The sequence below is a fragment of the Massilia sp. genome, from assembly GCF_032106685.1.
In the GTDB taxonomy this organism is placed as follows: Bacteria; Pseudomonadota; Gammaproteobacteria; order Burkholderiales; family Burkholderiaceae_D; genus Telluria.
Genome location: NZ_DAMCPG010000004.1, coordinates 115,343 through 173,013, shown reverse-complemented (window position 1 = coordinate 173,013; position 57,671 = coordinate 115,343). Strand labels below are relative to the sequence as shown.

Genomic DNA, 57,671 nt, shown 5'->3' with positions numbered 1-57,671 from the left:
GATGCTGAAAAAAGGCGGCAGCGCGATCGACGCCGCGATCGCCACCCAGATGGTGCTGACCCTGGTCGAGCCGCAAAGCTCGGGCATCGGCGGCGGCGCCTTCCTCGTGCACTACGACGGCAAGAAAACCCAGGCCTTCGACGGCCGCGAGACCGCGCCCGCCGCCGCCGACGAGCACCTGTTCGAAAAGCCCGACGGCACGCCGCTCTCGCGCACCGCCGGCGTCGTCGGCGGCCGCTCGGTGGGGGCGCCGGGCGTGCTGCGCATGCTGGAGCTGGCCCACAAGCAGCACGGCAAGCTGCCCTGGAAAACCCTGTTCGCGCCGGCGATCCGCCTGTCCGAGCAGGGCTTCCCGGTGAGCGAGCGCCTGAACGGCATGCTGATGTGGGACGCGCACATCCGCAAGGACCCGGCCGCAGCCAGCTACTTCTACGACAAGGAGGGCCAGCCCTGGCCGGTCGGCCACGTGCTGAAGAACCCGGCGCTGGCGAAGACCCTGCGCGAGATCGCGGCCAAGGGGGCCGACGCCTTCTATGCGGGACGCATCGCGCGCGACATCGCGCACAAGGTCAAGTCGCATCCGACCAACCCGGGCCTGCTCACGGCCAGGGATATCGCCAACTACCGCCCCAAGGTGCGCGAACCGGTCTGCAGCGACTACCGCGTCTACACCGTCTGCGGCATGCCGCCGCCGTCCTCGGGCGGCATCGCGGTGGCCCAGATGCTGGGCATGTTCGAAACGCGCGACATGGCGAAACTGGCGCCGGCCGACGGCGTGCCGGGGCCCGAAGCGGTGCACCTGTTCTCGGAAGTGGGGCGCCTGGCCTATGCCGACCGCAACCGCTACGCCGCCGACACCGACTTCGTGCCGCTGCCCGGACGCGGCCTGCCGGCGCTGATCGACAAAAATTACCTGAGCAAACGCGCCGCCCTGATCGGCGAGAAATCGATGGGCGAGGCCCCGGCCGGCACTCCGCCCGGCATGGAGCTGGCGTGGAACTGGGGCCGGGACAACGCCATCGAGACGCCGTCCACCTCGCACCTGGTGGTGGTCGACGGCCACGGCGCCGGCCTGTCGATGACCACCACCGTCGAGGACGCCTTCGGCTCGCGCCAGATGGTGGACGGCTTCATCCTCAACAACCAGCTGACCGACTTTTCCTTCGCCTCGCGCGACAAGGACGGCCCGGTGGCGAACCGGGTCCAGCCGGGCAAGCGTCCGCGGAGCGCCATGTCGCCGACCATCGTGTTCGACAAGCAGACCGGCAAGCTGGTGCTGGCGGTCGGATCGCCCGGCGGGCCGGCGATCATCAACTACGTCGCCAAGACCCTGGTCGGCACGCTCGACTGGGGCCTGAACATGCAGCAGGCGATCGCCTTGCCGAATTTCGGCAGCCGCAACGGGCCGACCGAGATCGAGGCCGGGCGCTTCCCGCAAGCGACGGTCGACGCCCTCAAGGCGCGCGGCCACAAGGTCCAGCAGACCGAACAGAACTCCGGCCTGCATGGCATTATGAAAATGTCCATCCATGGCGAGCCCTGGTGGTTCGGTGGTGCGGATCCGCGACGCGAAGGCGTCGCAAAGGGTGATTAAGCAACAATAATTTCCCTTTGGCTCCAGATTGTTTGTTACCCTTGCGGGGTGAATAAGGAACAGACAAGCAGGGCATTGCTGATCGGGCAAGGTGCGCAGGCGGCGCGCCTTGCCGCTTGCGCGTTCGCGCAAACGGCGGCGGGAGCGGCGGGACGGGCATGAGGGCGCTGCTGTTTGTCCTGCTGCTGGCGCTGGCCGGCGGATTCGTCATGCCGGCAACGGCCGCGCCCGCGCCGACGCTGCGTTTCGAACACCTCAGCGTCGACGATGGCCTGGCCCAGGAATCGGTGCTGGCCATGGCCCAGGACGCCGACGGCTTCATGTGGTTCGGCACCCAGAACGGCCTGTCGCGCTTCGACGGCTACCGCTTCGTCAACTTCCGCAATGCCGTCGGCGACCCGACCACCCTGGCCAGCAACTGGGTGCGGGTGCTGCACGTCGACCCGCAGCGCCGGCTCTGGATCGGCACCGACGGCGGCCTGGCGCGCTACGACGCCGCGACCCAGGCTTTCCAGCACTTCCTGCCGGACGAACCGGCGCGGCGCGGCAACGGCAACCGCCACGTGCGCGCCATCGTCGGCGACGGCAAGGGCGGCCTGTGGATCGGCACCGGCGACGGCCTGCAGCACTTCGACATCGCCAGCGGCAGCTTCACGACCTGGCACCATGTGCCGGGCGACCCCGACAGCCTGGCCAGCGACGACGTGACCTCGCTCGCGCTCGACCGCACGGGGCGGCTGTGGATCGGCACCGCGGCCGGCGTCGACAGCATACAGCCCGGGAAGGAAGGCTTCGCACATCACCGCATCGGTTCCCAGGGCCGGCGCGATGCCGTGCAGGCGCTGCTGCTGGACGGCTCCGGCGCGCTGTGGATCGGTTCCCTGGGCGGGCTGGAGCGCATGCCGCTGGCCGGACCGGACGCCGGCCGGCGCCGCCACTTCGGACCGGAAGACGGCATCCCGCGCGCCTGGATCAGCGCGCTCTACGAGGATGCCCTGGGCCAGGTCTGGGTCGGCGCGCACGACGAGGGCCTGTACCGTTGGGATGCCGCGCGCGCGCGCTTCGAGGCCTACCGCCAGGTCATCACCGACAACCACAGCCTGGCCGACAACCACATCGCGGCCCTGTACCGCGACCGCGTCGGCACCTTCTGGGTCGGCACCTGGTATGCCGGCGTGTCGCGCGTCGACCTGGGCAGCGGCGGCTTCGCGCGCATCGTGCGCGAGCGCGACGGCGCCGTCAGCGCCGACAACCGCGTCAAGGATATCGAGAACGACGGCACCGGCAAGCTCTGGCTCGCCGCCACCACCAGCCTGCAGTTGTACGATCCCGCTGCCGGCGCGCCGAACCGCATCTGGCGCCACGAACCGGGCAACCCGAACAGCCTGATCGACCCGGCCGTCAACGCCGTGGTGCGCGACCGCCAGGGACTGGTCTGGATCGGCGGGCGCACCGGCGTCACCAGCTTCGACCCGAAGAGCGGCCGCTTCGTGCGCCAGGTGCTGGCGCCGGGCGAGCCCAACGCGAATACGGTGCGCGCGATGTTCCTGGGGCGCGACGGCATGCTCTGGATCGCCACCCGCGGCGGCCTGCACATGCTGGACCCGGCCACGCGCCGCCTCACCAGCTACCGCCACGATCCGGCGCGCCAGGCCAGCCTGTCCGACAACACGGTGCGCCCCGTGCTCGAAGACCGGCGCGGCCGCCTGTGGGTCGGCACCTTCCACGGCCTGGACCTGCTCGACCGCGCCAGCGGGCGCTTCCGCCATTTCCGCCACGACCAGTACGATCCGACCAGCCTCAGCAACGACGAGGTCCACTACCTGATGGAGGACCGCGTCGGCAACGTCTGGGTCGGCACCGCGGTCGGCCTGAACAAGATGGTGACGGCCGCCGACGGCTCGGTCAGCTTCGTGCGCTACACCATGCGCGACGGCCTGGTCGACGACGCCGTGGCCGCCATGCTCGAGGACGAGGACGGCGCGATCTGGGTCAGCACCACCAACGGCCTGTCGCGCTTCGATCCCGGCACCGGCGCCTGGCGCAGCTACACGGCGGCCGACGGCACCATCGACGGCGCCTACTTCGACGCCTCGGCCGCGCGCGCCCCCGACGGCACCCTGTACTTCGGCGGCTTCAACGGCATCACCGCCTTCGATCCACGCGCGCTGCGCTACAACCGCATCGCGCCGCGCGTCGTCATCACCGGCTTCCAGATCTTCAACCGCCCGGTGCAGCAGGCCTGGCCGGAACTGCTCGACGGGCCGGTGGAGGAGATGCGCGCGATCACGCTGTCGTCGAAGCACTCGGTGTTCTCGATCGAATTCTCGGCCCTGCATTACGCGGCGCCCAAGCGCAACCGTTTCGCCTACAAGCTGGAGGGCTTCGACCGGCAGTGGGTCAGCGCCGACGCCGGCAAGCGCTTCGCCACCTATACCAACCTCGACCCGGGCCAGTACGTGTTCCGGGTGCGCGCGGCGAACAAGGACGGGGTCTGGAGCGAGACGCCGGCGAGCCTGACGATCACGATCGAGCCGCCGGTATGGGGCACCTGGTGGTTCCGCGTCACCGCGCTGCTGTTCCTCGCCAGCCTGGCGATCGGCGGCTACCGCCTGCGCACGCGCCGCCTGCGCCGCCAGCAACTGCGCCTGGAGCGCCTGGTCAGCAGCCGCACCGAGGAGATCGCGCTGCAGAACCGCCTGCTCGAACGCCAGACCGAGGAACTGCGGGCGCGCGAGCATGAGGTGCGCCGCAACACCCTCGAGCTGGCCGACGCCAACCAGGCGCTGCACGAAAACGAGCAGCGCCTGCAGCTGGCCGCGCGCCGCGCCGAAGACGCGGCGCGCCAGAAGTCCGAGTTCCTGGCCAACATGAGCCACGAGATGCGCACCCCGCTCGCGGGCGTGATCGGCATGCTCGGCTTCGCGCTGCGCGACGGCCAACTGCGCGAGTCCACGCGCGAGCAGATCGAGCGCGGCCAGGCCAATGCCCAGTCGCTGCTGGCGATCATCAACGACCTGCTCGACTTCTCGAAGATCGAGGCCGGCAAGCTGACGATCGAGAACATCGACTTCGCGCTCGACGCGGCAATCGGCAACGTCGCCGCCCTGTTCGAGGAGCAGGCCGCCGCGCACAGCGTGGGCTTCGCCATCGCGCTGGCGCCGGACCTGCCGCGCTTCGTGGTGGGCGATCCGACCCGCCTGCGCCAGGTGCTGGTCAACCTGGTCGGCAACGCCTTCAAGTTCACCCCGGCCGGACAGGTCAACCTGCACGTCGAGCGCCGCGGCGAGGACCAGACGCCGGCGCAGCCAGGCGGCGCAGGGGCGCACACGAGCAGGCACATGAGTACCCACATGATCCGCTTCTCGGTGCACGACACCGGCATCGGCATCGCGCCCGACGCGCTGCCGCGCCTGTTCCAGAAGTTCGAGCAGGCCGATACCACCACCACGCGGCGCTACGGCGGCACCGGCCTCGGGCTGGCGATCTGCCGCCAGCTGGTCGAGCTGATGGGCGGCGCCATCGAGGCCTGCAGCGAGCAGGGCAAGGGCAGCACCTTCAGTTTCGTGCTGCCGCTGCCGGAAGGCGCCGAACCGAGCCGCCCGCAACATGCGCCGCGCCTGCCGCACAGCCACCGCCTACGCGTGCTGTGCGCCGAGGACTTCGCCACCAACCAGATCATCGCCCGCATGCTGGTCGAGGACATGGGCCACGAGATCGAGGTCGTCGAGAACGGCGCGCTGGCGGTGGCGGCCTGCGCCCGCGCGCGCTTCGACATCGTGCTGATGGACGGACGCATGCCCGAGATCGACGGCGCCACCGCCACGCGCCTGATCCGCGCCGGCGGCACGCTCGACGCGCCGGTGCTGGACCCGCAGCTGATGATCGTCGCGCTCACCGCCAACGCCAGCGACGAGGACCGCGACCGCTACTTGGCCTGCGGCATGGACGGCTTCCTGGCCAAGCCGATCGACGAGACGGCGCTGCACCAGCAACTGAGCCTGGCGATCGAGCGCCAGCTGGGGCGCGGGATCGTGCTGCCGGAGATGCGTGCATCGATGCCGGCGCCTGCGCCCATGCCCGCATCGACGCCCACCACGGCCGAACTCGATGCGATGTTCGGCGTGGCCCCGGCGGCGGCCACGCCGGCGCCACGCGCCACCGCCTTCCAGGAGCGCCTGCGCGCCGCCTTTGCCGCTGACCTGCCGCGCCGCCGCGCCGACCTGCACGCCGCCCTGGAGGCGGGCGACGACGATGCCTGCGGGCGCGTGCTGCATGGCCTGCGCGGCAGCGCCGCGCACCTGGGCGCGGTCGAACTGGCGGTCCTGTGCGCGCAGCTGGAAAAGGCCGCCGACGCCGGCCGCCGCGACGAGCTGGCGGCCGGCCTGCCGCGCCTGGAAACACTGCTCGACGCCTTCGATATCATCTCGCCGGCCTGATTTTTTGCTAACAATGTATAATGTTTATTCGAAGCAATAAATGCCTGGGAGGGGCGATGCAGGTGCTGGTGGTCGACGACGATGTGGTGTCGCGCATGATGCTGATGCATCTGGTGGACAGTTGCGGGCGCTACGACATCCTGGAGGCGGAAGACGGGGCCGACGCCTGGCGCCAGCTCGAGGCCGGACTGCGTCCGGCGCTGGTGTTCTGCGACCTGCGCATGCCGCACCTGTCGGGTACCGAACTGCTGGGACGCGTGAAGGCCGATCCGGCATTGCACGCCACGCCCTTCGTGCTGGTCTCGGCCGCGAACGACGCCGCGACGATGGGCGAGGCCGCCGCGCTCGGCGCCGACGGCTATGTCGTCAAGCCGTTCCGGATCGAGCAGCTGCGTCCGCACCTGGCGGCGCTGGCGCCGGACGAAACCCTGGACGAGAGCGCGCGCCGGCTCGGCATCGACCTGGCGCGCCTGCGCCTGTATCTGGGCGGGCTCGAGCGCCAGCTGCTCGATGCCGCCGCCAGTCCCGCCGCCTGGCTGGGCGCCGGCGATGCCGAGGGCGCGCGGGCGCGCCTGGCGCGCCTGGGCGAGGGCTGCAGCACCCTTGGCCTGCACGCGGCGGCGGCCTGCCTGGCGCGCGCCCAGGGCATGCTGGCGCCGGCGCCGGTCGGCGCGGCGCTGCGCGAAGCCTGTGCGCTGGTGCGGCGCCAGCTCGAACGGACCGGAGAGCGCGCAAGCGCCTGAACGCGGCCCCGACAATTCGCTTGTCGAGCAGATTGTTTAGGTTTAAAGTATTTCCCGGATAGTCGGCTGACACCACTTTCGGGACGACCATGACAAGCTCGCAAGCCGCAGCACCGAGTCCTTCCTCCCACGTCGACGGGTTCGCCCGCGACCATCTCCCGCCGCTTGATGAGTGGCCGGAATTCCTGTTCGAACTGCCTGCCTTGCACTACCCGGGCCGCATCAATTGCGCTGCCGAGCTGGTGGACGCGGCGCTGGCGCGCGGCTGGGGCCAGCGCATGGCCCTGATCGGCGCCCGCGAGCGCCTCAGCTACGCGGCGCTGGCCGCGCGGGTCGACCGCATCGCCCACGTCCTGCGGCGCGACTTGCGGCTGGTGCCCGGCAACCGCGTGCTGCTGCGCGGCGCCAACTGCCCGACCATGGCGGCCGCCATCCTGGCAGTGTTCAAGGCGGGCTGCATCGCGGTGCCCACCATGCCGCTGCTGCGCGCGCGCGAACTGGGGGCCATCGTCGACAAGGCGCGCGTCGACGCGGTGCTGTGCGCCGCCTCGCTGCGCACCGAGATCGACGCGCTGCGAGAAACGCTGGGCGCCGCTTGCCCGCCGGTGACGCTGTTCGACGTGCCTGGCCACGCGCCCGGCGACCCGGCTGCGCTCGAAGCATTGATGGCGCATCACGACGCGCCTTTCCCGGCGGTCGACACCGCCGCCGACGACATCTGCCTGATCAGCGTCACCTCGGGCACCACCGGCATCCCGAAGGGCACCATGCACTTCCACCGCGACGTGCTGGCGATCTGCGATTGCTTCCCGGTGCACACGCTGCGTTCGACCATCGACGACGTCTTCATCGGCACGCCGCCGCTGGCCTTTACCTTCGGCCTGGGCGGGCTGCTGCTGTTTCCCCTGCGGGTGGGCGCGGCCGGCGTGGTGATCGAAAAGCTCACGCCCGAGACCTTGCTAGCCGCGATCGCCGAACACCGCGCCACGGTCTGCTTCACGGCGCCTACTTTCTACCGCCAGATGGCCCAGCTGGCGTCCCGCTTCGACCTGTCCAGCCTGAGCCGCAGCGTCTCGGCCGGCGAAGCGCTGCCGTTGGCCACGCGCGAGGCCTGGCAGGAGGCGACCGGCCTGGCCATGATCGACGGCATCGGCGCCACCGAGATGCTACACATCTTCATTTCCGCCGCCGGCGACGCCATCCGGCCCGGCGCCACCGGCAAGCCGGTGCCGGGCTACCGCGCCTGCATCCTCGGCGAGGACGGCCGGCAGCTGGGGCCGGGCGTGATCGGGCGCCTGGCGGTGAAGGGACCGACCGGCTGCCGTTATCTCGCCGACCCGCGGCAGCGCGACTACGTGCAGGACGGCTGGAACCTCACCGGCGACGCCTACGAGATGGATGGCGACGGCTATTTCTACTATCGTTCGCGCCTCGACGACATGATCATCTCGGCCGGCTACAACATCGCCGGCGTCGAGGTCGAGGAAGCCTTGCTGCGCCACCCGGCGGTGGCCGAATGCGCCGTCATCGGCCGCCCGGACCAGGAGCGCGGGCAGGTGGTCGAGGCCCACGTCGTCGCACGCGCGGGCCATGCGCCGGATGAAGCGCTGGCGGCCGAGCTGCAGGCGTTCGCCAAGACCCAGATCGCTCCTTACAAGTATCCGCGCCGGGTGGTGTTCCGCGCATCGCTGCCGCGCACCGAAACCGGTAAACTGCAGAGGTTCAAACTACGCGCCGAAGCGCTCTAGACAGGATGCAGGATTTCGAAGGGGAAGACGACCAGCGCGACGCGCTCGACCTGGCGACGCGACTGACCGGGGACCACCACCAGTCGCTCAAGCTGTGGCTGCGCATGCTCGCGTGCACCGTGCGCATCGAGAACGAGATTCGCACGCGCCTGCGCGCCGGTTTCGGCATCACCCTGCCGCGTTTCGACCTGATGGCACAGATCGAGCGCCACCCGGACGGCTTGCGCATGGGCGAGCTGTCGCGGCGCATGATGGTCACCGGCGGCAACATCACCGGCATCACCGACCAGCTCGAACGCGAGGGCCTGGTCGCGCGCGTGCCCGATCCCCAGGACAAGCGGGCGTTTGCGGTCAAGCTCACCCCGGCCGGCCAGGACGCCTTCGCGGCGATGGCGAAGGTGCACGAAGGCTGGGTCGAGGAATTGCTGGGGCACGTGCCGGCCGAGGACAAGGAGCGCCTGATCGGGCTCCTCAGCCACATGAAGGCGGGGCTGGATGGGCAGGGCAGGGCATAGCGGGCGGCCCGGGAAGCTGCCGGCGCTGCAGCTCAGGTCCGTTCGTGCTCCTTGCGCGGGGCGGACGATTCCTTCGCCGCCGGCTTGTAGGTGACCACCCGGTAGATGTACCAGGCCAGCAGGGCGCCGAAAATCACCTTCGACACCGGATCGATGTACTTCGACACGTCCTTGTAATTGTCCTCGAGCAGGTAGCCGGCTGCCGTCAGCAGGCCGGTCCAGGCCAGCGAGCCGACGCTCGAATACAGCAGAAACTGGCCGAGCGACATGTTAGACAGCCCCGCCGGCACCGAGATCAGGGTGCGCACCGCCGGCACCAGGCGCCCGAAGAGCACCGCCTTGCGCCCATGCTTGCGGAAAGCGTCGAGCGACTTGTCGATGTCTTCCGAGCTGAGCGTCAGCCAGCGCGCCTTGCGGTCGGCCAGTTTCCTCAGCCGCTCGCAGCCATACACCTTGGCCGCGTAATACCAGGGCAGGGCGCCGACCACCGAACCGGCGGTGCCGGCGATTAGCACGCCGACCACGTTCAGGTCACCACGCGCGGCAACGAAGCCGGCGAAGGGCATGATCATCTCGGACGGAATCGGCGGAAAGATATTCTCCAGCGCCATCAGCGCGAACACGCCGAGGTAGCCGCTTTTCTCGAGAAACTCGGTGATGAATTCGAACATGGACGTCATCCTGTGTGCCGGGTAGTGCGGCCATCGTAACCGGGAAGGTGATGTCTTTATGTTCGGCAGGGCACGCTTGATCTTGTTTTGTCGATGGATTGGCAAGCGCGGCACTGCGACAACTATCAGAAAAGTAAATAATTTAATTGAGCGGCGGCATCGGTGGTGTGAGCGTGGTAAGAAGCAGTTCGTCAAGCGCCATCAGCTATTTACGAAGGGTTTCACCGGTCACTCGTGACGAGCTCAACATTTCTATTGTATGGACAAAAGTTTATGCCTTCGATTAGCATGAATGTTTATCCAGAACAGCGCTCTCCCTATCGCGACACATATGAAACGACAAATTGAAATGGCGCAACTACGCCGGCCGCCGAATCGCCTGACGACGGCGGAGTATGCAATGTACAAGCTTGAGAATTTATCGTGGGAAGAGAAATCCGCGTTTCTTGGCGCGAACTCAGGCACTGCCATCAATTCAAACAATGATCTGCGGGCACAATATCTTACTTTAGATAAACTTATTACCTACGGCATTCTGCGTTTTCATCAATTTCCGTTTCCTGAAATTAAAGCGATCGGCCATCCGACACGTCATTTTCCGGGCGCCGTTTCACTTCGTTCGGTGGATGAGGTCGCAGCTTATCTTGCAACGCAGGTGGAATTCCCTATTTTCATGAAGCCCATTGCCGGCAATGCCGGCGCCGGCTCGGTCTGGGTCGAGGCCTTCGAGGATGGCATGCTGCGCCTTCGCAACGGCAAGACGGTGGCGGTCAAGGAGTATTTCGAGCGCTGGCTGGGCAAGGAAGGCATCCTGCTTCAGGTGGCGGCGCGTCCGCATCCGGACATCGCTTTGCGCTTCGGCCCGCGTCTGGCCACGGCGCGGGTGGTCGTCCTGATGAGCAACAGCGGCCCCATCGTGCACCGGGCCGTGTTACGTATTCCCGTGGGGCAGAACATGATCGACAACTTCCAGCACGGCGCCTCGGGCAACCTGCTGGGCGCGATCGATATCGATACCGGCATCATTTCGAACGTGATCGGGAAGAAAGGGATGGGGTTGGAAACCATCCCTGCACATCCGGACACGGGGGAGCAGATCATCGGTTGCGCCGTACCCGACTGGCAACGTGCCAAGGAGATGTGCATCGCGGCCGCGCCATTATTCCCGGGTATCAAATACCAGTCATGGGACATCGCCTTCACGGATGAAGGTCCGCAAACCATGGAAGTCAATTCCGGCGGCGACGTCGACGTGCTCCAGCTCGCTTCCGGACGCGGCATTGCGGATGCCACGTGGTGGAAGCTGATGCGCGAGCCGGCGCCGCGCAATTTCCTGCGCCGTCTGCTGGTGCGCAACGGGCCGTGGCGTCAGGGCGCCTGAGTGGAGCTGCCGTCCTGATATCGGACGGCTGACCGGCGCACATGGCATGCGCGCTGGTGCCGACGGTGCCGGCGCGTACTGGCATGAAGGGAGCGTGTCTGTCGGCGAGTTGCCGGACGTGAAGAGGGTTTGGTCCCCCCGACTGGAATCGAACCAGTATCCCACGCTTAGGAGGCATGTGCACTATCCATTGTGCTACGGGGAGGACACCTGTGCCGCAGGGCGGCACCGTGGTCCGGCGAGCGGGCCCTGCGCGCGGCAGGCCGGTATCGTGAACCGAACGCAATTATAGCCGAGGAAAGCGGCATCATTGGAAGTGTATGCGCCGCAGTCGGTACAATGGGCGCTTCGTTCACTCAATTTTCCGCCGCGCCGGGGCTCGAAACGACCCTGGGGCGGCCCGCACACAGAATATGGCTGTCATCTCCCTCACGTCCGCGCAGCTTGCGTTCGGTCACGTCGCGCTGCTCGACCACGCGGATTTTTCCCTCGAAGCCGGCGAACGCGTCGGCTTGATCGGCCGCAACGGCACCGGTAAGTCTTCCCTCCTCAAGATTATTTCCGGCCGCTCGAAGCTGGACGACGGCCTGCTCGTCATGCAGCAGGGCCTGAAGATTGCCTACGTCGAGCAGGAGCCGGTGTTCGATCCCGAGTCGACCGTGTTCGACGCCGTGGCCGCCGGCATGGGCGAGCAGCAGGCGATGCTGGCCGAGTACGAGGCGCTGACCGGCCAGTTCGGCCAGGGCAACGACGAGGCGCTGATGGAGCGCATGCATGTGCTGCAGGGCAAGCTCGACGCCACCGATGGCTGGAACCTGGCCAACAAGGTCGATACCACGCTCGACCGCCTCGGCCTGGCGCGCGAAGCGAAGATGGGCACGCTCTCGGGCGGCATGCAGAAGCGCGTGGCGCTGGCGGTGGCCCTGGTTTCGGCGCCGGACGTGCTGCTGCTCGACGAACCGACCAACCACCTCGACTTCAAGTCGATCATGTGGCTGGAAGGCCTGCTGCGCGAGTTCCGCGGCTCGGTGCTGTTCATCACCCACGACCGCAGCTTCCTCGACAACGTGGCCACCCGCATCATCGAGCTCGACCGCGGCAAGCTCTTGTCCTTCCCGGGTAATTTCTCGACCTACCAGGAACGCAAGCGCGAACTGCTGGCCAACGAAGAAGTCGAGAACGCCAAGTTCGACAAGTTCCTGGCGCAGGAGGAAGTGTGGATCCGCAAGGGCGTGCAGGCGCGCCGCACCCGCGACGAAGGCCGGGTCCGGCGCCTGGAGGCGCTGCGCCTGCAACGCCAGGCACGCCGCGAGACCCAGGGCCAGATCAAGCTCGACGTGGCGACCGGCGAGCGCTCGGGCAAGATCGTCGCGGAACTCGACAACGTGTCGAAGAGCTTCGGCGAGAAAGTCATCATCAGCAACTTCACCGGCACGATCCTGCGTGGCGACAAGGTTGGCCTGATCGGCCCGAACGGCGCCGGCAAGACCACGCTGCTGAAGATCATCCTGGGCGAGGAGAAGGCCGACAGCGGCACCACCCGTCTCGGCACCAAACTGAACGTGGCCTATTTCGACCAGATGCGCGCCCAACTCAACGAGGAAGCCAGCCTGGCCGACACCATCGCGCCGGGCAGCGACTGGGTCGAGATCAATGGCCAGCGCAAGCACGTCATGACCTACCTTAGCGACTTCCTGTTCGCGCCCGAGCGCGCCCGCTCGCCGGTCAAGTCGCTCTCCGGCGGCGAACGCAACCGCCTGCTGCTGGCGCGCCTGTTCGCCAAGCCGGCCAACTGCCTGGTGCTGGACGAACCGACCAACGACCTCGACATCGACACCCTGGAGCTGCTGGAAGAGCTGCTGGAAGACTACAGCGGCACCGTGTTCCTGGTCAGCCACGACCGCACCTTCCTCGATAACGTCGTGACCCAGGTGATCGTCGCCGAAGGGCAGGGATTGTGGCGCGAATACGTCGGCGGCTACAGCGACTGGGAGCGCGTCAAGGCGAACGAGCCGAAGCAGGCGCCTGCCGCCGCCAAGGCCGCGCCGGCCAAGCCTGCCGAGGCCGCAGTCGAGGCGACGGCACCGGCTGCGAATGCGCCGGCGAAGAAGGTGAAGCTGAGCTACAAGGAGCAGCGCGAGCTGGAAGAACTGCCCAAGCTCATCGCCTCGCTCGAGGACGAGCAGTCGGCCATCACGGCCCAGCTGAACGCGCCCGACTTCTACAAGACCAACCCGGCCGATGCGCGCCGCATCAACGCCCGCTACAGCGAGATCGAGGACGAACTGCTCGAGGCGCTGGAGCGCTGGGAACTGATCGAGGCACGCGCCCGCGGCGACGCCTGAGCGCGCCGGACGCGCCGTGACGCGGCCGGGACAACCCCGGTCGCGTTGATCCAGCACAGATCGAATCCCGGGGTTTTCGTCAGTATCGGCTTTGGCGCTTCGGATCGCCGCTGCTCCGGTCCGCGCCGGAACCGCGCATTTGCGCGCCGCCCGCGCGCCGCCTCGCATCGGCGGCGCTGCGCTGCGCCCTCGGGGGCACGGTTCCATACCGAGCCAGCGCTTTCGATCTGACCAAGGACATGTCGCGATCTCGCCTGCACCCGCCGCTGTTCCTGGCCGGCGCGCTCGCCTGCGCTCCCGCACTGGCCGTCCCCGGCACGGCGCTCGACCTCTACGGCCGCATCGGCTGGGCGCGCGACGACAACCTGCTGCGCATCCCCGACGACCAGCCGGCCTTCGACAACCAGCGCTCGGACTCGTGGACGACGCTGGAAGCCGGCGCCGTCTACGACCATACGATCGGCCGCCAGCGTTTTAATGCCCATGCCAAGCTGTCGAAGGTCGAGTTCGACCATTTCCGCCAGCTCGACTACGATGGCCGCGACATCCAGGGCACCTGGTACTGGCAGGTCGGCAACCGCTTCGAAGGCCGGCTCGGCGGCAGCTATGCGCGCACCCTGGCGCCGTACACCGACTTTCGCAGCGACGAGCGCAACCTGCGCGAGCAACGCCGCGGCTTCTTCGACGGTGGCTGGAAACTCCACCCGCGCTGGGAAGCGCGCCTGGCGTTCTCGCGCGACAAGTTCGAATACGCGCTGGCCGCCCAGGCGTACAACGACCGCACCGAAGACGTCGTCGAGCTCGAAGGGCGTTACCTGGCGCCGAGCGGCAGCGCGGTGGGCCTGGTGCTGCGCCGCATCGAGGGCGATTATCCGAACCGGCGCCCGTTCTCGCTCGGCACCCTGACCGACGACTTCACCCAGGACGAACTGAAGGCGCGGGTGGACTGGAAGCTGAGCGGCGCCACCACGCTGCAAGCGCTGGCCGGCTATGCGCGCCGCGAGCAACCATCGTTCGGCTCCGGGCGTACCAGCGGCGTGAATGGGCGCGCCACGGTGCTGTACGAACCGACCGGCAAGATCCGCTACCGGGCCTCGGTATGGCGCGACTTCGCGCCGATCGAGAGCTACACCGTCAGCTACACGCTGAACAAGGGCATCGGCGCCGGCGCGACCTGGGATGCCAGCGCCAAGCTCAGGGTGGAAGCGGACGCCAGCTACGAGAACCGCGACTACGAGCCGCGGCCCGGCGCCAGCCCCGGCACGCCGGGCGGCACGCTGGACGACGCGCTGCGCAGCGCCAGCATCAAGGCGACCTGGGCGGTGCGGCGGAAAATCACCTTGTCGGCGGCGTACATCCACCAGGCCCGCAGCGGATCGCCCGCGCTCGGGATCGGCAAGTTCGAGTCCAACATCTTCGCCATCGACGCCAGCGGACAGTTCTGAAGACCCAGCGATGACGGTCAACGACATCCCGATCATCTCGTTTTTCCAGCGCGTGCTTGATCCGCTGATCATCATGGGGTCGCTGTACGTGTCGTCGCTGGCTTTCCGGCAGCCGTTCTCCGGCTACGCGCTGGTGCTGATGATCCTGGCCTTCTTCATCTCGTCGGCCGTCTACCAGCACATCGATCCCTACCGCACCTGGCGCAGCGGACGCATGCTGGCCTATGCGCGCGACATCGTCTTCGGCTGGTGCCTGACCATCGGCGTGCTGTACTTCCTCGGCTCGGCCAGCGGCCTGAAATACTATTACGACGAGCGCGTGCTGCTGGCCTGGGCCATCGCCGCGCCGGCGACCCTGCTCGCCAGCCACATCGCGGTACGGCTGGCTGCCGGCAGGCCCGATCGCAGCCGCGAAGTGCGCTCGGTGGTGGTGGTGGGCGCCAACGACGTCGGCCTGAAGTTCGCCGCCATCTGCGACCGCCACCCGAACCTTTTCATGCATGTGCACGGCTTCTTCGACGACCGCGCCGGCGAGCGCCATCCGTCCGGGCTGAGCCACCCGATTCTGGGCAGGATGTCCGAGCTGAGCCAGTACGTGCGCGCCCACAACATCAAGCTCATCTTCATCAGCCAGCCGCTGTCCGCCCAGCCGCGCATCCGAAGCCTGATCGACGAACTGCAGGACACCACGGCCTCGGTCTATTTCCTGCCCGATGTCTACGTCTTCGACCTGATGCAGGCGCGCTTCGACAACGTCGGCGGCATGCCGGTGATCGCGATCCGCGAGACGCCCTTCATGGGCCTGAACGGCATGATCAAGCGCGCTAGCGACATCGCGCTCGCCAGCGCGATCCTGCTGGCGCTGGCCCCGCTGATGCTGGCCATCGGGTTGACGGTGAAGTGGACCTCGCCCGGCCCGGTTATTTTCAAGCAGCGCCGCTACGGGCTGTATGGCGAGGAAATCTGGGTCTACAAGTTCCGCTCGATGCGGGTGCTCGACGACGGCGGCGACATCGTCCAGGCGCGCCGCAACGACGGCCGCGTGACGCCGATCGGCGGCTTCCTGCGCCGCACCTCGCTCGACGAACTGCCGCAGTTCGTCAACGTGCTGCAAGGTCGCATGAGCATCGTCGGACTGCGGCCGCATGCGGTCGCGCATAACGAGCAGTACCGGAAACTGATCAAGGGATACATGTTGCGCCACAAGGTCAAGCCGGGCATCACCGGCTGGGCCCAGGTGAACGGACTGCGCGGCGAGACGGCGACGCTGGACAAGATGCAGGCGCGCATCGCCTACGACCTCGACTACCTGCGCAACTGGTCGCTTTGGCTGGACCTGTGGATCATTTTAAAGACAGTGAAGGTCGTTTTGACGCGTGAGAACGCGTTTTGAGACGAATCGCTGAAGGCGGGCTTAAAGGGGGCGCCAAGGCGCTTGCCAGCAGGTGCGGATTGCGTGAGGCTGAGGACCGGCCTTCGCGCATGCGGACTCCTGACACAGCGAGAACTGGAGCGTCGACAAGATGGGGAAGTATAGCCGGGGTGCGAGACCACGGAAGAGGTTCCAGGTTCGCTTTTTGGCCTGTGCGTGCTTCGATCCTCGTCAAGGAATGCGCTGCATACGACAGGTACGCTTGCAACGGCGTTCTGCCCGACCGCACGCGCTTCGCGTTGGTGGACATGGCGCCGCCGCATCGATCACGCGGGCGCATCCTCATGGGAGGGAAGCTTGAATAATCCGGATCCTCGCATCTACGTCGCCGGCCACCGCGGCCTGGTCGGCTCGGCCATCGTCCGCGCGCTGCGCGCCCGCGGCTACGCGAACATCGTCACCCGTACCCACGACGAACTGGAACTGACGGACCAGGCGCAGGTGCGCGCCTTCTTCCGCGCCGAACGCATCGACCAGGTCTACCTGGCGGCGGCGAAGGTCGGCGGCATCCATGCGAATAATACCTACCCGGCGGAATTCATCTACGACAATCTGCTGGTGGAAACCAATGTCGTGCACGAAGCTTGGCGCGCCGGCGTGAAGAAGCTCCTGTTCCTCGGTTCGTCCTGCATCTACCCGCGCCTGGCCCGGCAGCCGATCCGCGAGGACTACCTGATGTCCGGCGAGCTCGAACCGACCAACGAACCGTATGCGATCGCGAAGATTGCCGGCATCAAGCTGTGCGAAAGCTACAACCGCCAGTACGGCACCGATTACCGCAGCGTCATGCCAACCAACCTGTATGGGCCGGGCGACAACTACCACCCCGAGAACAGCCACGTGATCCCGGCCATGATCCGGCGCTTCCACGAAGCGAAGACGCAAGGCGTACCGGAGGTGGTCATCTGGGGCAGCGGCAAACCGATGCGCGAATTTCTTTACGTCGACGACATGGCCTCCGCCAGCGTGCACGTGATGGAGCTGGCGCCCGACGTGTATGCCGACATCACGGACCCGATGCACTCGCACATCAACGTCGGGGCCGGCGTCGACGTCAGCATCGCCGAACTGGCCCGGCTGGTGGGCGAGGTGGTCGGCTATGGCGGGCGCATCGTCTTCGACAGCAGCCGTCCGGACGGCACGCCGCGCAAGCTGCTCGACGTTTCCAAGCTGCATGCGCTGGGCTGGCGCGCCAGCATGTCGTTGCCCGAGGGCTTGCGGCGCGCCTATGCGGCCTTCGTCGAGACCGAAACCGCGGAGGCGGCGGCCTGAGCCGGCGCCTGGACAGCGGCGCAGGGCAGTGAACGGCAGCGAACAGCGTATCACGCACAAGGAGCCATCTTGAAGAACTCGTACCAGGTAGGCGCGGCACCGATGGGGGCCGGCATCGTTCCTGCAGCGGTGCTGGCCGCGCTGCTGGCGGCGGCGCTGGCCGGATGCGGCGACAGCGCCAGGGAAGCCAAGCCCGGCCAGGCCCTCGCCAGCGTGAACGGCGAGGAGATCACCGTGCTCCAGCTGAACGAGGAGATCCAGCGCGCCGGCGTGCCGGCCTCGCGCCAGCAGGAAGCGAGCAAGCAGCTGCTGCAGGCGCTGATCGACCGCCAACTGCTCGAACATGCGGCGGTGCAGGAAAAGCTCGACCGCGATCCCAAGGTGCTGCAGGCGATCGAGCGGGCGCGCTCGCTGATCGTCGCCCAGGCCTACATGCAGCGGCGCCTGGCCAATCTCGCGCGCCCCACGGCGGCCGAGGTCGAGGAGTATTTCAACAAGCATCCCGAGTTCTTCGCCAGGCGCAAGCAGTTCCGCATGGACCAGCTGGTCCTGGCCGCCAGGGACCTGACGCCGGAGGCGCGCGCCGCCGCCGACGCCGCCCGTTCGCTGGAGGAGGTGGCGGTGTGGCTGGACGCCCACCAGGTCAAGTACGGGCGGGCCGAGCTCACGCGCAGCACGTCCGAGCTCAACCCCGAGCTGTCGAAGAAACTGCTGGGGATGCCGAAAGGCCAGCTGTTCAGCGTGCGCGAGGGCGAGCGCGCCATGCTGCTGGCGGTCGCCGAGGTGCGCGAGGCGCCCGTATCGCTGGAGGTGGCGGGAGCCCAGATCGAAAAGTACCTGATGAGCAGCAAGAGCAAGGAACTGGCCGCCGCCGAGGTCGCGCGCCTGCGCCAGCAGGCCAGGATCGAGTACCTGAACAAGGACCTGGCGCTCGGCGCGCAGGCGGCGCCGGCCAGCATGACGGCGCCGGCCGCGGGTGCGTCCGGGGAACCGGGCGGTCAGGATGGACATGCCGCCGGCGCGGCGTCCGGACAGCAGGGCGCTGCGGCGCAACCGGGGCAGGAAGGCGCCGGCCCTGCATCGTCCAGCACTTCGTCCAGCACCTCGTCCGGCACCTCGCCCGGCGCCCCGGCCGGCGACGACTCCGCGGGCGCGCCCGACCATGCCGCGGTCGACCGCGGCGTCGCCGGCCTGAAATGAATCCTTACCATCGATGGCAACAGGAGGAGGGACGATGAAACCACTTGCACACTGGATGGCGGCGGCCGTGCTGGCGGTGGGCGCCGGGGTCGCCGGCGCCGCCGAAGTCCTGCTCGGGCCGGGCGACGTCGTGCGCCTGTCGGTCTACGGCAGTCCCGACCTGTCGATCGAGACGCGCGTCAGCGAAAGCGGCGCCATCACCTTCCCGCTGCTCGGCCAGGTCGGCGTCGGCGGCCTGTCGGTGGCCGCCGCCGAGAAGAAGATCGGCAACCTGCTGGAGAAGGGAGGCTACCTGAAGAAGGCCGAGGTCAACATGATCATCACGACCCTGGCCAGCCAGCAGGTGTCGGTGCTGGGCCAGGTCAACCGCCCAGGGCGCTACCCGGTCGAGGGACGGCGCAAGGTGCTCGACCTGCTGGCGATGGCCGGCGGCGTCAACGCCGACGGCGGCGACCTGATCAGCCTGGTGCGCACGCGCGACGGCAAGACCACGCGCGAAACCATCGACGTCGTCGACATGGTGCGCAAGGGCGAGCTGGACAAGGACTACGAGGTGGCCGGCGGCGACATCATCTACGTCGAGCGGGCGCCGCGCGCCTACGTCACCGGCGAAGTGCAGCGGCCCGGGGCCTTTCGCCTGGAGCGCGGCATGACGGTGCAGCAGGCGATCTCGGCCGGCGGAGGACTGACCCCGCGCGGCAGCGACACCCGCCTGCGCATCACGCGCCGCGACGCGTCCGGCAATCCGGTCACCATCGAGGCGCGCGCCACCGACCCGGTCCAGGTCGACGACGTCATCACGGTGCGCGAAAGCTGGTTCTAAGCAATCAAGCAGAAAGCATCGGAGCCCGCCATGAACCTGCACCAGTTCTTCCTGCTGCTGCGCGCCCGCCGCAAGCTCATCCTGTCGACGCTGCTGGCCACGATCCTGCTGGCGCTGGGCTGGAGCCTGGTCCAGAGCAAGACCTATACCGCCACCACCTCGGTGCTCTTGAACTACAAGGGGGTCGATCCGCTGACCGGGCTGACCATGCCCGGCCAGCTGCTGCCCGGCTACATGGCGACCCAGATCGACATCATCAGCAGCAAGAACGTGGCGCTGCGCGTGGTCGACCGCCTGCGCCTGGCGACCAATCCGACCGTCATCGCCCAGTTCCAGGACGCGACCGAGGGACGCGGCAGCGTGCGCGACTGGCTCGCCGACCTGCTGCTGCGCAAGCTCGACATCAAGCCTTCGCGCGAGTCGAGCGTGGTGGAAATCAGTTTCAAGGGCGCCGACCCGGCCTTCGTGGCGGCGGTGGCGAACGCCTTTGCCGAGGAATACCAGAACGCCAGCGTGCGCCTGAAGACCGACCCGATGAAGAAGGCCTCGGCCTACTTCAACGAGCAGACCCGACAGCTGCGCGACAACGTCGAGACGGCGCAGGCGCGCCTGTCCAAGTACCAGCAGGAGAAGGGCATCGTCAGCCTCGACAACAACCGCGTCGACGTCGAGCTGGCGCGCCTGAATGACCTGTCCTCGCAACTGGTGGCGGCCCAGGCGATGGCGCTGGAAGCGACCTCGCGCGAACGCATGGCCGGGAGCGGCAACGCCCACTCGCCGGACGTGACCAACAATCCCCTGATTCAGAATTTGCACGTGGCGCTGTCCGCGGCCGAAGCCAAGCTGGCCGAAAGCGCATCGCGCTACGGGCGCAATCACCCGAGCTGGCAGGCCGCCAGCGCCGAAGTGGCCAGGATGCGCGCGGACCTGAACGGGGCGCTGGCCACGGTGTCGCGCAGCGTCGGCGGCAATGCCCAGGTGCTGCGCCAGCGCGAGGAGGAATTGCGGGCGGCGCTGGCGGCGCAGAAGACGCGCGTGCTCGACCTGAACCGCACCCGCGACGAGCTCGGCGTGCTGCTGAAGGACCTCGACAGCGCCCAGCGCGCTTTCGACGCCGCCAGCCAGCGCTTCTCCCAGACCCGCATCGAGGCCCAATCCGAACAGTCCGACATCGCCGTGCTCAATCCGGCGGTCGCGCCGAGCGAGCCTTCCGGTCCGCGGGTCCTGCTCAACACCCTGATGGCGGTGTTGCTCGGTACCGTGCTCGCGGTCGGCGCGGCGCTGCTGCTCGAACTGCTCAACCGCCCGGTGCGCTCCAGTGCCGATGTCCAGGAACTGCTCGGTATTCCCGTGCTCGGCACGATTGCCTGGCAAGCGGCGCGTCCGCGCGGCGGCCTGCGCGCGCTGATGGCGCCGCGCCGCCTGCTGCGCCTGAACCAGGAGGCTCCATGAATTCCCCGATCCTGTCGTCGCTGCCGGCCGATTCCGCCGAACTGGTCGATGCGGCCGAGGCCGCCGAATCGAACATGGGCACGCTGCTGCAGGGTGCCGGCAAGCTCACGCCGGAAGGCGCCGAACGTGCGCTGCGCATGCAGAAGGACCTCGGCATTCGCTTCGGCGAGGCCGCGGTGCGCCTGGGCCTGGTAAGCGAAGGCGACGTCCAGGAAGCGCTGGCGCGCCAGTTCGCCTATCCCTACCTGCCGAAAGGGCAGGCGCACCTGTCGCCGCGGCTGGTGGCCGCCTACGATCCGTTCTCGCCCCAGGTCGAATCGCTGCGCGCGATCCGCAGCCAGCTGATGCTGCGCTGGTTCGCGTGCGGCCGGCGCGCGCTCGGCGTGCTCGGCGCCGATCCCGAGGACGGCGCCGCGCTGTTCGCGGCCAACCTGGCGGTGGTGTTTTCCCAGCTCGGCGAGCAGACCCTGCTGGTCGACACCAACCTGCGCACGCCGCGCCAGCACGAGGTGTTCGGATTACGCCCGCGCCAGGGCCTGTCCGACCTGCTGGCCGGGCGCGCCGACCTCGATGTCGTGGCGCGCGTGCCCGGCTTCGTCGATCTCTCGGTGCTGCCGGCCGGGACGCTGCCGCCGAATCCGCAGGAGCTGCTCAGCCGCGACGCCTTCCTCGGCCTCGACGCATCGCTGGCGGGCCGCTACGACGTCGTGCTCTACGACCTGGCGCCGTTCGGCGCCGGCGCCGACGCGCTGGCGGTGGCCGGCCGCGCCGGCGGCGTGCTGCTGGCGGTGCGCAAGGACCATACCCGGGTGGCCCAGCTCGCCCGCATGGCCGAGCAATTGGCCGAAGGCGGCGCCGAGGTCGTCGGCGCCGTCGTGATGGAGTTCTGATGACGGCCCAGGTGCGCCCCGGCCCGTCGCCGCAGGCCGCGCCCGGCGCGGCGGCGGGCGCGCCGTTGCGCTCAAGCCTGCGTGCCGAATTACGCGCCGCGCTGCCCGAGTGGTGGCCGGTGATGCTCGGCCTGGCCGCGCTGTTCCTGCCCACCATGGTGTCGCTGTTCACCGGCGCCTGGATCGGTGAGGAGCAGGCGCACGGGCCGATGATCTTCGGCCTGGCCTTGTGGCTGATCTACCGCAAGTGGCCGGAAGTGCAGGCCGCGCCGGCCAGGCCGGGCTGGATGGGCTGGCCGCTGCTGGCGCTCGGCCTGGCGCTGCACCTGCTGGGGCGTTCGCAGCACATATTGATGTTCGAGATCGGCTCCATCATCGTGGTGCTGGCGGCCATCGTGCTGGCCAAGCTGGGCGGGCGCGCCCTGCGCGTGCTGTGGTTCCCGTTTTTCTTCATGCTGTTCATGGTGCCGCTGCCGAGCGAGTTCGTGGCCGCCGTCACCATGCCGATGAAGATGGCGGTGTCCTGGGCCACCGAACACATCCTGTTCGCGGCCGGCTACCCGATCGCCCGCTCCGGCGTGATCGTGCAGATCGGGCAATACCAGCTGCTGGTGGCGGACGCCTGCGCCGGCCTGCAGACCCTGCTCACGCTCGAAGCACTCGGCCTGTTCTACCTGAACCTGATGCGCCACCCTTCGGCGTTTCGCAACATCGGCCTCGCGATCCTGATCATCCCGATTTCGTTCTCGGCCAACGTGATTCGCGTGATCGTGCTGACCCTGGTCACCTATTACCTGGGCGACGCCGCCGGCCAGGGCTTCCTGCACGGCTTCGCCGGCATGGTGCTGTTCCTGACCGCCCTGGTCCTGATCCTGGCGGTGGACTCGGGCCTGCAATGGTATGCCGGGCGCCGCCGGCAGGCGAGGGAGGCGGCATGAACCGGCGCTTCCTCGCCAGCGCGCTGCTCGGCGCCGCGATGGCCGGCGCCTCGGCCCTGACCGGCGCGCTCACGCCCACCGTCAAGGTGGCGCAGGCGCAGGCGCCGTTCCGGCTCGAGACCATGATCCCGCAACGCTTCGGCGCCTGGCGGGTCGACCCCGGCGTGGTGCCGCTCACTCCGGACCCCGAGCAGCAGGGGCTGCTGCGCAAGCTCTACGACCAGACCCTGTCGCGCACCTACATCGACGGCACCGGGCGGCGCGTGATGCTGTCGATCGCCTACGGCGGCGACCAGAGCAAGGCGCTGCAGCTGCACCTGCCCGAGGTCTGCTACGTCGCCCAGGGCTTCCAGCTGGTGCGCGACGGCGCCGGCGGCCTGGCCACGCCCTATGGCGTGCTGCCGGTCAAGCGCCTGGTGGCGCGCCAGCAGCAGCGCAACGAGCCGATCACCTACTGGATCACGATCGGCGACAAGGCGACCCGCTCCGGCATCGAGCAGAAACTGCGGCGCCTGGCCTATGGCCTGTCGGGCGAGATCCCGGACGGCATGCTGGTGCGCGTGTCGAGCATCGGCACCGACGAGGCCGGCGCCTACGCGCTGCAGGACCGCTTCGTGGCCGAGCTGCTCGCCGCCCTGGCGGCACGCGACCGCGCGCGCCTGATCGGCGCCCAGGGCGCGGCGACCTGACCGGCTGGCTGCGATGAGCGACACCCTGCTGCAGTACCTGTTCACTTCGCTGCCCTTCATCGTCGTCGTGCTGCTGGCCGTGCTTGCGGTGCTCGGCATCGGGCTCGGGCTGGTGTGGCCGCGCCTGCTCGTCTATCCCTACCTGTGCATTTTCTTCTGGATGAATTCGACCAGCTACGGCAGCCTGTCCGTGTTCGCCTCGCCCGGCATCTACAGCCGCGGTTCCGGCATGCTGTTCTTCCCGCTGGTGCTGTGGTACGTGCTGGGCGCCTGGTGCTGCGCGCGCGTGGCGGCCGGCTTCGGGCAAAGGATGGGGCAGGGCGCGCGGCTGGGTGGGGCGCCTGCGGGAGCGCCGCCCTGCAACCTGCGCCCCTGGTTCTGGGCTTGGACCGTGCTGCTGGCGGCGCACGCCGGCGCCGCCTTCGTCGCCGGCGTCGAGCTGAAGGATGCGCTGGCGCCTTCCGGCTTCTCGAACATCGTCTGGATGGGCCCACTGGTCGGGCTGGTGCTGCTCTCCTTCCGTACGCGCGAGCATGCGCTCGAGCTGGCGCGTTTCGTCATGCTGGCCGGACTGGGGCGCGCGCTGTTCGGCCTCGGGCGTTGGGCGGCCTTCGGCGGCGATCCGAACAACATCTACGCGAACATGAACGCGATCCGGATCCGCCTGACCTTCTTCGACATCAACGACAGCCTCCTGTGCATGCTTGCCTTCGCGATCGCCGCCGTGCAGCTGTTCCAGCCGGACCAGGCGCGCCGCGCCGCGCCCTGGCGCGTGCTCGAGTGGGTCACGCTCGGCGCCACCGCCGCCTGCATCGTCCTGTCCTACCGGCGCAGCGCCTGGTTCGGCTTCATGCTCGGCCTGGCCGTCCTGATGCTGCGCTTCCCGCCGCGGCGCCGGCTGCAGCTGGCGCTGGTCGCGCTGCCGCTGGTCGGCTCGGCGCTCGCCTACGCGGCCCTGCGCCGGCTCGGCCAGACCCGCGGCGGCAGCGGCCTGTTCTACGACATGCAGTCGCGCCGCTTCGGCCCCGAGAGCGAGCGTGTGCTCGAACTCAAGCTGGTGCTGGACGACATCCTGGCGCGGCCTTTCACCGGCATCGGCTCCTGGGGCCGCTATTCCGGCTACGAGCAGATCACCTGGCAGGCCAATCCGGACGGCGGACTGTTCCTGCACAGCGGCGTGCTGCACGTCGCCCTCAAGTGCGGCCTGCCCGGGATCGCGCTGCTGGCCGGCACCATCTGCGCCTTCGTGCTCGCCGCGCGCCGCGCCTTGCGCACGCTGCCGCCCGAGCTGCTGCCGCTGGGAACGGCCGGCGCCGCGGCGCTGGCCTTCATGATTCCCGACGTGCTGATCGGTACGCCTTTCCCGCAGGTGCGCACCACCCAGATGCTGGCCTTCGCCATGGCCTTGCCCTACGTCGCGCTGGCGGCCAGTGCCGCCGCAACGGCGCCCGCGCGTACGCCGCGGCCGCGCTTCCGCGCCCATCCGCTGCCGGCGTGAACAGAATCATGGAATTGCGCCTGTTCCGCAACGCCTGGTCGAACCTGCTCGGCGCCGCCGTGCCGGCGCTGGCGGCGCTGGCCACCGTTCCCCTGATCGTGGCCGGCCTGGGTGAAGCCAACTACGGCGTGTACGCGCTGGTCACCGCCATCGTCGGCTACTTCGCCGTCATCGACATCAACGTCACCGCCGGTTCGGTGAAGTACATCGCGGCCCAGCATGCGCGCGCCGAGCCCGAGCGCATCGCCGAGACGCTGTGCTTCGGCAGCGCCGTCTACGCGCTGATCGGCCTGGCGGGCGGCCTCGGCCTGTTCTTCGGCGCGCAGTTCTTCGTCGCGCAGGTCTTCACGGTGCCGCCGCGCCTGGCCGGCGAGGCCGTGGTCAGCCTGGAATGGGCGGCGCTCGGCTTCTTCTTCGGCCAGTTGCAGAGCTACCTGAACAGCGTGCCCCAGGCCCTGATGCGCTTCGACGTGTCGGCGCGCCTGGAGATGGCGTTCGGCACGCTGGTGCCCCTGGCCACGGTCGGCGTCCTGGCGCTCGGGCATGGCCTGGTCGAGGTCATCGCGCTGCGGGTGCTGGCCAGCGCCCTGCATTGCCTGCTGCTGTGGCGCGGCATCCGATTGCTGTTGCCCGGCCTGCGCTGGCGCTGGCCGCAATCGAGCCTGCGCTCCGGCATCCTGGGCTTTTCGGCCTATTCCTTCCTGTCGCGCTTCGCCGCGCTGTCCTATGCTCACGCCGACAAGCTGATCATCGGCGCCCTGGTCGGCGTGACCGGACTGGCGTACTTCACGGTCGCCGCCACGCTCGCCAACCGGGTGCTGGGCCTGACCTTCCGCCTGTCGAGCGTGTTCTTCCCGGCGGCGAGCATGCTGGCCGCCGGCGGCGAACTGGCGCGCCTCGACCACGGCTACCTGAAGGCGACCCGCTACGTGGTCTACCTGAACGCCGCCATGCTGGTGCTGCTGGCCGTGTTCGCCTATCCGCTGCTGGCCTACTGGATGGACGAGCAGTTCGCGCGGAGCGGCGCCGCCGTGCTGGCGCTGATGGCGCTGTCGCAGTTCGTCGACTCGCTCACCAGCCTGCCGTCGCTGGTGAACGACGGCATGGGGCATCCGCGCGTGACCGGCCTGTTCGCGGTGACGCGCGCGCTGGCCGGGGTGGCGATCGTCTACGCGGGCGTGGCGGGGTGGGGCATCGCCGGCGCGGCCTGGGGCCACCTGGGCGCATCGATCCTGTTCACGCTGGCTTTCCTGGCCTACGTGCATGGGCGCACGGTGCCGACTTCGCTCCTGCGCCTGTGCACCCGGGCCTACTGGCCCGGGATGGCGGGCGCCGCCGGGGTGGCGCTGGCGGCAAGCCTGGCCGAACACTGGTTCCACCGTGGCGCGCTCGACTTCGCGCTGATCCTCGTCTCCACGCTGGCCCTGCTGGGGCTGGCGGGCATGCTGTTCGTGGTCGAACGCGACGACCGGCGCTGGGCCTGGGCGCGCGTCAAGGCGCTGGGGGGAGGCTAGTGCGTATCCTGCTGGTGTCGGAAGACCTGCCGGGCGAGCAGATCGGCGGCCTCGGCAAGCACGTGGTCACGCTCGGCAACGCCTTGCTCGCGCGCGGGCATGCGGTGCGCATCCTCGGCCGCAACGACCGCGGCGCAGGCGGCGCCGGCCAGATCGGTTTCCAGGGCGAGTTCGTGCCGGGCTTCGACTACGCCCATCCCGGCTGGAAGGAAAGCCAGCTCGGTGTCTTCAATCCGCTCAAGCGTCCGTTCTTCGCGCGCAAGGTCGGCGCGGCCATCGACCGCCACGCCGCGGACGCCGACGTCGTGCATTACCACGGTCACCTGCCCATGGTCGGCCTGCACGTGGCCGCCCGCATCAATTACGTGCAGACCCGCCACGACCAGGGCAGCGAATGCCTGACCCACCTGCGCTTTCGCGAGGGCGCGGTCTGCACCACGGTGGCGCCGCACGATTGCTCGGCCTGCATCTGCGCCAGCGCCGGCACCCTGCGCAGGACGGTGACGGCGATCGCCGTGCAGGGCTACCGCCAGGACAGCGCGCGCGCCTTTGCCCTGCACAAGACCGTGTTCGTCTCGCACTTCCTGCAGCGCCAGTTCCTGCGCGCCGTGCCGCATGCCGACCTGTCGCGCTGCCGGGTGATCCCGAACTTCGTCGACTACCCGCGCCTGGCCGCCGCCGCGGCGGCCGCGCCGGCGCCGCGGGCAGGGCAGGTGGCGCTGGTCGGCCGCGTCGATGCCGGCAAGGGTGTCGGCGAGTTCCTGCGCGCCTGCGCCGGCCGCCTGCCGGAAGGCGCGCAGGTGCTGGTCGCCGGCGACGGTCCGGAACGCGCGGCGTTGGCGAAACGCCATGCCGGGCGGCAGGTGCGTTTCCTCGGCTGGCAGGACTATCCGGAGGCGCTGGCCCTGGCCGCCGGCGCCCACGTGTGCGTCGTGCCCTCGGTCTGCGAGGAAGCCTGCAGCACCACCGTGCTGGAGGCGCTGGCGCTGTGCCGGCCCTGCCTGGCGCTGGCGCGCGGCGGCACGCCGGAACTGGCGGCCTATGAACGCTATCCGGGCCAGCTGCAGCTGGCCGCGACGATGCCGGAACTGGTGGAGCGTCTGCGCGCCGAACTCGCCTGCGCGCCCCGGCGGCGGCCGCTTCCCGCCGCCTTCGGCGCCGACGCCAACCTCATCCTTCCGCGCCTGGTGGAGCTGTATGCCGAATGAACCGCGCTTCTCGATCGTCACCTGCACCTGGAACAGCGCCGCCACGCTAGGCGACACGCTGGCCTCGGTGCGCGCCCAGTCCTGCCGCGACATCGAACACGTCTTCGTCGACGGCGGCTCGGTTGACGGCACGCTGGCGCTGGTCGATGCCCATCCGGTGCCGAAACGCGTGCTGCGCGACGTCGGCGGCGGCATCGGCCGCGCCATGAACCAGGGCATCCTGGCGGCGCGCGGCGAATTCGTCACCCACCTGCATTCCGACGACTACTACGCCGCGCCCGACGTGCTGGAACAGGTGGCGCGCCGCTTCGACGAGACCGGCGCCGCCTGGGTGGTCGGCCAGGTGCAGGTGCTGAAGGGCGGCCGCCTGCTGGCGCCGCATCCGATGCATCCGTTCAGCTACCGCGCCTATGTGTCGGGGCGGGCGGCGATCGCGCATCCAGCGGTGTTCCTGCGGCGCGCGGTCTTCGCCCAGGTCGGCATGTTCGACGAGGGCCTGCGCTATGCGATGGATATCGACCTCTGGCTGCGCCTGGGCGCACGCATGGCGCCGGCGCAGATCGAACGGCCGCTGGCGGTGTTTCGCGACCATCCGGGCAGCGTCTCTTCGAGCAACAAGACCCTGGCGCGTCGGGAAGAGTTCGCGGTGCGGCGCCGCTACATGGGCAGGGCGCCGCTGGCGTTCGCGATCTATTGCTTGCGTTACCTGAAGCGCATGCGGGCGTTGCGCGCTGAACGCATGACTTGACTGCGCGAAAACAAAAATAACGGAACGTCTTTGCGAACACGACACAGTTATTACAGGAGTGAAAATGCAGGTAAAACAAGCTTAATGTTCCGGCGTTGGATTTCTGCGATGCAATCAAAAAAATGATGATTTTTGGGAAAAAGTTGCCTCTGTTCAATTTCTTGGTGAGGTAACATCAGTTCGTCTCGATCGACACTTGTTCCCAGGTGCCTGTCGCATGCAAGACCAGGCCGCCGCCCCCAGGCGGCCATCCCCGGAAAGTCATCCCACGTCTCGGAGCATCACTCATGAAATTCAACCGACAGGGCCTGTTGCAGGCCCTCGCCCTGGCATCCCTGTGTGCGCTGTCGCTGAACGCGCGTGCGGACTGGGCCCAGTCGACCGATCCGCTGGTCGTCCAGCCCGGGCCGACCAACAACGCCATCCAGGCCCAGAACCCGCCGGGCTTCACCTGGGCGCGCCACCCGACCGGGCCGGCCGCCTACGAAATCGAGATCACGCCTGTCGGCGGAACGCCGATCAAGGCCGTCGTCGAACGCAACTGGTACCTGCCGAGCAAGGCCCTGCCACTGGGCAGCTATACCTGGCGCGTGCGCCCGATCAACAGCAGCGAATGGTCGACCCCGCGCAGCTTCCAGCTGGCCACGCGCTCGACCGTCTTCGAGGTGCCCGACAACGATACCCTGCGCAAGCGCATCGCCGCCAAGCCGCGCCCGCGCGCGCTGCCGCCCTCGTTCACGCCGTACTCGACCTGGAGCGCCGGCAAGAAGGCCGAACTCGACCCTTACGTCAGCCGCATGACGAACGAGATCAAGCTGCAGATCAATGCGCTGCCGGTCCTGAACGACGCCCGCTGGCCGGTCGCGATCGCGACGCCGCTGACCGCCGCCATGGCCGCGCAGCAGACCGACATCCGCCAGCGCATCAACGAGGCGAGCCGCCAGCTGGAAGCCGCCGCGATCATGTGGCGCATGAAGCGCGATCCGCTGTTCCTGAACGAAGCGCTGCGCAAGGGCGACCAGCTGGCGAGCCTGAATCCGGCCGGCCCGACCAGCTACGCCAACCAGGACCAGGCCACGCGCCAGATCTCGGTGTCCCTGATCAAGGTCATCGACAGCCTGGCGGGCGATCTCGACGCCACCCGCAAGGCCAAGTGGCTGGAGACCGTGCGCGTGCGCACCGAGGAAATCTACCGCAACCTGGCCGGCGACAACGGGCGCCTCGACCAATATCCGTTCGACTCGCACGGCAACACCAGCCTCGTGTTCCTGGTCCTGATCTCCTCGCTGTCGCTGGGCGACATTCCCGAGGCGCAGAAATGGTTCGACTTCTCGTTCCGCGCCTACGCCAACGCGCCGTCGCCCTGGGCCGGCCCGGAAGGCGGCTTCGCCAACGGCACCGCCTATGCCGAATACGCGGCCGGCTACCTGGTGTCGCTGTGGGACCCGCTGACCCAGGCCACGGGCGTGAACTTCTACGCCAAGCCCTGGGCCCTGGGCTTCCTCGATTTCGCCATCCAGTTCACGCCGCCGGGCTCGAAGGTGCACGCCTTCGGCGACGGTTCCGAGACCAGGCCCGACACCCGCGTGTTCCACGCCTTCGGCTCGCGCATGGTCTCGCCGCGCGCCGCCTGGTATGTGGCCAGGCTCGGCGGCACCGAGGACACGCTGTCGCTGCTGCAGGCGCCTTACCCGATGCCGGTGGCCGACACCAGGGTCCAGCTGCCGCCGTCGAGCACCGCCTACTATCCGAGCACCGGCTGGGTCTCGATGCACAGCGATATCGGATCGACCTCGCGCAGCTCGCTGTACTTCAAGTCCAGCCCCTACGGCTCCTTCAACCATAGCCACGGCGACCAGAACGGCCTGCTGCTGTCGGTGGCCAGCCAGCCGCTCTTGGTGAAGGCCGGCTGGTACGACTGGTACGGCTCGCCCTACTGGACCGACTGGTACCACCAGACCCGCTCGCAGAATGCGATCACCTTCGACGGCGGCAAGGGCCAGCTGGTGACCGGCTACCGCGAGCAGCTGCAGCGCAACGGCAGGATCACCGCCTATGCGGCCCAGCCGAGCTACGACTATGCCGAAGGCGATGCGACGCCGTCCTACGGCGGCCAGCTGACGATGGCCAAGCGCCAGGTCTGGCACCTGCGCAATGCCGGCAATGCGATCCTGGTGCGCGACCGGTTGGGAGCAAGCGTGCCGCATACCTACGAGTTCAACCTGCACGCTCCGGTGATCATGACGGTGGAAAGCCCGAGCGCGGTCAAGATCGCGGCGGGCGGCCAGTCGGTTTGCGTGCGTTCGCTCAATGTCGACGCCAAATTCGCCAAGTGGATCGGCCCGGGCGCCAAGCCCAACGTGGTCGAGGACCACGGCGCCTTCTACCTGCCGAACGACGGCAAGTCGGTCGCCGAGTTCCTGGTGCTGCTCGACGTCGGCTGCAAGCGCCCGGCGGTGCAGGTCGCCGCGTCCGGCACCGTTCGTACGGTCACTGTCGCCGGGCAAACTGTCACGTTGAACTGAACGCGGGCCGGCTTCCCCCCTGCGCTATATTGGCTGCGCCCTCGGCGCGGCGGACGTCCCCGCGGCCGCGCGCTCCGGGGACGTTCTGTTTTTGCTGGAACCTTTTCTGGCGCCGGCGCGCCGTCGTGGGGGCAGCATGAGGCAGGTTTTCCTGATTCACGCGCACAAGGACCTCGATCAGCTCAACGCCCTGGTGGCGCAACTGTGCGACCCGGACTTCGCCGTCTACGTCCACCTCGACCGCAAGTGGCGGCTCGATACCGCCAGCGTTCACCCGCTGGCGCGCCAGGTCGAGCCGCGCATCGACGTGCGCTGGGGCGGCTACAGCCAGGTGCAGGCCATGCTGGGCTCGCTGCGCCGCGTGCTGGCCGCCGAGCGCGCGTTCGACAAGCTGGTATTCCTCTCGGCCCAGGACTTTCCGGTGCTCTCGAACAGCGGCCTGAAGCGCGAACTGGCCCGCCTCGAAGGGCGCGAGCTGATCGAGGCCACGCCGATCGGGCCTGGCGGCTGGCGGGTCGCCTTCCGCTACCAGTATTTTCATCGCGAGGGCGGCGGCCGCGCGGCGCGCTATGCCTGCGCGCTGCTGAACCGCGCGCTGCGCCTGGCCGGCCGCACGCGCCGGCTGCCGGGCGGGCTGGAGCCCTGGGGCGGCTCGACCTGGTGGAGCCTGTCGCGCTCCTGCGTCGCCGAACTGCTGGCCGAGCTCGACAGGCAACCCGCGCTGCCGCGCTTCTTTCGCAACGTGCTGTGTCCGGACGAGATGTTCTTCCAGACCCTGCTGATGAATTCGCGTTTCCGCGACCGGGTGTTCCCGAATAATTTTCGTTACGTGCAGTGGCCGGAGGGCGGGGCATGCAACCCCAGGGTGCTGACGGAAAGCGACGTCGAACGGGTCGTCGCTTCCGGCGCCCATTTCTGCCGCAAGCTCGACCACGCCGCCAGCGCCGGGCTGCGCGCGCAATTGCTGGCGCGCCAGGCGCGCGAGGGGAATGCGGGGCCGTGCGCTTCCGGTGTTCCGTAGCTTTCCCGCCCAAGCCGGCATCGCGCTTGATTGGGCTCAAAGGCGCCGTGCGCGCGCCTGCCTTGCCGGGACGGCCGCGGCCCCCCTAGGCTAGTATCGAGCGGCCACCAACTCGACGCTTTCGCCATGCGCTCCAGGCCGCTTTCCATCGCCTTCATCGTGCGTGACCCGTTGCCGCCGCGCCGCGCCGACGTGCTCACCCTGTTTGGCGCCGAGATGCCGCGCCACGGCGTGCATACCGAACTGGTGGGCCAGGCCGGCGTGGATGCCCCCGCGCCCTGGAGCGCGGGCGGCATGCACGTCGTCGGCAGCCTGGGCAGCCGCTTCGCCGCCGTCTGCTCGCCGTTCTGGGACCTGCTCGGCCTGCTGCGCGCCTGGCGCCGCACGCGTCCCGGCTGCATCCAGGTGCGCGACAAGGTCGCCAGCGCGGTCCTGGCCTGGCTGGCGGCGCGCTGCCTCGGCCTGCCTTTCGTCTACTGGATGTCCTTCCCCATCGTCGAAGGTTACGAGGTGCGGCGCGACGCGCTGGCCGGGCGCGGCAGGAACCCGCTGTGGCTGGCGCACGCGCTGCGCGCCCGCATCTCGCGCCTGGCCATCTACCGCCTGGTGCTGCCCAGGGCCGACCACGTTTTCGTGCAAAGCGAGGCCATGCGCGCCTGGCTGGCGGGGCAGGGCGTCGCGCGGCTACGCATGACGGCGGTGCCGATGGGCGTCGACGTCGACCTGTTCGATCGCGGCGCCATTGCGCCGAGCACGGACCCGCGCCTGGACGGGCGCCGCGTCGTCCTGTACCTCGGCAGCGTCGCGCAGTCGCGCCGCTCGGACTTCCTGCTCGAGGTCGTGCAGCTGCTGCGCGCGAGGGCGCCCGAAGTGTTGCTGGTGATCGCGGGCGACGCGCCCTCGCCGGACGAAATGGCCTGGATGCGGCGCGAGATCGCCGGCCGCGGCCTGGACAAGCATGTGCTGCTGACCGGCTGGCTGCCCCAGCGCGCCGCGCTCGGCTATGCGGTGCGCGCCGAGGCCGGGCTCTCGCCGATCCCGCGCGGGCCGCTGTTCGACGTCTCCTCGCCGACCAAGCTGGTCGAATACCTGGCGCTCGGCATCCCGAGCGTGGCCAACGACATTCCCGACCAGGCCCAGGTCATCGCGCAGAGCGGGGCGGGGCTGTGCGTGCCGATGCAGGCGCAGGCCTTCGCCGAGGCCACGCTGCGCCTGCTCGCCGACCCCGCGCTGGCGGCGCGCCTGGGCGCGCGCGGCCCGGGCTGGGTACGGGCCCACCGCAGCTACGGCATCCTGGCGCGCAAGGTCGCGCAGGCCTACGGCGACATCTGTCCGCCATGTGGACCTATTCGGTGAAATACACGCTGCGTTCCGTCGGCCGCGAACTGCTGCGCGGCTTCTGGGGACGCTACCTGGTCTACCCGCGCCTGGCTGCGCGGGAACGCTCGCCGGGCCTGCTCAACGCCGCCATCGCGCACCGCGCGCGCCGGATCGGCGTCGCGGTCGATGCCGACGGCACCCGCCTGCGCCGGCTCGACCCCGGCGCGGCCCTGCTCACGAAGGGCGAGCTGCAGCGCCACCCGGAACGCTTCCTGCGCCCGCGCGGCATCAAGACCCTGCTGCGCAGCACGATCCGCACTAGCGGCACCTCCGGCACCCCGCTGGCGCTGGTGCAGACGCTCGGCGCCGTCATCCGCGAAGAGGGTTTCGTCCAGCGCCAGCTGCGCTGGATCGGCTACCGCCACGGCCAGCGCCGCGCCTGGATCCGCGGCGACATCGTCTGCCCCGAGCGCCCGGCGGACGGGCGCTACTGGTGCCACGACTGGTTCGGCAGGATCCTCATGATGTCCTCCTACCACCTGTCGAACGCCACCATGGGCGCCTACATCGGGGCGCTCGAACGGCACGACCCGGTGGTGATCCACGCCTATCCGTCCTCGGTCGGCGCGCTCGCGGCCTGGCTAGGCGCGAACGGCCGGCGCTACCGCGGCGCGGCCCTGCGCGGCGTGTTCACCTCGTCCGAGACGCTCGAACCCGACGTGCGCGGCGCCGTCGAGGCCGCCTTCGGCGCGCCCGTCTACGACTGGTACGGCCAGGCCGAACGGGTGGTGGCGATCGGCACCTGCGAGCGCGGCAACTACCACGTGCTGACCGACTACGGCGGCGTCGAGCTGCTCGACCTGGAAGACGGCAGTTGCGAGCTGGTCGGCACGACGCTGAACAATCCGGCCATGCCCCTGTCGCGCTACCGTACCGGAGACCGGGTCATCCCCGGCAGTGGCGCGCCCTGCGCCTGCGGCCGCGTGTTCCCCACGGTGAAGGCCGTGATCGGACGCCAGGAGCGCAGCGTCACCCTGCCGGACGGGCGCATCGTGGCGCGCCTCGACCGGGTATTCCAGGGGCATGAACGGGGCCTGCTCGAAGGCCAGGTGTTGTATCGCGGCGACGCCCGTTTCGTGTTGCGCGTGGTCGCCACCGAGGCCTTCGGGGCCGCCGACGAGGCGGCCCTGATCGACAAGTTCCTCCTGCGCGTGCCCGGGGTGGAGGTGCGGGTGGAACGGGTGCCGGCGATTGCCCGTGGACCAAACGGCAAATATGAATTTATTGCATTTGAAATGTGAACCGTGCGCGGCAGGGGAAACACTTGATGTATGATCGAAATATTGTACCTTTACTAATAAACGTGAACCGCTTGCCCCTCACCAGATTGGCCGGATTGGCGTCCGAGCTTGCCGGAGCCCGTGCATGAAAGCGCGCGCGCCGCGCATCCTGATGGTCGGCACGGCCCTTGACGGGCAGGGCGGGGTGGCGGCGGCGGTGTCGGTGCTGCGCGCGAGCGGCCTGTTCGAGCGCGAGACGGTGCGTTACGTCAGCACCCACCGCGAAGGCGGCCCGCTTTCCAAGCTCGGACACGCGGGCGCGGGCCTGTGCGCCACCATCGGCGCCTGTCTGCGGCAGCGGCCGGCCATCGTCCATGCGCACGCGTCCACCGGCGCCAGTTTCCTGCGCAAGTCGCTGGTGCTGCTGGTGGCGCGCGCCAGCGGCTGCAAGACCATCTTCCACCTGCACGGCGGCGCCTTCCGCCAGTACGCGCTGGAGCGCTCGGGCGCCCTGATGCGGCGCTGGATCCGCCATACCCTGGAGCGCAGTTCGCTCGTCATCGCCCTGTCCGACAACTGGGCCGCCTTCCTGCGCGGTTTCGCGCCGAACGCGCGCGTGGCCGTGGTGCCCAACGCCGTGCCCCTGCCGGCGCTGCGCGAAGGGGCGGAGCCGGGGCGCGTGCTCTTCCTCGGGCGCGTCGAAGCGGCCAAGGGCAGCGCCGAACTGATCGAGGCGGCCGCGCTGCTGGCGCCGCGTTTTCCGCGGCTGCGCCTGGTGCTGGGCGGCAGCGGCAACCTCGAGGCTTTCCGCCGCGCCGCCGCCGCGCGCGGCGTCATCGAACACTTCGAACTGCCCGGCTGGCTCGATGCCGAGGCGCGCGACGCTGAACTGGCGCGCGCCCCGGTCTTCTGCCTGCCGTCGCATGCCGAGGGCTTGCCGATGGCCCTGCTGGAAGCGATGGCGGCCGGCAAGGCCGTGGTGGCCAGCACGGTGGGCGGCATTCCCGAGCTGGTGCGGGACGGCGAGAACGGCCTGCTGGTGCCGCCGCGCGACGGCGCCGCCCTGGCCGCGGCGCTGGCGCGCCTGCTCGGCGACGAAGGCCTGTGCCGGCAACTGGGCGCGCGCGCGCGCGCAACGGTGGAATCCGGTTATTCAACGCAGTCAGTCTGCGGCCGCCTGGCCGCGATCTACAACGATTTGGCGGGGACGCGATGAACGCAACAGTACGCATGGTTTGGCTGGTCAACCGTCTGCGCTGCATGTCGGTAGCCGAGATCGGCTACCGGGTGCGCCAGGCAGCGAGCAAGAGAATGTCGCGCGGCGCGGCGCGGCGCGCCGCTCCGGCTCCGCTGCCGCGCGCGCGCAGCTTCGACGTCCAGGGCGCCCCCGCGCTCGACCCGCTCCAGATCGATGCCCTGCTGGCCGAAGCCGACCGCGTCTGCGCCGGCCACGTGGTGCTGTTCGCCGACCGCAGCTTCGACGTCGGCGTGCCGACCGTCTGGAACCGCGACCCCGACAGCGGCATCACCGGTCCCGCGGTCTTCGCCGGCGACATCGCCATCGACAACCAGGAGCTGGTCGGCGACATCAAGCACGTCTGGGAACTGAACCGTCACCTGCACCTGGTGCGCCTGGCCCAGGCCTGGAGCGTTTCCGGCGAAGTGCGCTGGCTGCACGCGCTCGAGCAGCAGCTGCGCAGCTGGCTCGACCAGTGTCCGCCGCTGCTCGGGCCGAACTGGACCAGTCCGCTCGAGATGGGCATCCGCCTGGTCAACTGGGCCCTGCTGTGGCAACTGGTCGGCGGCGAGGGCAGCAGCCTGTTCGCCGGCGAATCGGGCCAGCGCCTGCGCGCCGACTGGTTAGATAGCATCCACGCCCACTGCCGCACGATCGCGCGCAACCTGTCGCGCCACTCCTCGGCCAACAACCACCTGATCGGGGAACTGGCCGGCCTGTTCGTCGGCGCCTCGGTCTGGCCCTGCTGGAAGGAGTCCGGCGCCTGGATGGAGCAGGCGCGGCGCGAACTGGAGCAGCAGGCGCGATTGCAGTATTCGCTCGACGGCGTGAATCGCGAGCAGGCTTTTGCCTACCACGTGTTCTCGGCCGAATTCCTGTTCGTCGCCGGCCTGGTCGGCCAGGCCACCGGCGTGCCGTTCTCGCGCAACTACTGGGGCGTGCTGCAGCGCGCGCTGCGCTTCCTGCGCTCGGTGCGCGACGTCAACGGTCACCTGCCCATGGTCGGCGACGCCGACGACGGCATCGTGTTCCGCCTGGACGCCGCCGGCAGCGACCGCGCCGCGCAACTGCTGGCGCTGGGCGACACCGTGTTCGGCGGCGCGCCCGACAAGCACCCCGGCGTGCGCTGGCTGCTGCACGCGCTGCCAGGGCGCCGCCCGGACGCCGACGCCCACGAGCCCGACACCGCCTGGGCCTTCCCGGACGGCGGCTATTTCCTGTTCGGCTCGCACTTCGGCGCCCCCGACGAGATCAAGGGCATGCTCGACTGCGGTCCGCTCGGCTACCTCGGGATCGCCGCCCACGGCCATGCCGACGCGCTGTCGATGACGCTGTCGGTGGCGGGCGAGGAGGTGCTGGTCGATCCCGGCACCTATTCCTACTGGCAGGACCAGAAGTGGCGCGATTACTTCCGCGGCACCTCGGCCCACAACACGGTGCGCATCGACGGGCGCGACCAGTCGGTCTCGGGCGGCCGCTTCATCTGGCTGCGCAAGGCGCGCGCCAGCATCGAGCGCATGCCGACTTCGCCCCACGAATTCGATTTCCGCGGCTCGCACGACGGCTATGCGCGCCTGTCCGACCCGGTGCGCCACGTGCGCAGCGTGCGCTTCGACGCCGCCAGCTCCACGCTCACGGTGCGCGACGAGGTCGCCGGCAAGAAGCCGCATCCGCTGGAACTGTTCTGGCATTTCGCGCCCGAACTGAACGTGCGCCTGACCAGTACCGGCCTGCACGTGCGCGGCAAGCGCTTCGCCTTGCAGATGCAGGCCAGCGGCGCCGACCTCAAGCTCGAACTGGTGCGCGGCGCCGAAAATCCGCCGCTGGGCTGGTACTCGCGCTGCTATGAATCGAAGCAGCCGTGCGACGTGCTTCGGATCACGACCGTATCGTCCGCCGTTCCGGTCGAATGCAGGTTTACAATAACGTTTTTCTAACTAGTTTCAATAATTACTACAGTGCGGGATAGTCCAAACATGCTTATTTACCTGGTCGCGGGCGCAAGGCCCAATTTCATGAAGATCGCCCCGATCGTGCGTGCATTGCAGGCGCAGGACAAGCTCACCTTCAAGATCATCCATACCGGGCAACACTACGACCGCGAGATGAACGACGTGTTCTTCGAGGAACTCGGCATTCCCCAGCCGGACGTGTTCATGGCCGCCGGCGGCGGCAGCCACGCCCAGCAGACCGCGAAGATCATGGTCGGCTTCGAGGAGCTGTGCGTGGCCGAGCGTCCGGCGGCCGTGCTGGTGGTCGGCGACGTCAACTCCACGCTGGCCTGCTCGATCGTCGCCAAGAAACTCAACATCCCGGTGGCCCACGTCGAGGCCGGCCTGCGCAGCGGCGACATGGCCATGCCGGAAGAAATCAACCGCCTCGTCACCGACAGCATCTCGGACTGGTTCTTCGCCACCGAGCCGGCCGCGGTCGAGCACCTGCGCCGCGAAGGCAAGCCCGATGCGGCCGTGCACTACGTCGGCCACGTCATGGTCGACAACGTGCTCTACCAGGCGGATAAACTGACCCGCGCCGACACGTCCGGCTTCGAAACCGCCGCCTTCAAGGCGCGCGCCCAGGAAAACGGCGGGCGCTACGGCGTGGTCACCATGCATCGTCCGAGCAACGTCGACGAGCCGGAAACCTTTGCCCGCATCGCCGGCGCGCTCAAGGAGATCGCGGGCGAATTGCCGCTGATCTTCCCGGTGCATCCGCGCACCCGCGCCAACATCGAGAAGTTCGGCATCGACCTGGGCCCGAACGTCACCCTGGCCGGCCCGCAAGCCTACATGGCCTTCCTCAACCTGTGGAAGGACGCGGCCGTGGTGCTGACCGACTCCGGCGGCCTGCAGGAAGAAACCACGGCCCTGGGCGTGCCCTGCGTGACCATCCGCGAGAACACCGAACGCCCGGTAACGGTGGAGGAAGGCTCGAACGTGCTGGCCGGCACCGATCCGCAGAAGATCGTGCAGGAAGCGCGCAAGGTGCTGCGCGGCGAAGGCAAGCAGGGCCGCCGTCCGCAGCTGTGGGACGGCAAGGCGGCGGAACGCATCGTCGCCATCCTGGCACGCGAACTCGGCGCACTTGGATAAATCCCGATGGACGCTGCCATCACCATGATGGGCTGCAGGATCGACAACCTGTCGATGGAGGAAACCCTTGTCCGTATCGAGGAATTCATCCGCTCCGGCAAGCCCCATCAGCACGTGGTGGTCAACGTCGACAAGCTGGTCAAGGCCAGCCGCGACCCCGAACTGCGCCGCATCGTCAACGACTGCGCCCTGGTCAACGCCGACGGCATGCCGGTGGTGTGGGCCTCGCGCCTGCTGGGCAAGCCCCTGAAGGAGCGCGTCGCCGGCATCGATTTGTTCGAGGCCCTGATGCGCCGCGCCGGCGAGAAAGGCTGGCGCGTGTTCCTGCTGGGCGCGCGCGCGGACGTGGTGGCGCTGGTCGCCGACACCTACAGCCGGCGCTATCCGCAACTGGCGATCGCCGGCTGGCGCGACGGCTACTGGAATGCCGGCGAGGAAGCCCAGGTCGCCGAGCAGGTGCGCGCCAGCGGCGCCGACCTGCTGTTCGTGGCGATCAGTTCGCCGAAGAAGGAACAATTCCTCGGCCGCTGGCAGGCCGAGATGAGGATTCCGTTCGCCATGGGTGTCGGCGGCACCTTCGACGTGGCGATCGGGCGGGTGAAGCGCGCGCCGCGCTGGATGCAGCGCGCGGGCCTGGAATGGTTCTACCGCTTCCTGCAGGAGCCGCGCCGCATGTTCCGCCGCTACTTCATCGACGACATGGCCTTCGTCTGGCTGTTCATCAAGGAAGCGGCGGGACGCAAGGTTTAGGTTCTCCAGGAACCAGGAACATAGGGAAGGGCGGCCGCAGAATGCCGCGAAAGACACGAGGGGGGACGGCGCAGCGCCGTCCTTGGAGCGCCGAGACAGGCGCGCATCAACAGTAAAGAGAGTAACGACAATGAAGATTCTGGTTACGGGCGGCGTGGGCTATATCGGTTCCCACACCGTCGTCGAGTTGCAAAATGCCGGGTACGACGTGGTCGTGGTCGACAATCTCTCGAATGCCCAGCGCTCGGTGCAGGAGCGCGTGCAAAAGATCACCGGCAAGCCCTTCGAGCTGATCGAGGCCGACATCCGCGACCGCGCGGCCATGGAAGCGGCCTTTGCCAAGCACAAGGTGGACGCGGTCGTCCACTTCGCCGGCCTGAAGGCGGTCGGCGAATCGGTGGCCCAGCCGCTGCGCTACTACGACAACAACGTCTCCGGCAGCGTGGTGCTGTTCGAGACCATGGCCAAGTTCGGGGTCAAGACGCTGGTGTTCTCCTCGTCGGCGACCGTCTACGGCGATCCGGCCTCGGTGCCGATCCTGGAGGACTTCCCGCTGTCGGCGACCAATCCCTATGGCCGCAGCAAGCTGATGATCGAGGACATCCTGCGCGACCTGTTCAAGGCCGAGCCGGACTGGCGCATCGCACTGCTGCGCTATTTCAATCCGGTCGGCGCCCACGAAAGCGGCCTGATCGGCGAAGAACCATCGGGCATCCCGAACAACCTGGTGCCCTACATCGCCCAGGTCGCCACCGGCCAGCGCGAGAAGCTGTCGGTGTTCGGCGGCGACTACCCGACCCCGGACGGCACCGGCATGCGCGACTATATCCACGTGGTCGACCTGTCGATCGGCCACGTCAAGACCCTGGAAAAGCTGGCGCAAGGACCGGGCCTCTTGACCTACAACCTCGGCACCGGCCGTGGCAACAGCGTGCTGGAAATGGTGCGCGCCTTCGAGCAGGCCAGCGGCCGTGCTATCCCCTACCAGATCGTGGACCGCCGCCCGGGCGACATCGCCAAGTGCTATGCCGACCCGGCGCGCGCACGCGAGGAACTGGGCTGGGTCGCCACGCGCGACGTCGCCCAGATGTGCGTCGACACCTGGCGCTACCAGACCGCGCGCGGCCAGGCGTAAGCCGGCGCACGGCTCTGGCACTTTGAACGGACACGGCAACGGGCTACAAAACGCAAGAAAAAAACAGACAAAGTTTTACAGCTCTCCAGCTCAACAGTACACACAATGAGGACGGTTCAATGAAAGCAATGATTCTCGCGGCAGGCAAGGGCACGCGCGTTCGCCCGCTCACGTACGACCTTCCGAAACCGATGATTCCACTTCTCGGCAAACCAGTGATGGCTTACCTGGTCGAACACCTGAAGAAGCACGGGATCACGGAAATCATGGTCAACGTCAGCTGGCTGCACGAAAAAATCGAAGAGTACTTCGGCGAGGGCGAGCAGTTCGGCGTCCAGATCGGCTATTCCTTCGAGGGCTACCTGCGCGACGACGGCACCGTCGTGCCCGAGCCGATCGGTTCGGCCGGCGGCATGAAGAAGATCCAGGAGTTCGGCGGCTTTTTCGACGACACCACGATCGTGCTGTGCGGCGACGCCCTGATCGACCTCGACCTGAAGGCGGCGCTGCTCGAGCACCGCAGGAAGGGCGCGATGGCGTCGGTCATCACCAAGGAAGTCCCGTGGGACAAGGTGTCGTCGTATGGCGTGGTCGTGACCGACGAGGAGGGCCGCATCAAGCAGTTCCAGGAAAAGCCGAGCCAGGAAGCGGCGCTGTCGAACTACATCAGTACCGGCATCTACATCTTCGAGCCGGAAGTGATCGACCTGATTCCGGCCGGCGTGCCGTTCGACATCGGCTCCGAGCTGTTCCCGCTGCTGGCCGAGCGCGGCCTGCCGTTCTACGCCCAGCGCCGCCCGTTCAACTGGCTCGACATCGGCACCATGTCCGACTACTGGGAAGTGCTGCAGACCGTGCTCACGGGCGAGGTCAACCACATGGACGTGCCGGGCACCCAGATCGAGCCGGGCCTGTGGGTCGGGCTGAACACCAGCATCGACTGGAGCGGCGGCACCAGGATCGAAGGACCGGTCTACATCGGCTCGGGCGTGCGCATCGAGGCCGGCGCCCATATCGTCGGGCCGACCTGGATCGGGCACGGCAGCCATATCTGCGAAGGCGCGGAGATCGTGCGAAGCGTGTTGTTTGAATATACTCGCGTGTTGCATGATGTAACATTGCATGAAATGATAGTTTTCAAGGAATACAGTGTCGACCGCGCCGGGGAGATGAAGCACGCTTCCGAATACAGTTCCGAAGAATGGCTGAATGCGCGCGACCGCCGCCGCAGCAGCCGCAAGGAAATTGCAAGTCAGAAAAGTAATAATCTAGAGAAAGCGAACGCATGAAGATTTACCCAGTGATCCTCTCCGGCGGTGCCGGTACCCGCCTGTGGCCGCTCTCGCGCGCGGTGCTGCCCAAGCAGCTGCTGCCGCTGGTGGCCGACAAGACCATGCTGCAGGAAACCGCCCTGCGTGTTTCCGGCCTGCCTGGCCTGATGGCGCCGCTCGTCGTCTGCGGCAACGACCACCGCTTCATGGTAGCCGAGCAGCTGCGCGCGGCCGGCATCACGCCCCTGGGGATCCTGCTCGAACCGGTCGGCCGCAACACCGCGCCGGCCGTCGCCGCGGCGGCGCACTACCTGAAGTCCATCGATCCGGAAGCGGTCATGCTGGTGCTGCCGGCCGACCACGTGATCGAGAACCGCGAAGCCTTCAAGGACGCGGTGCTGCGCGCCGCCGAGATGGTGAAGGGCGGCGGCCTGGCGACCTTCGGCATCGTGCCGAAGTCGCCCGAGACCGGCTACGGCTATATCCGCCGCGGCGCGGCGCTGGCGGCCTGCGACGATTGCTACCAGGTCGAGCGCTTCGTCGAGAAGCCGGACCTGGCGACCGCCCAGGCCTTCCTCGCCGACGGCGGCTACTACTGGAACAGCGGCATGTTCATGTTCGCCGCCGAGCGTTACCTCTCGGAGCTGGGCAAGTTTGCTCCGGAAATCGCCGACGCCGCCGACAAGGCAGTCCACACCGGCTACCGCGACCTCGACTTCTGCCGCCTCGACGAAGCGGCCTTCGCGGCCTGCCCGTCGGATTCGATCGACTACGCGGTCATGGAGCATACCCGGGACGCGGTCGTGGTGCCGGCCGACATCGGCTGGAGCGACGTCGGCTCCTGGTCGGCGCTGTGGGAAGTGCAGCAGCATGACGAGAACGGCAACGCCAAGCGCGGCGACGTCTACCTCGACGGCGTCAAGAATTCGCTGGTGCGCGCCGAGAGCCGCATCGTCGCCGTGGTCGGCGTCGAAGACATCGTGGTCGTCGAGACCCAGGACGCGGTGCTGGTCGCGCACAAGGATCAGGTCCAGCGCGTCAAACAGGTGGTCGACCACCTGAAGTCGAAGGAGCGCACCGAGCACCTGCACCATACCCGCGTCTACCGCCCCTGGGGCCATTACGAGGGCATCGACGCGGGCGACCGCTTCCAGGTCAAGCGCATCACGGTCAAGCCGGGCGAGAAGCTGTCGCTGCAGATGCACCACCACCGTGCCGAGCACTGGGTGGTCGTCTCCGGCACCGCGCGCGTGACCTGCGGCGACAAGGTCAGCCTGCTGTCGGAAAACGAATCGACCTACATCCCGATCGGCATGAACCACCGCCTGGAAAACCCGGGCAAGCTGCCGCTGCACATCATCGAAGTGCAGTCGGGCAGCTACCTCGGCGAGGACGACATCGTCCGCTTCGAGGACATCTACAAGCGATCGTAAGCACACGCGGTCGCAAGCATGGAAACGGGCCGCGAGGCCCGTTTTTTTTGTGGGGCCGTTGTCCTGGGTTGTGTAGGGTGGACACCTGTGTCCACGCGGTATGGCACGGTCGAGTGACCTGGTCAGGTTTCCGTAGGGTGGGTTCTCGAACCCACGCGGTGCACCGGTAGTGACGCTGCGCCTCTTGCTTCGGACAGCGGCCCTCGCGTTCAAGCTGTTCGTGCGCTGCGCGTTGCTTAGCCATATGCCGCCGCCGTACCGCGTGGGTTCAAGAACCCACCCTACAAAACCCCGTCATCGTTCAGCGCAACATCCTTAAGTCAACAGTGTGAGACCCTCCAGCGGCCAGGCATACAATGACCCGGTCAGTGAACCCCCTCAGGAGGTGATCATGAAGACGCTCCTCGCAGCCGGCGCGCTGGCGCTGGCCCTTGCCGTTCCGCAGGCGTCGGCGCAGACCGGCGACCCGCCCCTGGACCCCGTACTCGAAGGCCAGCTCGAGCGCTGGCTCGGCGCCGGCGACCAGGCCTTCGCCAATCTGTATACCCGCCAGCCGGGCGACACCTCGCTCGACTTCCACGCCGCCGTCGACGAGCGCGGGCCGACCTTCACGCTGATGCGGGTCAGCGACCCCGCCGGAAACAGCTACCTGATCGGCGGCTACAACCCGCAGGGTTGGGAGTTCGACAGCGGCTGGAACCTGACCCCGCGCGACTTCCAGCGCACCGGCTTCCTGTTCAACTACACGGTGCCCGCCGTCTACCGCCAGGTGCTGACCGGTTTCGAGCTCCCCAGCCAGGGGTCGTTCCAGACCTATAACGCGCCGAACCAGGGCCCGTCGTTCGGCGCCGGGCCCGACCTGTTCGTCAACGACAGGCTCGACACGACCCTGTCCTGGCGCTTGAGCTACGGCGACCCCGCCAGCGAGGGTCGCAGCATCATCGACCAGAGCGTCGGCGGGCAGCTCTTCAGCATCGATGCGATGGAGCTGTACGCAGTGTCGCCGATTCCCGAACCGGCGCACGCGGCCATGCTGGCGGCGGGGCTGGGCCTGGTCCTGCTGGCGCAGCGCCGCGGGCGCGCACCCCGGCCCGGGCGCGCCTGACGGCCGGCCATGCCCAGGCGCCTGTGCGCGACGTTGTTGCTGGCCCTGCTGCACGGCGCCGCGGCGGCGCAGGCGCGCCCGCCGCCGCAGTTCGGCACGCAGCCGTCCCAATTGCAGCCCCAATTGCAGCCTCAATTACAGTCCCATCGCGGGTTCCAGTTGCAGGAACGCGGCGGCCTGCAGGCGGCGCAGCTGGCGGTCGTCATCAACGACGCCGACCCGGCCAGCGTCGCCGTCGGCGACTACTACCGGCGCCGGCGCGCCATCCCCGAGGCCAACGTGGTGCACGTGCGCATCGCGGGCAAGCCGCGCAGCCTGGAGCCGGAGCGCTTCCTTGCGCTGAAGGAGGAGATCGACCGCCAGCTCGGCCCGGACATCCAGGCCGTGCTGATGGTCTGGACCGCGCCTTATGCCGTCGCCTGCAATTCCATCACCGGCGCCTATACCCTCGGCTTCGACGCCGCGCTGTGCCGCGACACCTGCGCCGCCGGCCGGCCGAGCCCCTACTTCAACGCCGACAGTACCCGGCCCCATGCCAGCCACGGCATGCGCCTGTCGATGCTGCTGCCGACGGAATCGGTGGCGGCGGCGAAGGACCTGATCGACCGCGGCGTCGCCAGCGGCTTCCGGCTGGTGCCGGCCAGCGCCTACTACCTCACCACGCTGGAGGCGCCGCGCAACAGCCGCGCGGTGTTCTTTCCGCCCGCGGGCCGCATCGACGCGAAGAAATTGGCGACCCGGCGGCTGCGCGCCGAAGCGCTCGAGAACGCGCGCGACATCATGATCTACCAGCTCGGCAAGGCCAGCGTCGGCAAGCTCGACACCCTGCATTTCCTGCCTGGCGCGCTGGCCGACCACCTGACCTCGCACGGCGGCGATTTGCTCGGCGCCCGCCAGATGAGCAGCCTGCGCTGGCTCGAAGCGGGCGCCACCGCCAGCTACGGCACGGTCAGCGAGCCCTGTAACCACTGGCAGAAGTTCCCGAATCCGGCCGTGCTGCTGCGCCATTACGTGCAGGGCAACAGCGCCATCGAGGCCTACTGGAAGAGCGTGGCCTGGCCCGCCCAGGGCCTGTTCATCGGCGAACCGCTGGCGGCGCCCTACCGGCGGCGCTGATGACCCGATCCGCGTCGGACGCCCCGCCGGGGTGCCTTTCGAATGCAGATGTTGTCTGCATACCTCAGCCGCCGCACCGAAACGGGGATTGCTCGTCATTATCCTGTCAAATTGTAGATTTATTATCGTTTCCGATAATAAAATGCCTATCCGTAAGAACAACTCGTCAGTACAACTGTTACTTGCCTATCTCCTCACTCAGGATGCCCATGAAAAAGCACGTTGCAATACAAACTCCAGCCGGACGGCTGACTGTTCTGGCCGCACTGCTGGCCGGACTGGCGGCGCCGGCCTTCGCCACGCCGGGCGATGTCGTCATCAGCCAGGTCTACGGCGGCGCCGGCAGCGGCGGCGCGCTGTGGAACCGCGACTTCATCGAACTGTTCAACCGCAGCGGCGGCGCGGTCAGCCTGAAAGGCTGGAGCGTGCAGTATCAATCGGCGACGGGCACCACCTGGCAGGCCACCGCGCTGCCGGACGTCAGCCTGCAGCCGGGGCAATATTTCCTGGTGACGGGGCAGGGCGCCGCCACCGGCAACGACGTCGGTACGGCCGACCAGACCGGCGGGCTGAGCCTGTCGGCCACGACCGGCAAGGTCGCGCTGGCCAGCGTGGCCAAGCCGATGACCGCCCCGGAAGGCGAAGCGGTGGTCGACATGGTCGGCTTCGGCACCGCCAACCGCTACGAGACCGCGGTCGCGCCGGCGCCGTCGATCGTCAACTCGATCCAGCGCGCGCAACTCGGCTGCGTCGATACCGACAACAATGCCCTCGACTTCACGGCGGCGCCGGTCGCCGGCCCACGCCGCTCGACCTCGCCGCTGAACAGCTGCAATGCCGGCCCGGTGGTGCAACCCATCTTCCTGAACTGCCCGGCCAGCGTGCAGGCCGAGCAGGGCAAGGGCGTCGTCGCGGCCCTGAGCGCCAGCGACGACGACAGCATCGTCAATAGCGCCGTCATCGAATCGGGCGCGGTGCCCGGCATCGTCCTCACCGGCTTCGTGCCGGCCGGCGCGACCGGCGGCAGCGCCAGCGCGACCCTGTCGGTCGGCGCCTCTGTCGCCGCCGGCAACTATCCGCTGCGCGTCACCTTCGCCAACAACGATGGCCAGAACGCCAGCTGCAACATCGCCGTCAGCGTCGCCGGCCAGCTCACCATTCCGCAGATCCAGGGCAGCGGCCCGACCAGCGCCTACAACAACACCGTGCAGACCACCCAGGGCGTGATCACCGCCAAGGTCGGCAGCGGCTTCTTCCTGCAGGACGCGAATGGCGACGGCGACCCGGCCACCTCGGACGCGATCTTCGTGTTCGGCAGCGCCGGCGCGGCCAACGTGGGCGACCAGGTGCGCATCACCGGCACCGTCACCGAGTACAAGCCGAGCGGCGCGACCCGTTCCTACACCGAATTCAAGGACCTGACGAACGTCACGAAACTCGGCGGCGGCTACAGCATCGCACCGACCAATGTCGAGCTGCCGAACGCCGACCTGGCCCGCTACGAAGGCATGCTGGTGAGCTTCACCACGCCGCTCACCGTCAACGGCAACGCCTACCTGGGCGATCGCGGCGAACTGACCCTGTCGTATGGCCGCCGCGAGATCCCGACCAACCGCTACCCCGCCGGATCGACCGAAGCGAAGGCGCTGGCGCAGGAGAACGCCGCCAACATGATCGTGCTGGACGACGGCATTTTTGTCGCCCCGGCCACGATTCCCTACCTGGCCGACGACGGCACCGTGCGCGCCGGCGACACCGTCACCGACCTCACCGGCGTGCTCGATTTCGGCGCGATCGGCGGCGGCGGCGCGGCCTTCAAGGTGCAGCCGACCGTCACCCCGGTGTTCTCGCGCACCAACGAGCGCCTGCCCGCCCCGGTGCTGGCTAGCGGGAACGTGAAGGTCGCCAGCGCCAACGTGCTGAATTTCTTCACCACCTTCACCAACGGCGGCGACGCCTGGGGCCGCACCGGCCAGGGCTGCACCATCGGCGGCACCACCCGCGCCTCGAACTGCCGCGGCGCCGACAACATGGCCGAGTTCGTGCGCCAGCGCGACAAGATCGTCGAGTCGCTCAGCGCCGTCAATGCGGACGTGGTCGGCCTGATGGAAATCCAGAACAACGGCGACATCGCCGCTGCCTACCTGGTCGACCAGCTGAATGCGAAGATGGGCGCCGGCACCTATGCCGTCGTGCCGAAACCGGCGACAACCGGCACCGACGCGATCCGCGTGGCGATGATCTACAAGCCGGCCGCGGTCAGCCTGGTGGGCGCCGCGCTGTCGGACGGCGACGCCGTCAACAACCGTCCGCCGATGGCCCAGGCCTTCAAGGCCGCGAACGGCGGCGGCAGGTTCTCGCTGGTCGTGAACCACCTGAAGTCGAAGGGCAGCTGCGGCGGCGCCAGCGGCGGCGACAGCGACAAGGGCGACGGCCAGGGCTGCTGGAACGCCACCCGCGTCGAACAGGCCGCGCGCCTGCGCGACTACTTCCTGCCGCAGGTCGCGGCCGCGGCCAACGACCCGGACGTGCTGGTGGTGGGCGACATGAACGCCTACGGTCACGAAGACCCGATCCGCCTGCTGAACGCGGCCGGCTACGTCAACGAGATCGAGCGCTTCGTGCGTCCGCAGGGCATTCCTTACTCCTACGTGTTCGGCGGCGAGAGCGGCTACCTCGACCATGCGCTGGCCAGCGCCAGTCTGTCGGCCCAGGTCGCAGGCGTGGCCGAATGGCACAACAACGCCGACGAGCCGGATGCGATCGACTACAACCTGAACGACACCGCCGAGGACCCGTACGTGAAGAACGCCTACCGCGCCTCGGACCACGATCCGGTGGTGGTGAGCCTGGCCCTGGCGCCGACCTTCAGCGACGTGACGGCCTCGGCGAAGATCGCCAAGTCGGGCTTTACCATGAACCGCCTCACCGGCAAGTACAGCGGCACCGTGACCATCACTAACACGGGTGCCACGGCGCTGACGGGCCCGCTGCACCTGGTACTGCAAGGCTTGCCGGCAGGCGTCACGCTGGACGGTAAGAGCGGCGAGCAGGGCGGCGCGCCTTACCTGACGCTGCCGAACGCCACGCTGGCCGCCGGCGCCTCGGTGACCGTCACGACCACCTTTACCAACCCATCGAAAGTCAGCATCGGCTATACCGCCAAGCTGTTCTCCGGCACCTTCTGAGGAATTGAACCATGTTTAACCTGAAAAACCTGTTCGCCCGTGCGCTGCTGGCGCTGATGCTCGTCACCGGCGCCGGCGCCGCCTCGGCCGGTCCGATCTACCAGGTCACGATCGACACCAGGGGCATGAGCGGCACCGGCCTGCTCGACTTCGCCTTCCTCGGCCTGGAATCGTCCGGCGCCGCCGCCGCTTACCTGAGCGGCTTCAGCGGCGCGTTTGGCGATTATGTGCTGGAAGGCGATGCCAGCGGTACCCGCGACACCGGCATCGTGCTGGGGAACGGCAGCGGCTTCAACGACTATCTGCAGGCGGTCATGCTGGGCGACCTGTTCCGCTTCACCGTGCGCTTCGATGTGGCGCCCGAGGGCGACGGCACCACGCTCGGCGTGGCCCTGTACAACGACGATCTGAGCGCTTATCTCGGCGTCGAGGGCAATCTGGCCCAGTTCGACCTGATGCCGGGCAGCGCCATCGTCGTTTCCGCGGACAACCCGCTGACCCGCGTCAGCGAAGTACCGGAACCGGCGTCGATGGCGATGATGATGATGGGCCTGATGCTGCTGGGCTGGACGCTGCGCCGGCGCGGTATGCGCTGAACGCGCGACCAGCCACGAAGGCTGGTAAAACCAGGCACACCCGGCCGCGGCCCGGTGTGCCTTTTTGTTTGGCGTGGCGAAAGGGGGCTCAGGCGCCGGCGCCGTCTTCCCGGGCGGCGCGGCGCATGGCGTCGATGCGGAAGGCTTCGGCATTGCCGTCGATGATGCGCAGTCCGGCGCAGCCGTTGGCGGCGCAGTCCGGCGCCGGGGCCTGGCCGACGGAGGCCGGGTCGACCGACAGGTCGACGACCGTAGTGGCGGCAGCGGTCTGGACTGGCGTCGTGGGCGTGTCGAGGTCGGCGCCGCCGCAGGCGCACAGGGTGGCGGCGATCAGGGAAATGCCGAGAAGGTTGCGCAGGCGTAGCGTGTTCATGATGTTTGAGGCGGGCTCGTCAATGATGCAGGCCATTGTATCGAGAATTTTTTCCAAGCATCAATTTATTTATGTAAAGATGAGCGACGTTAAAAGATATTGAACGTTAAATGAATGCAGGATAGGGGAAATTGGATGATGATAATAGGATATATCCCATCAGAAACAAGCTATTCCCCAAAGTAACGTTTTGTAGCGCTCGTCGCTTTGCCGCCACACGCGCGCGAGGCGGTGCGAGGCGATGCCGGGGAGTCACCGGAAACCTTGCCGAACTGGCTTGCACGCTTGACCATAGGCGCGGCAAGCGTATGATGAGCTGATGCGAAAACTTGTCCTTCTTTCACTGCTGGCCTGCGCGGCCTGCACCACCCGGGCCAACGGTCCGGCCACGCCGGCGGCCCAGCCTCCCTCGTCGGCCGCTGCGCCGGCGACCGCCCCCGCGACTGGCCAGCCGGACACGCTCGCCCAGATCAAGAACCTGATCGGCAAGGCGGAATGCGCGTCCGACAGCCAGTGCCAGGCGCTGCCGATCGGCGCCCGGCCCTGCGGCGGTCCGGCCAGCTACCTGGCCTGGTCCACCGCCACGACCTCCTCCAGCGACATCCAGGCACTGGCCGACCGCTACCGCGCCGAACAGCAGGAGCGCAATGCGCGTTCGGGCATGGTGTCCGACTGCCGGGCGATCGCGCCGCCGGCGGCGGTCTGCCGGGCGGGAAGTTGCCAGCTGACTGACGCATTGTCGGTCAGGTAAGGGCGGCGGCCGCTTCCCCTGTCTTTCCGTGTGCCGCGACAACGCTGGTCGCGGCAGCGGCGGCTTGCCTTGCCGCTTTGCGTTGCCTCTAAGACACCGCCATGGTAGTCTGTACGGATGCGGCCGCCCGGCCGATTCAGGAGTCATTGGATGTCGGAGTCTATGTCCGCCAAAGCCCCGCGCAACCGCGTTGACGGCTTCACGCTGCTCGAACTGTTGGTGGTCATCGTGATCATCGGCCTGCTCGCGGCCTATGTCGGCCCGAAGTATTTTTCCCAGCTCGGCAAGTCGGAAGTGACGATCGCCAAGGCCCAGATCGAGGCCTTCGAGAAGTCGCTCGACACCTACCGCCTGGACGTCGGCCGCTACCCGACCGGGGAAGAGGGGCTTGCCGCCCTGATGACGGCCCCGGCCAGCGCCGGCGCCAAGTGGAACGGTCCCTACCTGAAGAAGGGCGTGCCGATGGACCCATGGGGCCATCCGTATCAATACCGTTCGCCCGGCAGCAAGGGAGAATACGAGATCGTCTCGTTCGGCAAGGACGGGCAGCCAGGCGGCACCGGCGACAACGCCGATATCTCCTCGCTCTGATCCACCCCTCATCCACCCGGGCACGTCCACATGCAGTTTGCGGTTCGCACCCTCGCGCCCGATCTGTCGATCACCAATCTCGTCGTCGACGCGCTCGATGAAGCCGACGCGCGCCGCCAGGTCGAGGCGCGCGGCCTGTTCGTCAGCGCGGTCGAGCCGGCCGCGCGTTTTACGCTCGATGCGCGCCTGGCGCGCCAGCGCGGCGGCAAGCTCTCGCTGGTCCTGTTCAGCCAGGAATTGCTGGCCCTGCTGAACGCGGGTCTCGGCATCGTCGAGGGCCTGGAGGCCCTGCTGGAAAAGGAAACCAACCCGGCTTCGCGCACGGTGCTCGAACGCCTGCTCGCCGGCCTGCGCGAAGGCAAGCGCTTCTCCAGCGTGCTGGCCGCCCAGCCGTCGCTGTTCCCGCCGCTCTACATCGGCATCGTGCGCGCCGCCGAAGGCACCAGCGACCTGCCGCGCGCCCTGTCGCGCTACATCGAGTACCAGCAGCGCATCGACACCGTGCGCTCGAAAATCGTCAGCGCCTCGATCTACCCGGTGATCCTGCTCGGCGTCGGCGGCGGCGTGAGCGCCTTCCTGATCGGCTATGTGGTGCCGCGCTTCGCCGAGGTCTACCAGGGTGCGGGGCGCAACCTGCCGTGGATGTCGCAGCTGCTGCTCGAATGGGGACAGTTCGCGGCCGGCCACGGCATGGCGATCCTGCTGTGCGCCGCGGCCTTCGTCGCGCTGCTGGTCGCCGGCGTGCGCCGCGCGATCAGGAACGGCGGCATCGCCCGCCTGCTCGCGCGCCTGCCCGGCATCGGCGAACGCGCCCGCATCTACGAGCTCTCGCGCCTGTACCTGACGCTCGGCATGCTGACCGAGGGCGGCATCACCATCGTCAACGCCATCGAGACCGTGCAGCCCATGGTCTCGAACACGTTGCGCCTGGCCTTGTCGAACGCCCGCGCCGCGATCGAATCGGGGCGGCCGCTATCGGATGCGTTCGAGGCCCATGGTCTCACCACGCCGATCTCGCTGCGCATGCTGCGCGTGGGCGAACGCACCGGCGAGATGGGGCCGATGCTGAGCCAGTCGGCGGCCTTCTACGACGGCGAGATCAGCCGCTGGATCGACCGCTTCACGCGCACCTTCGAGCCGCTCCTGATGGCGGCCATCGGCCTGGTGGTCGGCGCCATCGTGGTGCTGCTGTACATGCCGATCTTCGACCTTGCCGGGGACATGTCGTGAGCGTCATCGATTCCGCACTGTTGATGCGCGCACGCGCCCAGAGCCGCCAGTCGCAGCGCTCGCTGGTGGCCGAGCTGGAAGCCTTGAGCGGGTTCGAACCGCGCCAGCTGGTCGCCGCCCTGGCCGAACCCTTCGGCCTGACGGTGATGGAAACGGCCGAGATGCTCAGCCAGGAACCGGCCTTCGACCTGCTGCCGCTGGCGCAGGCCATGTCGCGCCACTGCGTGCTGCTGCGCGGCCCCGGCGGCCAGGTCACCGGCGTGATCGCCGACCCGTTCGATCTCGACCAGCAGACCTGGCTGTCGAGCCAGGCCGGCGCCACGCCGCGCGCGCCGCTGCACCTGCGCCTGGCGCTGCAGTCCGACATCCAGGCCTACCTGTCGCGCCAGGAGGCTTCGGCGCGCGCGGTCGATACCCTGGCCACCAGCAACGGCGAGGTCCGGCGCGACGGCAAGACCGCCGCCGTGCTGTCCTTCGCCTCGGTGTCCGAGGCGGGCAGCCCGGCCGTCAAGCTGGTCAACTCCACGCTCTACGATGCGCTCAAGGCCGGGGCGTCGGACATCCACCTGGAAAGCACGGCGTCCGGCCTGGCCGTGAAATACCGCGTGGATGGCGTGCTCGATCACGCCACCACGGTCGGCGGCATCGAGCTGGCCGAGCACATCATCTCGCGCCTGAAGGTGCTGGCCGAACTCGACATCGCCGAGCGCCGCATCCCGCAGGACGGCAGCTTCCGCGTCGAGGCGGGCGGGCGCGAGATCGACCTGCGCGTCTCGATCATGCCGAGCATCCACGGCGAGGACGCGGTCATCCGTATCCTCGACAAGCGCGCGATGATCGAAGCCTACGGCTCGCTCACGCTGGAAGCGCTCGGCTTCGACGCGCCCTCGCTGGCCACGCTGCGCACCCTGGCCCAGGAAGCCTACGGCATGCTGCTGGTGACCGGGCCGACCGGCTCCGGCAAGACCACGACCCTGTACGCGGCGCTCACCGAGATCCACAACGGCCGCGAGAAGATCATCACCATCGAGGACCCGGTCGAGTACCAGCTGCCCGGCATCCTGCAGATCCCGGTCAACGAGAAGAAGGGCCTGACCTTCGCCAAGGGCTTGCGCTCGATCCTGCGCCACGACCCGGACAAGATCATGGTCGGCGAGATCCGCGACCGCGAGACCGCCGAGATCGCCGTGCAGTCCGCGCTCACCGGCCACCTGGTGCTGACCACCGTCCACGCCAACAACGTGTTCGACGTGTTCGGGCGCTTTACCCACATGGGCATCGATCCCTACGCATTCGTGTCGGCGCTGAACGGCATCTGGGCCCAGCGCCTGGTGCGCATGAACTGCCCGCACTGCGCGGCGCAGTACGTGCCGAGCGACGGGGAACTGCTGGCGGTGCGCCTCGAGCGCGACGCCGTCGAGGATTACATTTTCATGCGCGGCAAGGGTTGCGGCGACTGCCGCGGCACCGGCTACAAGGGCCGCCGCTCGATCGCCGAGATCCTGACCCTGAACGACGAGATCCGCGAGCTGATCGTCGACAAGCAGCCGATCCGCCGCATCAAGGCCGCCGCCCACGCCAACGGCACGCGCAGCCTGCGCCTGGCCGCGCTCGACCTGGTGCGGCGCGGCGCCACCACGCTCGACGAAATCAAGCGGGTGACCCAGCATGCCTAGATTGCCCGGACAAACGCTGCGGCTCGGCATCGGCCACGACAGCCTGGCGCTGGTGCGCACCAGCCGCGTGTTCGCGCGCGGCGCCACCGTGCTGGCCGAGGCGCGCTGCGCCGACGCCAACGACCCGCAAGCCTTGGGCGCCGCCCTGCGCGCGCTGCTGGCCGACACCAAGGTCGCCGGCTGGCCGGTGAGCGTGGTGCTGGCCGACGAACTGGCGCGCATGTGGCAGGTCGCGCCGCCGCCGGGCGCGGCCAGGCTGGCCGACCTCGAAGCGGCCGCCGCGATGCGCTTCCAGGCCCTGTTCGGGGCGACGCATGCCGGCTGGAAGATCGCCGCCGACTGGCAGGCCACGCGCCCCTTCCTGGCCGCGGCGCTGCCGGCCTCGCTGCTCGACGTGCTGGAGCAGGCGGCGCGCGAGGCGCACTGCCATCTGGTCGAGATCGTGCCGCAGTTCGTGGTCGCGATGAACCATTGGCGCAAGCGGCACCGTCCCGGCGCCTGGTTCGGCCTGGTGCACGGGCAGGTGCTGACGCTGGCCGCCTACGACGGCGCGCTGCTGGCGGCGCTGCGCACGGCCGTGGTGCCGCCCGGCGCCGACCGCGACTGGCTGGAAAGCCACGTGGCGCGCGAGGCGCTGCGCGTCGGGGTGGGACGGCCGGAACGGTTGCAGGTATGCGGTCCGGCGCCGCGCGGCTGGGCCAGCCACGAAGGGCGCCTGAAGTTCGGCTGCACCCTGCTCGACGACGAAGACGAGGACGAGGGCGGGGAAGCCGTCGGCCACGCACGCTCCGCCGCCGTGCGGCTGGCCTGCACCGGGAGCGCGCCATGAAGCGCGTGCGCCTCGATTTTGCGCGTCCGAGCCTGCGACGCACCCTGTTCCACGCGCCGCGCCCGGCCTGGGGCCTGGTCCTCGGCGCGCTGCCGCTGTGCTTTGCGGTGCTGCTCAACGTCCTGCATTACGGCGAGGCGCGGGAAGAGGTGGAGGCGCTGCAGGCGGCCCTGCGCACGCGCGCCGGCGCGCCCGCGGCCCAGCCGCCGGCGGCGCGCCTGCCGCCGGTGGGCGAGCAGCAGGCCGCCGCGGTGAACGCCGCCGTCATGCAGTTGAACCTGCCGTGGCGCGCGCTGCACGACGCCGTGCGCGCGGCCACGCCGCCGTCGGTCGCGCTGCTCTCGCTCGAGCCGGACGCGAAAAAGCGCGTGCTGCGCATCACCGCCGAAGCGCGCGGCAGCGACGACATGATCGCCTACGTCGAAGCGCTCCAGAAGCAGGAATGGTTCGGCGCCGTCACGCTGGTGCGCCACGAGATCGGCGAACAGGACCCGAACCGGCCGATCCGCTTCCAGCTCGACGCCCTGTGGGGAGCGCCATGAAGAACGCCGCCCTCGCTTCGCCGGCCCTGCGCCTGCGCCTGGCCCTGGGGCGCCTCAGTCCGGTGCTGTTCCTGGCCGCGCTGCTGTACGCGGCGGGTTTCGGCACCCTGGCCTGGCTGGTGCCGGCGCGCGACGCCCTGGAGCAGGAACGCGAACTGGCGCGCCGCGCGGCTGCGCAACCGCCGCCGGCGCCCCCGGCGGCCCCGGTGGCAAGCGCCGATGCCAACCTGGCGCTGTTCTACGATTCGCTGGGCCAGAAGCGCTATGTCGAGCAGCAGGTGAAAACCCTGTTCGGCATCGCCGCCAAGACCGGCCTGGTGCTGCGCCAGGGCGAATACAAGAGCGGCTACGACCGCAACGCGAAGCTCCATACCTACCAGGTCAATTTGCCGGTGCAGGGGAGCTACGGCCAGGTGTGGCAATTCGCGATGCTCGCGCTGCGCGCGATTCCCTTCGCTTCGCTCGACGACATCAGCTTCAAGCGCGACACCATCGGCCAGGCCAAGGTCGAGGCGCGGCTGCGCCTGACGCTGTACGTGCTCGACACCCCGGGAGTGCCGCGATGAAGCCGCGCCACATCGTGCTGGGCCTGGCGCTGGCGAGCGCCGCGCTTCTTGCCGCGTTCGGCGACAAGACCCCAAGCGAGCCAGTGGCCGAGGCGGTCGAGCGTCCGGCCGCGGCGCCGGTGCCGGTCGCCGCGAGCGCGCAAGGGCCTGCGCCTGGCGCGCGCGAACCCGCGATCCTGCGCCTGCAGCCGCGCGACGAACTGGTCGGCGACGCCGGCAAGGCGGACGGGGAAGCGCTGTTCGCCAGCCAGGACTGGACGCCGCCGCCCCCGCCGCCGCCGGAACCGGGCCCGCCGCCGCCGCCGGCTGCCCCGCGCCTGCCCTACACCTTCATCGGCAAGTCGCTGGAAGAGGGCAAGTGGGAGGTCTACCTGGCCAGCGGCGAGCGCACGCATATCGCGGTCGAGGGCGGCGTGATCGACGGCGCCTGGCGTGTCGAGCGCATCGCGCCGCCGCTCCTGACCCTGACTTACCTGCCGCTGAACCAGGTTCAGCAGCTCAACATTGGAGCCTTCGACTAATGGTTCGTTCCCGGATTCGAGCGATCGCGGCAGCCGCCGTGGCCGGTGTCCTGCTGGCCGGTTGCGCCGCCCAGCGCGCCTACCAGGAGGGCAACGCGCTGGTCGCCCAGGAGCAGGTCGGCGCGGGCCTGGCCAAGTACCGCGAGGCGGTGGCGGCCGACCCCGGCAATCCGCTCTACCGCGCCGCCTTCCTGCGCGCGCGCGACGCCAGCGCCATGCGCCTGATCGAACAGGCCGAGCGCGACCTGGCCGAGGGCCGCGCCGACGCCGCCGCCGCCGGCTACCTGCGCGTGCTGGAGGTCGATCCGGCCAACGAGCGCGGCCGCGCCGGCCTGCGCCAGGTCGAGGCCGACCGCCGCCACAGCGCCATGCTCGATGCCGCCACGGCGGACGTCGAAAAAAAGGACTACGAGGCAGCGCGCCAGAAACTGTCAGCGATCCTGACCGAGCGCCCGGGCCACGAGCGCGCCCGCCTGATGCTGAACGAGGTCGACGAAAAGGCGGCCGCGCCGGCGCTTGAGACCACGCTGGCCGCCTCCTTCAGGAAGCCGATCAGCCTGGAGTTCCGCGAGGCGCCGCTGCGCCAGATCTTCGAGATCATCGCGCGCCATTCGGGCCTGAACTTCGTCTTCGACAAGGACGTGCGCGCGGACCAGCGCACCTCGATCTTCCTGAAGAACAGCACGGTGGAGGCGGCGGTGCACTTCCTGCTGGTGACCAACCAGCTCGAGCGCCAGGTCATGGACGGCAACACCATCCTGATCTACCCGAACGTGGCGGTGAAGCTCAAGGAATACCAGGAGATGACGGTCAAGACCTTCTACCTGGCCAATGCCGACGCCAAGAGCATCGCCAACACCTTCAAGACCATCCTGAAGTCGCGTGACGTCGTCGTCGACGAGAAGCTGAACCTGGTGATCCTGCGCGACAGCCCGGAGGCGATCAAGCTTGCCACCCAGCTGGTGGCGCTGCAGGACG

The 57,671-nt window shown here is 68.6% G+C and carries 46 protein-coding genes and 1 tRNA gene (2 of these 47 running past the window's edge); 44 read left to right on the top strand and 3 right to left on the bottom strand.

Going from position 1 to position 57,671, the window contains the following annotated elements; translation table 11 throughout:
* The 5 genes from ggt to RT688_RS04535 all read left to right on the top strand — a co-directional run.
* Positions 1 to 1,594: the 3' portion of a gamma-glutamyltransferase gene (gene ggt / locus RT688_RS04555; RefSeq protein WP_313703658.1), read on the top strand. 230 nt of this gene lie to the left of the window's left edge; only the last 1,594 of its 1,824 coding nucleotides appear in the window; its start codon lies beyond the left edge, outside the window; the stop codon is at positions 1,592 to 1,594.
* A 158-nt stretch (positions 1,595 to 1,752) separates the two neighbouring features.
* Entirely contained in the window at positions 1,753 to 6,033 is a 4,281-nt protein-coding gene (locus tag RT688_RS04550) for a two-component regulator propeller domain-containing protein (RefSeq protein WP_313703657.1), read from the top strand.
* A gap of 20 nt (positions 6,034 to 6,053) precedes the next feature.
* The gene (locus tag RT688_RS04545; protein ID WP_313703656.1) at positions 6,054 to 6,776 is read left to right on the top strand and encodes a response regulator; all 723 of its coding nucleotides are present in this window, start codon (positions 6,054 to 6,056) and stop codon (positions 6,774 to 6,776) included.
* Positions 6,777 to 6,865: 89 nt separating this feature from the next.
* Entirely contained in the window at positions 6,866 to 8,524 is a 1,659-nt protein-coding gene (locus RT688_RS04540) for an AMP-binding protein (protein ID WP_313703655.1), read from the top strand.
* 5 nt (positions 8,525 to 8,529) lie between these two features.
* Positions 8,530 to 9,039 (top strand): MarR family transcriptional regulator, encoded by a 510-nt coding sequence (locus RT688_RS04535; RefSeq protein ID WP_313703654.1) that lies wholly within the window; start codon positions 8,530 to 8,532, stop codon positions 9,037 to 9,039.
* Positions 9,040 to 9,071: 32 nt separating this feature from the next.
* On the opposite strand, the gene RT688_RS04530 is transcribed toward RT688_RS04535, so the two are convergent.
* Positions 9,072 to 9,710: a DedA family protein gene (locus tag RT688_RS04530; RefSeq protein WP_313703653.1), complete on the bottom strand. Its 639-nt coding sequence runs from the start codon at positions 9,708 to 9,710 to the stop codon at positions 9,072 to 9,074.
* A gap of 331 nt (positions 9,711 to 10,041) precedes the next feature.
* Between RT688_RS04530 and RT688_RS04525 the strand changes: the two genes are divergently transcribed.
* A complete protein-coding gene (locus tag RT688_RS04525; RefSeq protein ID WP_313703652.1) occupies positions 10,042 to 11,091 on the top strand; it encodes a sugar-transfer associated ATP-grasp domain-containing protein in 1,050 nt (349 codons plus the stop codon).
* A 130-nt stretch (positions 11,092 to 11,221) separates the two neighbouring features.
* Here the strand turns inward: RT688_RS04525 and RT688_RS04520 are convergent.
* Positions 11,222 to 11,296 (bottom strand) — tRNA-Arg (locus RT688_RS04520).
* A gap of 208 nt (positions 11,297 to 11,504) precedes the next feature.
* On the opposite strand from RT688_RS04520, the gene RT688_RS04515 reads away from it, so the two are divergent.
* The 29 genes from RT688_RS04515 (at position 11,505) to RT688_RS04375 (ending at position 49,614) form a co-directional block, all read left to right on the top strand.
* Complete coding sequence (locus RT688_RS04515) at positions 11,505 to 13,436, top strand: ATP-binding cassette domain-containing protein (RefSeq protein WP_313703651.1); 1,932 nt, start codon at positions 11,505 to 11,507, stop codon at positions 13,434 to 13,436.
* Positions 13,437 to 13,675: 239 nt separating this feature from the next.
* Positions 13,676 to 14,881, top strand: a complete 1,206-nt coding sequence (gene epsL / locus RT688_RS04510) for an XrtB/PEP-CTERM-associated polysaccharide biosynthesis outer membrane protein EpsL (protein ID WP_313703650.1) — start codon at positions 13,676 to 13,678, stop codon at positions 14,879 to 14,881.
* 10 nt (positions 14,882 to 14,891) lie between these two features.
* Positions 14,892 to 16,274, top strand: coding sequence for an undecaprenyl-phosphate glucose phosphotransferase (locus RT688_RS04505; RefSeq protein ID WP_313703649.1), 1,383 nt, complete (start codon positions 14,892 to 14,894; stop codon positions 16,272 to 16,274).
* Positions 16,275 to 16,610: 336 nt separating this feature from the next.
* A complete protein-coding gene (locus RT688_RS04500; protein ID WP_313703648.1) occupies positions 16,611 to 17,585 on the top strand; it encodes a GDP-L-fucose synthase in 975 nt (324 codons plus the stop codon).
* A gap of 69 nt (positions 17,586 to 17,654) precedes the next feature.
* Positions 17,655 to 18,785, top strand: a complete 1,131-nt coding sequence (locus tag RT688_RS04495) for an EpsD family peptidyl-prolyl cis-trans isomerase (RefSeq protein ID WP_313703647.1) — start codon at positions 17,655 to 17,657, stop codon at positions 18,783 to 18,785.
* Positions 18,786 to 18,819: 34 nt separating this feature from the next.
* Positions 18,820 to 19,608: a polysaccharide export protein EpsE gene (gene epsE / locus RT688_RS04490; protein ID WP_313703646.1), complete on the top strand. Its 789-nt coding sequence runs from the start codon at positions 18,820 to 18,822 to the stop codon at positions 19,606 to 19,608.
* Positions 19,609 to 19,638: 30 nt separating this feature from the next.
* Entirely contained in the window at positions 19,639 to 21,060 is a 1,422-nt protein-coding gene (gene epsF, locus RT688_RS04485) for a chain length determinant protein EpsF (protein WP_313703645.1), read from the top strand.
* Positions 21,057 to 21,950: a chain length determinant protein tyrosine kinase EpsG gene (gene epsG, locus RT688_RS04480; protein ID WP_409521880.1), complete on the top strand. Its 894-nt coding sequence runs from the start codon at positions 21,057 to 21,059 to the stop codon at positions 21,948 to 21,950. The genes epsF and epsG overlap by 4 nt, the downstream gene beginning before the upstream one ends.
* Positions 21,950 to 22,888 (top strand): exosortase B, encoded by a 939-nt coding sequence (gene xrtB, locus RT688_RS04475; RefSeq protein WP_409521879.1) that lies wholly within the window; start codon positions 21,950 to 21,952, stop codon positions 22,886 to 22,888. The genes epsG and xrtB overlap by 1 nt, the downstream gene beginning before the upstream one ends.
* Positions 22,885 to 23,577, top strand: a complete 693-nt coding sequence (gene epsI / locus RT688_RS04470; RefSeq protein ID WP_313703644.1) for an exosortase-associated protein EpsI, B-type — start codon at positions 22,885 to 22,887, stop codon at positions 23,575 to 23,577. The genes xrtB and epsI overlap by 4 nt, the downstream gene beginning before the upstream one ends.
* 13 nt (positions 23,578 to 23,590) lie before the next feature.
* Entirely contained in the window at positions 23,591 to 25,075 is a 1,485-nt protein-coding gene (locus RT688_RS04465; RefSeq protein ID WP_313703642.1) for an O-antigen ligase family protein, read from the top strand.
* Positions 25,076 to 25,083: 8 nt separating this feature from the next.
* The gene (locus tag RT688_RS04460) at positions 25,084 to 26,589 is read left to right on the top strand and encodes an oligosaccharide flippase family protein (protein WP_313703641.1); all 1,506 of its coding nucleotides are present in this window, start codon (positions 25,084 to 25,086) and stop codon (positions 26,587 to 26,589) included.
* Positions 26,589 to 27,797: a glycosyltransferase family 4 protein gene (locus RT688_RS04455; RefSeq protein WP_313703640.1), complete on the top strand. Its 1,209-nt coding sequence runs from the start codon at positions 26,589 to 26,591 to the stop codon at positions 27,795 to 27,797. Before RT688_RS04460 ends, RT688_RS04455 begins: the two co-directional genes overlap by 1 nt.
* Entirely contained in the window at positions 27,787 to 28,545 is a 759-nt protein-coding gene (locus RT688_RS04450; RefSeq protein ID WP_313703639.1) for a glycosyltransferase, read from the top strand. Before RT688_RS04455 ends, RT688_RS04450 begins: the two co-directional genes overlap by 11 nt.
* 287 nt (positions 28,546 to 28,832) lie before the next feature.
* Complete coding sequence (locus RT688_RS04445; RefSeq protein WP_313703638.1) at positions 28,833 to 31,070, top strand: DUF4962 domain-containing protein; 2,238 nt, start codon at positions 28,833 to 28,835, stop codon at positions 31,068 to 31,070.
* A gap of 136 nt (positions 31,071 to 31,206) precedes the next feature.
* A complete protein-coding gene (locus RT688_RS04440) occupies positions 31,207 to 32,091 on the top strand; it encodes a beta-1,6-N-acetylglucosaminyltransferase (RefSeq protein WP_313703637.1) in 885 nt (294 codons plus the stop codon).
* A 126-nt stretch (positions 32,092 to 32,217) separates the two neighbouring features.
* Positions 32,218 to 33,447, top strand: coding sequence for a glycosyltransferase (locus tag RT688_RS04435; protein WP_409521878.1), 1,230 nt, complete (start codon positions 32,218 to 32,220; stop codon positions 33,445 to 33,447).
* Positions 33,444 to 34,712, top strand: coding sequence for a phenylacetate--CoA ligase family protein (locus RT688_RS04430; protein WP_313703635.1), 1,269 nt, complete (start codon positions 33,444 to 33,446; stop codon positions 34,710 to 34,712). The genes RT688_RS04435 and RT688_RS04430 overlap by 4 nt, the downstream gene beginning before the upstream one ends.
* 124 nt (positions 34,713 to 34,836) lie before the next feature.
* A complete protein-coding gene (locus RT688_RS04425) occupies positions 34,837 to 35,907 on the top strand; it encodes a glycosyltransferase family 4 protein (protein WP_313703634.1) in 1,071 nt (356 codons plus the stop codon).
* Positions 35,904 to 37,865, top strand: coding sequence for an alginate lyase family protein (locus RT688_RS04420; protein WP_313703633.1), 1,962 nt, complete (start codon positions 35,904 to 35,906; stop codon positions 37,863 to 37,865). Before RT688_RS04425 ends, RT688_RS04420 begins: the two co-directional genes overlap by 4 nt.
* Positions 37,866 to 37,904: 39 nt before the next feature.
* Entirely contained in the window at positions 37,905 to 39,020 is a 1,116-nt protein-coding gene (gene wecB, locus RT688_RS04415; protein WP_313703632.1) for a non-hydrolyzing UDP-N-acetylglucosamine 2-epimerase, read from the top strand.
* 6 nt (positions 39,021 to 39,026) lie between these two features.
* Complete coding sequence (locus tag RT688_RS04410) at positions 39,027 to 39,770, top strand: WecB/TagA/CpsF family glycosyltransferase (protein ID WP_313703631.1); 744 nt, start codon at positions 39,027 to 39,029, stop codon at positions 39,768 to 39,770.
* Positions 39,771 to 39,900: 130 nt separating this feature from the next.
* Positions 39,901 to 40,905 (top strand): UDP-glucose 4-epimerase GalE, encoded by a 1,005-nt coding sequence (gene galE / locus RT688_RS04405; protein ID WP_313703630.1) that lies wholly within the window; start codon positions 39,901 to 39,903, stop codon positions 40,903 to 40,905.
* A 119-nt stretch (positions 40,906 to 41,024) separates the two neighbouring features.
* Entirely contained in the window at positions 41,025 to 42,194 is a 1,170-nt protein-coding gene (locus RT688_RS04400; RefSeq protein ID WP_313703629.1) for an NDP-sugar synthase, read from the top strand.
* A complete protein-coding gene (locus tag RT688_RS04395) occupies positions 42,191 to 43,609 on the top strand; it encodes a mannose-1-phosphate guanylyltransferase/mannose-6-phosphate isomerase (protein WP_313703628.1) in 1,419 nt (472 codons plus the stop codon). Before RT688_RS04400 ends, RT688_RS04395 begins: the two co-directional genes overlap by 4 nt.
* Before the next feature lie 391 nt (positions 43,610 to 44,000).
* Positions 44,001 to 44,714 (top strand): PEP_CTERM-anchored TLD domain-containing protein, encoded by a 714-nt coding sequence (locus RT688_RS04390; protein ID WP_313703627.1) that lies wholly within the window; start codon positions 44,001 to 44,003, stop codon positions 44,712 to 44,714.
* A 9-nt stretch (positions 44,715 to 44,723) separates the two neighbouring features.
* A complete protein-coding gene (locus RT688_RS04385) occupies positions 44,724 to 45,830 on the top strand; it encodes a TIGR03790 family protein (RefSeq protein ID WP_313703626.1) in 1,107 nt (368 codons plus the stop codon).
* A 209-nt stretch (positions 45,831 to 46,039) separates the two neighbouring features.
* Positions 46,040 to 49,018: an ExeM/NucH family extracellular endonuclease gene (locus RT688_RS04380; RefSeq protein ID WP_313703625.1), complete on the top strand. Its 2,979-nt coding sequence runs from the start codon at positions 46,040 to 46,042 to the stop codon at positions 49,016 to 49,018.
* Positions 49,019 to 49,029: 11 nt separating this feature from the next.
* Entirely contained in the window at positions 49,030 to 49,614 is a 585-nt protein-coding gene (locus RT688_RS04375; protein WP_313703624.1) for an NF038129 family PEP-CTERM protein, read from the top strand.
* Positions 49,615 to 49,702: 88 nt separating this feature from the next.
* On the opposite strand, the gene RT688_RS04370 is transcribed toward RT688_RS04375, so the two are convergent.
* The gene (locus RT688_RS04370; protein ID WP_313703623.1) at positions 49,703 to 49,987 is read right to left on the bottom strand and encodes a hypothetical protein; all 285 of its coding nucleotides are present in this window, start codon (positions 49,985 to 49,987) and stop codon (positions 49,703 to 49,705) included.
* A 319-nt stretch (positions 49,988 to 50,306) separates the two neighbouring features.
* On the opposite strand from RT688_RS04370, the gene RT688_RS04365 reads away from it, so the two are divergent.
* The 9 genes from RT688_RS04365 to RT688_RS04325 form a co-directional block, all read left to right on the top strand.
* Complete coding sequence (locus tag RT688_RS04365) at positions 50,307 to 50,738, top strand: hypothetical protein (protein ID WP_313703622.1); 432 nt, start codon at positions 50,307 to 50,309, stop codon at positions 50,736 to 50,738.
* A 162-nt stretch (positions 50,739 to 50,900) separates the two neighbouring features.
* Positions 50,901 to 51,329, top strand: a complete 429-nt coding sequence (gspG, locus tag RT688_RS04360) for a type II secretion system major pseudopilin GspG (RefSeq protein WP_313703621.1) — start codon at positions 50,901 to 50,903, stop codon at positions 51,327 to 51,329.
* 30 nt (positions 51,330 to 51,359) lie between these two features.
* Complete coding sequence (locus tag RT688_RS04355) at positions 51,360 to 52,559, top strand: type II secretion system F family protein (RefSeq protein ID WP_313703620.1); 1,200 nt, start codon at positions 51,360 to 51,362, stop codon at positions 52,557 to 52,559.
* Positions 52,560 to 52,582: 23 nt separating this feature from the next.
* On the top strand, positions 52,583 to 54,235 hold the full coding sequence (locus RT688_RS04350) for a GspE/PulE family protein (protein WP_313703679.1): 1,653 nt from the start codon (positions 52,583 to 52,585) through the stop codon (positions 54,233 to 54,235).
* A complete protein-coding gene (locus tag RT688_RS04345; protein WP_313703619.1) occupies positions 54,228 to 55,064 on the top strand; it encodes a hypothetical protein in 837 nt (278 codons plus the stop codon). Before RT688_RS04350 ends, RT688_RS04345 begins: the two co-directional genes overlap by 8 nt.
* Entirely contained in the window at positions 55,061 to 55,606 is a 546-nt protein-coding gene (locus RT688_RS04340) for a PilN domain-containing protein (protein WP_313703618.1), read from the top strand. The genes RT688_RS04345 and RT688_RS04340 overlap by 4 nt, the downstream gene beginning before the upstream one ends.
* The gene (locus tag RT688_RS04335) at positions 55,603 to 56,172 is read left to right on the top strand and encodes a hypothetical protein (RefSeq protein WP_313703617.1); all 570 of its coding nucleotides are present in this window, start codon (positions 55,603 to 55,605) and stop codon (positions 56,170 to 56,172) included. The genes RT688_RS04340 and RT688_RS04335 overlap by 4 nt, the downstream gene beginning before the upstream one ends.
* Complete coding sequence (locus RT688_RS04330; RefSeq protein WP_313703616.1) at positions 56,169 to 56,693, top strand: hypothetical protein; 525 nt, start codon at positions 56,169 to 56,171, stop codon at positions 56,691 to 56,693. The genes RT688_RS04335 and RT688_RS04330 overlap by 4 nt, the downstream gene beginning before the upstream one ends.
* 38 nt (positions 56,694 to 56,731) lie before the next feature.
* Positions 56,732 to 57,671, top strand: partial view of a secretin N-terminal domain-containing protein gene (locus RT688_RS04325; protein ID WP_313703615.1) — the 5' portion only. Its footprint extends 1,079 nt past the window's final position; the window shows 940 of its 2,019 coding nt (coding positions 1-940); it begins with the start codon at positions 56,732 to 56,734; its stop codon lies beyond the right edge, outside the window.

What these genes read in the sequence shown, in the direction of transcription:
- RT688_RS04410 (WP_313703631.1), top strand. Translation starts at nt 39,027, where the DNA reads ATGGACGCTGCCATCACCATGATGGGCTGCAGGATCGACAACCTGTCG.
- epsF (WP_313703645.1), top strand. Translation starts at nt 19,639, where the DNA reads ATGAACCTGCACCAGTTCTTCCTGCTGCTGCGCGCCCGCCGCAAGCTC.
- RT688_RS04425 (WP_313703634.1), top strand. Translation starts at nt 34,837, where the DNA reads ATGAAAGCGCGCGCGCCGCGCATCCTGATGGTCGGCACGGCCCTTGAC.
- RT688_RS04435 (WP_409521878.1), top strand. Translation starts at nt 32,218, where the DNA reads ATGCGCTCCAGGCCGCTTTCCATCGCCTTCATCGTGCGTGACCCGTTG.
- RT688_RS04385 (WP_313703626.1), top strand. Translation starts at nt 44,724, where the DNA reads ATGCCCAGGCGCCTGTGCGCGACGTTGTTGCTGGCCCTGCTGCACGGC.
- RT688_RS04535 (WP_313703654.1), top strand. Translation starts at nt 8,530, where the DNA reads ATGCAGGATTTCGAAGGGGAAGACGACCAGCGCGACGCGCTCGACCTG.
- RT688_RS04340 (WP_313703618.1), top strand. Translation starts at nt 55,061, where the DNA reads ATGAAGCGCGTGCGCCTCGATTTTGCGCGTCCGAGCCTGCGACGCACC.
- RT688_RS04545 (WP_313703656.1), top strand. Translation starts at nt 6,054, where the DNA reads ATGTTTATTCGAAGCAATAAATGCCTGGGAGGGGCGATGCAGGTGCTG.
- RT688_RS04330 (WP_313703616.1), top strand. Translation starts at nt 56,169, where the DNA reads ATGAAGCCGCGCCACATCGTGCTGGGCCTGGCGCTGGCGAGCGCCGCG.
- RT688_RS04530 (WP_313703653.1), bottom strand. Translation starts at nt 9,710, where the DNA reads ATGTTCGAATTCATCACCGAGTTTCTCGAGAAAAGCGGCTACCTCGGC.
- RT688_RS04380 (WP_313703625.1), top strand. Translation starts at nt 46,040, where the DNA reads ATGAAAAAGCACGTTGCAATACAAACTCCAGCCGGACGGCTGACTGTT.
- RT688_RS04365 (WP_313703622.1), top strand. Translation starts at nt 50,307, where the DNA reads ATGCGAAAACTTGTCCTTCTTTCACTGCTGGCCTGCGCGGCCTGCACC.
- RT688_RS04450 (WP_313703639.1), top strand. Translation starts at nt 27,787, where the DNA reads ATGCCGAATGAACCGCGCTTCTCGATCGTCACCTGCACCTGGAACAGC.
- RT688_RS04395 (WP_313703628.1), top strand. Translation starts at nt 42,191, where the DNA reads ATGAAGATTTACCCAGTGATCCTCTCCGGCGGTGCCGGTACCCGCCTG.
- RT688_RS04505 (WP_313703649.1), top strand. Translation starts at nt 14,892, where the DNA reads ATGACGGTCAACGACATCCCGATCATCTCGTTTTTCCAGCGCGTGCTT.
- epsI (WP_313703644.1), top strand. Translation starts at nt 22,885, where the DNA reads ATGAACCGGCGCTTCCTCGCCAGCGCGCTGCTCGGCGCCGCGATGGCC.
- RT688_RS04335 (WP_313703617.1), top strand. Translation starts at nt 55,603, where the DNA reads ATGAAGAACGCCGCCCTCGCTTCGCCGGCCCTGCGCCTGCGCCTGGCC.
- RT688_RS04465 (WP_313703642.1), top strand. Translation starts at nt 23,591, where the DNA reads ATGAGCGACACCCTGCTGCAGTACCTGTTCACTTCGCTGCCCTTCATC.
- RT688_RS04350 (WP_313703679.1), top strand. Translation starts at nt 52,583, where the DNA reads ATGCGCGCACGCGCCCAGAGCCGCCAGTCGCAGCGCTCGCTGGTGGCC.
- RT688_RS04355 (WP_313703620.1), top strand. Translation starts at nt 51,360, where the DNA reads ATGCAGTTTGCGGTTCGCACCCTCGCGCCCGATCTGTCGATCACCAAT.
- RT688_RS04525 (WP_313703652.1), top strand. Translation starts at nt 10,042, where the DNA reads ATGAAACGACAAATTGAAATGGCGCAACTACGCCGGCCGCCGAATCGC.
- wecB (WP_313703632.1), top strand. Translation starts at nt 37,905, where the DNA reads ATGCTTATTTACCTGGTCGCGGGCGCAAGGCCCAATTTCATGAAGATC.
- RT688_RS04390 (WP_313703627.1), top strand. Translation starts at nt 44,001, where the DNA reads ATGAAGACGCTCCTCGCAGCCGGCGCGCTGGCGCTGGCCCTTGCCGTT.
- RT688_RS04540 (WP_313703655.1), top strand. Translation starts at nt 6,866, where the DNA reads ATGACAAGCTCGCAAGCCGCAGCACCGAGTCCTTCCTCCCACGTCGAC.
- RT688_RS04515 (WP_313703651.1), top strand. Translation starts at nt 11,505, where the DNA reads ATGGCTGTCATCTCCCTCACGTCCGCGCAGCTTGCGTTCGGTCACGTC.
- RT688_RS04445 (WP_313703638.1), top strand. Translation starts at nt 28,833, where the DNA reads ATGAAATTCAACCGACAGGGCCTGTTGCAGGCCCTCGCCCTGGCATCC.
- RT688_RS04550 (WP_313703657.1), top strand. Translation starts at nt 1,753, where the DNA reads ATGAGGGCGCTGCTGTTTGTCCTGCTGCTGGCGCTGGCCGGCGGATTC.
- RT688_RS04345 (WP_313703619.1), top strand. Translation starts at nt 54,228, where the DNA reads ATGCCTAGATTGCCCGGACAAACGCTGCGGCTCGGCATCGGCCACGAC.
- gspG (WP_313703621.1), top strand. Translation starts at nt 50,901, where the DNA reads ATGTCCGCCAAAGCCCCGCGCAACCGCGTTGACGGCTTCACGCTGCTC.
- galE (WP_313703630.1), top strand. Translation starts at nt 39,901, where the DNA reads ATGAAGATTCTGGTTACGGGCGGCGTGGGCTATATCGGTTCCCACACC.
- epsL (WP_313703650.1), top strand. Translation starts at nt 13,676, where the DNA reads ATGTCGCGATCTCGCCTGCACCCGCCGCTGTTCCTGGCCGGCGCGCTC.
- RT688_RS04420 (WP_313703633.1), top strand. Translation starts at nt 35,904, where the DNA reads ATGAACGCAACAGTACGCATGGTTTGGCTGGTCAACCGTCTGCGCTGC.
- RT688_RS04375 (WP_313703624.1), top strand. Translation starts at nt 49,030, where the DNA reads ATGTTTAACCTGAAAAACCTGTTCGCCCGTGCGCTGCTGGCGCTGATG.
- RT688_RS04400 (WP_313703629.1), top strand. Translation starts at nt 41,025, where the DNA reads ATGAAAGCAATGATTCTCGCGGCAGGCAAGGGCACGCGCGTTCGCCCG.
- xrtB (WP_409521879.1), top strand. Translation starts at nt 21,950, where the DNA reads ATGACGGCCCAGGTGCGCCCCGGCCCGTCGCCGCAGGCCGCGCCCGGC.
- RT688_RS04440 (WP_313703637.1), top strand. Translation starts at nt 31,207, where the DNA reads ATGAGGCAGGTTTTCCTGATTCACGCGCACAAGGACCTCGATCAGCTC.
- epsG (WP_409521880.1), top strand. Translation starts at nt 21,057, where the DNA reads ATGAATTCCCCGATCCTGTCGTCGCTGCCGGCCGATTCCGCCGAACTG.
- RT688_RS04370 (WP_313703623.1), bottom strand. Translation starts at nt 49,987, where the DNA reads ATGAACACGCTACGCCTGCGCAACCTTCTCGGCATTTCCCTGATCGCC.
- RT688_RS04460 (WP_313703641.1), top strand. Translation starts at nt 25,084, where the DNA reads ATGGAATTGCGCCTGTTCCGCAACGCCTGGTCGAACCTGCTCGGCGCC.
- epsE (WP_313703646.1), top strand. Translation starts at nt 18,820, where the DNA reads ATGAAACCACTTGCACACTGGATGGCGGCGGCCGTGCTGGCGGTGGGC.